Source organism: Prosthecobacter sp. (assembly GCF_044222345.1).
Classification (GTDB): domain Bacteria; phylum Verrucomicrobiota; class Verrucomicrobiia; order Verrucomicrobiales; family Verrucomicrobiaceae; genus Prosthecobacter.
This window is the reverse complement of sequence record NZ_JBGANL010000039.1, coordinates 1-57,501: the sequence shown is the minus strand read 5'-3', so window position 1 is coordinate 57,501 and position 57,501 is coordinate 1. Positions and strand designations below refer to the sequence as shown.

50 protein-coding genes (1 of these 50 only partly in view) are annotated in these 57,501 nt (G+C 61.1%); 34 read left to right on the top strand and 16 right to left on the bottom strand.

The genetic code is table 11. The annotated features are described in order from the left end of the window. Together ACILSL_RS19150 and ACILSL_RS19145 are read left to right on the top strand one after the other, a co-directional pair. Positions 1–13, top strand: partial view of a response regulator gene (locus tag ACILSL_RS19150; RefSeq protein ID WP_395733667.1) — the 3' portion only. 674 nt of this gene lie to the left of the window's left edge; 13 of the gene's 687 nt are visible here — the last part of the coding sequence; its start codon lies beyond the left edge, outside the window; its stop codon occupies positions 11–13. A 927-nt stretch (positions 14–940) separates the two neighbouring features. Continuing rightward, on the top strand, positions 941–1,405 hold the full coding sequence (locus ACILSL_RS19145; RefSeq protein ID WP_395733666.1) for a response regulator transcription factor: 465 nt from the start codon (positions 941–943) through the stop codon (positions 1,403–1,405). A 12-nt stretch (positions 1,406–1,417) separates the two neighbouring features. Here the strand turns inward: ACILSL_RS19145 and ACILSL_RS19140 are convergent, their stop codons facing one another. From ACILSL_RS19140 to zwf, 3 genes are read right to left on the bottom strand one after another with little or no spacing between them, the layout of a single operon-like run. Continuing rightward, positions 1,418–2,347: a UbiA family prenyltransferase gene (locus ACILSL_RS19140; protein WP_395733665.1), complete on the bottom strand. Its 930-nt coding sequence runs from the start codon at positions 2,345–2,347 to the stop codon at positions 1,418–1,420. A gap of 38 nt (positions 2,348–2,385) precedes the next feature. After that, positions 2,386–3,396 (bottom strand): glucose-6-phosphate dehydrogenase assembly protein OpcA, encoded by a 1,011-nt coding sequence (locus ACILSL_RS19135; protein ID WP_395733664.1) that lies wholly within the window; start codon positions 3,394–3,396, stop codon positions 2,386–2,388. Positions 3,397–3,413: 17 nt separating this feature from the next. Beyond that, on the bottom strand, positions 3,414–4,955 hold the full coding sequence (gene zwf / locus ACILSL_RS19130; RefSeq protein ID WP_395733663.1) for a glucose-6-phosphate dehydrogenase: 1,542 nt from the start codon (positions 4,953–4,955) through the stop codon (positions 3,414–3,416). Positions 4,956–5,274: 319 nt separating this feature from the next. On the opposite strand from zwf, the gene ACILSL_RS19125 reads away from it, so the two are divergent. The 3 genes from ACILSL_RS19125 (at position 5,275) to msrB (ending at position 9,105) form a co-directional block, all read left to right on the top strand. Continuing rightward, entirely contained in the window at positions 5,275–5,892 is a 618-nt protein-coding gene (locus ACILSL_RS19125) for an RNA polymerase sigma factor (protein WP_395733662.1), read from the top strand. A gap of 64 nt (positions 5,893–5,956) precedes the next feature. After that, positions 5,957–8,446: a protein kinase domain-containing protein gene (locus ACILSL_RS19120; protein WP_395733661.1), complete on the top strand. Its 2,490-nt coding sequence runs from the start codon at positions 5,957–5,959 to the stop codon at positions 8,444–8,446. Between the two features lie 65 nt (positions 8,447–8,511). Then, positions 8,512–9,105 carry a peptide-methionine (R)-S-oxide reductase MsrB gene (msrB, locus tag ACILSL_RS19115; RefSeq protein WP_395733660.1) on the top strand — a complete coding sequence of 198 codons (594 nt, stop codon included), beginning with the start codon at positions 8,512–8,514 and terminating at the stop codon, positions 9,103–9,105. 234 nt (positions 9,106–9,339) lie between these two features. On the opposite strand, the gene ACILSL_RS19110 is transcribed toward msrB, so the two are convergent. After that, a complete protein-coding gene (locus tag ACILSL_RS19110) occupies positions 9,340–9,867 on the bottom strand; it encodes a DUF5069 domain-containing protein (protein WP_395733659.1) in 528 nt (175 codons plus the stop codon). A gap of 84 nt (positions 9,868–9,951) precedes the next feature. Between ACILSL_RS19110 and ACILSL_RS19105 the strand changes: the two genes are divergently transcribed. The 8 genes from ACILSL_RS19105 (at position 9,952) to ACILSL_RS19070 (ending at position 20,395) form a co-directional block, all read left to right on the top strand. Next, complete coding sequence (locus tag ACILSL_RS19105) at positions 9,952–10,641, top strand: RNA polymerase sigma factor (protein WP_395733658.1); 690 nt, start codon at positions 9,952–9,954, stop codon at positions 10,639–10,641. 153 nt (positions 10,642–10,794) lie between these two features. Next, positions 10,795–11,166: a four helix bundle protein gene (locus tag ACILSL_RS19100; RefSeq protein WP_395733657.1), complete on the top strand. Its 372-nt coding sequence runs from the start codon at positions 10,795–10,797 to the stop codon at positions 11,164–11,166. Positions 11,167–11,305: 139 nt separating this feature from the next. Then, the gene (locus tag ACILSL_RS19095; protein ID WP_395733656.1) at positions 11,306–14,827 is read left to right on the top strand and encodes a PVC-type heme-binding CxxCH protein; all 3,522 of its coding nucleotides are present in this window, start codon (positions 11,306–11,308) and stop codon (positions 14,825–14,827) included. 46 nt (positions 14,828–14,873) lie between these two features. Further along, positions 14,874–15,086 carry a hypothetical protein gene (locus tag ACILSL_RS19090; RefSeq protein ID WP_395733655.1) on the top strand — a complete coding sequence of 71 codons (213 nt, stop codon included), beginning with the start codon at positions 14,874–14,876 and terminating at the stop codon, positions 15,084–15,086. Further along, positions 15,083–15,391: a type II toxin-antitoxin system RelE/ParE family toxin gene (locus ACILSL_RS19085; protein WP_395733654.1), complete on the top strand. Its 309-nt coding sequence runs from the start codon at positions 15,083–15,085 to the stop codon at positions 15,389–15,391. The genes ACILSL_RS19090 and ACILSL_RS19085 overlap by 4 nt, the downstream gene beginning before the upstream one ends. A 63-nt stretch (positions 15,392–15,454) precedes the next feature. Next, complete coding sequence (locus ACILSL_RS19080; protein ID WP_395733653.1) at positions 15,455–16,375, top strand: alpha/beta hydrolase; 921 nt, start codon at positions 15,455–15,457, stop codon at positions 16,373–16,375. A gap of 36 nt (positions 16,376–16,411) precedes the next feature. Then, positions 16,412–17,542: an aminotransferase class V-fold PLP-dependent enzyme gene (locus tag ACILSL_RS19075; protein ID WP_395733652.1), complete on the top strand. Its 1,131-nt coding sequence runs from the start codon at positions 16,412–16,414 to the stop codon at positions 17,540–17,542. Positions 17,543–17,803: 261 nt separating this feature from the next. Beyond that, on the top strand, positions 17,804–20,395 hold the full coding sequence (locus tag ACILSL_RS19070) for a VWA domain-containing protein (protein WP_395733651.1): 2,592 nt from the start codon (positions 17,804–17,806) through the stop codon (positions 20,393–20,395). 225 nt (positions 20,396–20,620) lie between these two features. Here ACILSL_RS19070 and ACILSL_RS19065 read toward each other — a convergent pair whose 3' ends face one another. Next, on the bottom strand, positions 20,621–20,938 hold the full coding sequence (locus ACILSL_RS19065; protein WP_395733650.1) for a low molecular weight protein tyrosine phosphatase family protein: 318 nt from the start codon (positions 20,936–20,938) through the stop codon (positions 20,621–20,623). 130 nt (positions 20,939–21,068) lie between these two features. Then, positions 21,069–22,619 carry a 2,3-bisphosphoglycerate-independent phosphoglycerate mutase gene (gene gpmI / locus ACILSL_RS19060; protein WP_395733649.1) on the bottom strand — a complete coding sequence of 517 codons (1,551 nt, stop codon included), beginning with the start codon at positions 22,617–22,619 and terminating at the stop codon, positions 21,069–21,071. A gap of 212 nt (positions 22,620–22,831) precedes the next feature. Between gpmI and ACILSL_RS19055 the strand changes: the two genes are divergently transcribed. Continuing rightward, on the top strand, positions 22,832–24,256 hold the full coding sequence (locus ACILSL_RS19055; RefSeq protein WP_395733648.1) for an N-acetylmuramoyl-L-alanine amidase: 1,425 nt from the start codon (positions 22,832–22,834) through the stop codon (positions 24,254–24,256). Positions 24,257–24,388: 132 nt separating this feature from the next. Here the strand turns inward: ACILSL_RS19055 and ACILSL_RS19050 are convergent, their stop codons facing one another. Further along, positions 24,389–24,940 carry a D-glycero-alpha-D-manno-heptose-1,7-bisphosphate 7-phosphatase gene (locus ACILSL_RS19050; RefSeq protein WP_395733647.1) on the bottom strand — a complete coding sequence of 184 codons (552 nt, stop codon included), beginning with the start codon at positions 24,938–24,940 and terminating at the stop codon, positions 24,389–24,391. Between the two features lie 254 nt (positions 24,941–25,194). Here ACILSL_RS19050 and ACILSL_RS19045 point away from each other — a divergent pair, with 254 nt between their 5' ends. Beyond that, positions 25,195–26,016 (top strand): hypothetical protein, encoded by an 822-nt coding sequence (locus tag ACILSL_RS19045; protein WP_395733646.1) that lies wholly within the window; start codon positions 25,195–25,197, stop codon positions 26,014–26,016. A 246-nt stretch (positions 26,017–26,262) separates the two neighbouring features. Here ACILSL_RS19045 and ribD read toward each other — a convergent pair whose 3' ends face one another. Continuing rightward, positions 26,263–27,321 carry a bifunctional diaminohydroxyphosphoribosylaminopyrimidine deaminase/5-amino-6-(5-phosphoribosylamino)uracil reductase RibD gene (gene ribD / locus ACILSL_RS19040; protein ID WP_395733645.1) on the bottom strand — a complete coding sequence of 353 codons (1,059 nt, stop codon included), beginning with the start codon at positions 27,319–27,321 and terminating at the stop codon, positions 26,263–26,265. A 134-nt stretch (positions 27,322–27,455) separates the two neighbouring features. Here ribD and ACILSL_RS19035 point away from each other — a divergent pair, with 134 nt between their 5' ends. The 3 genes from ACILSL_RS19035 to ACILSL_RS19025 all read left to right on the top strand — a co-directional run bounded on the left by ACILSL_RS19035 (position 27,456) and on the right by ACILSL_RS19025 (position 30,199). Beyond that, positions 27,456–28,451, top strand: coding sequence for a type II secretion system F family protein (locus tag ACILSL_RS19035; protein WP_395733644.1), 996 nt, complete (start codon positions 27,456–27,458; stop codon positions 28,449–28,451). Positions 28,452–28,585: 134 nt separating this feature from the next. Beyond that, entirely contained in the window at positions 28,586–29,692 is a 1,107-nt protein-coding gene (gene recA, locus ACILSL_RS19030; protein WP_395733643.1) for a recombinase RecA, read from the top strand. 105 nt (positions 29,693–29,797) lie between these two features. Further along, positions 29,798–30,199, top strand: a complete 402-nt coding sequence (locus tag ACILSL_RS19025) for a hypothetical protein (protein WP_395733642.1) — start codon at positions 29,798–29,800, stop codon at positions 30,197–30,199. 507 nt (positions 30,200–30,706) lie between these two features. Here the strand turns inward: ACILSL_RS19025 and ACILSL_RS19020 are convergent. After that, a complete protein-coding gene (locus ACILSL_RS19020; RefSeq protein WP_395733641.1) occupies positions 30,707–31,177 on the bottom strand; it encodes an RNA pyrophosphohydrolase in 471 nt (156 codons plus the stop codon). Continuing rightward, a complete protein-coding gene (locus ACILSL_RS19015; protein WP_395733640.1) occupies positions 31,174–31,686 on the bottom strand; it encodes a peptidoglycan endopeptidase in 513 nt (170 codons plus the stop codon). The genes ACILSL_RS19020 and ACILSL_RS19015 overlap by 4 nt, the downstream gene beginning before the upstream one ends. A gap of 92 nt (positions 31,687–31,778) precedes the next feature. On the opposite strand from ACILSL_RS19015, the gene ACILSL_RS19010 reads away from it, so the two are divergent. After that, entirely contained in the window at positions 31,779–32,720 is a 942-nt protein-coding gene (locus ACILSL_RS19010) for a ThuA domain-containing protein (protein ID WP_395733639.1), read from the top strand. 110 nt (positions 32,721–32,830) lie between these two features. Then, complete coding sequence (locus tag ACILSL_RS19005; RefSeq protein WP_395733638.1) at positions 32,831–34,873, top strand: carbon starvation CstA family protein; 2,043 nt, start codon at positions 32,831–32,833, stop codon at positions 34,871–34,873. 260 nt (positions 34,874–35,133) lie between these two features. On the opposite strand, the gene ACILSL_RS19000 is transcribed toward ACILSL_RS19005, so the two are convergent. Further along, positions 35,134–35,559 (bottom strand): hypothetical protein, encoded by a 426-nt coding sequence (locus ACILSL_RS19000; protein WP_395733637.1) that lies wholly within the window; start codon positions 35,557–35,559, stop codon positions 35,134–35,136. Between the two features lie 140 nt (positions 35,560–35,699). On the opposite strand from ACILSL_RS19000, the gene ACILSL_RS18995 reads away from it, so the two are divergent. The 9 genes from ACILSL_RS18995 to ACILSL_RS18955 all read left to right on the top strand — a co-directional run bounded on the left by ACILSL_RS18995 (position 35,700) and on the right by ACILSL_RS18955 (position 46,493). Then, a complete protein-coding gene (locus tag ACILSL_RS18995; protein ID WP_395733636.1) occupies positions 35,700–36,983 on the top strand; it encodes a PQQ-binding-like beta-propeller repeat protein in 1,284 nt (427 codons plus the stop codon). A gap of 94 nt (positions 36,984–37,077) precedes the next feature. Beyond that, positions 37,078–37,221, top strand: a complete 144-nt coding sequence (locus ACILSL_RS18990) for a hypothetical protein (protein ID WP_395733635.1) — start codon at positions 37,078–37,080, stop codon at positions 37,219–37,221. Positions 37,222–37,600: 379 nt separating this feature from the next. Further along, on the top strand, positions 37,601–39,328 hold the full coding sequence (gene ilvB / locus ACILSL_RS18985) for a biosynthetic-type acetolactate synthase large subunit (protein ID WP_395733634.1): 1,728 nt from the start codon (positions 37,601–37,603) through the stop codon (positions 39,326–39,328). Positions 39,329–39,366: 38 nt separating this feature from the next. Then, a complete protein-coding gene (locus ACILSL_RS18980; protein WP_395733633.1) occupies positions 39,367–40,164 on the top strand; it encodes a DNA-methyltransferase in 798 nt (265 codons plus the stop codon). A gap of 5 nt (positions 40,165–40,169) precedes the next feature. After that, entirely contained in the window at positions 40,170–40,715 is a 546-nt protein-coding gene (gene ilvN, locus ACILSL_RS18975) for an acetolactate synthase small subunit (protein WP_395733632.1), read from the top strand. Between the two features lie 202 nt (positions 40,716–40,917). Further along, the gene (locus ACILSL_RS18970) at positions 40,918–42,222 is read left to right on the top strand and encodes a glycosyltransferase family 4 protein (RefSeq protein WP_395733631.1); all 1,305 of its coding nucleotides are present in this window, start codon (positions 40,918–40,920) and stop codon (positions 42,220–42,222) included. A gap of 34 nt (positions 42,223–42,256) precedes the next feature. Then, positions 42,257–42,670 carry a Minf_1886 family protein gene (locus tag ACILSL_RS18965; protein ID WP_395733630.1) on the top strand — a complete coding sequence of 138 codons (414 nt, stop codon included), beginning with the start codon at positions 42,257–42,259 and terminating at the stop codon, positions 42,668–42,670. Next, complete coding sequence (locus ACILSL_RS18960; protein WP_395733629.1) at positions 42,667–45,234, top strand: M16 family metallopeptidase; 2,568 nt, start codon at positions 42,667–42,669, stop codon at positions 45,232–45,234. The genes ACILSL_RS18965 and ACILSL_RS18960 overlap by 4 nt, the downstream gene beginning before the upstream one ends. A gap of 671 nt (positions 45,235–45,905) precedes the next feature. Continuing rightward, positions 45,906–46,493, top strand: a complete 588-nt coding sequence (locus tag ACILSL_RS18955) for a peptidylprolyl isomerase (RefSeq protein ID WP_395733628.1) — start codon at positions 45,906–45,908, stop codon at positions 46,491–46,493. A 142-nt stretch (positions 46,494–46,635) separates the two neighbouring features. Here ACILSL_RS18955 and ACILSL_RS18950 read toward each other — a convergent pair whose 3' ends face one another. Beyond that, positions 46,636–47,484 (bottom strand): PIG-L deacetylase family protein, encoded by an 849-nt coding sequence (locus ACILSL_RS18950; RefSeq protein WP_395733627.1) that lies wholly within the window; start codon positions 47,482–47,484, stop codon positions 46,636–46,638. A 133-nt stretch (positions 47,485–47,617) separates the two neighbouring features. On the opposite strand from ACILSL_RS18950, the gene ACILSL_RS18945 reads away from it, so the two are divergent. From ACILSL_RS18945 to ACILSL_RS18935, 3 genes are read left to right on the top strand one after another with little or no spacing between them, the layout of a single operon-like run. Continuing rightward, positions 47,618–48,070, top strand: coding sequence for a GatB/YqeY domain-containing protein (locus ACILSL_RS18945; RefSeq protein WP_395733626.1), 453 nt, complete (start codon positions 47,618–47,620; stop codon positions 48,068–48,070). A gap of 46 nt (positions 48,071–48,116) precedes the next feature. After that, a complete protein-coding gene (gene ispD, locus ACILSL_RS18940) occupies positions 48,117–48,782 on the top strand; it encodes a 2-C-methyl-D-erythritol 4-phosphate cytidylyltransferase (RefSeq protein WP_395733625.1) in 666 nt (221 codons plus the stop codon). A gap of 9 nt (positions 48,783–48,791) precedes the next feature. Beyond that, positions 48,792–51,239 carry an MFS transporter gene (locus ACILSL_RS18935; RefSeq protein ID WP_395733624.1) on the top strand — a complete coding sequence of 816 codons (2,448 nt, stop codon included), beginning with the start codon at positions 48,792–48,794 and terminating at the stop codon, positions 51,237–51,239. Here ACILSL_RS18935 and ACILSL_RS18930 read toward each other — a convergent pair. From ACILSL_RS18930 to mazG, 4 genes are read right to left on the bottom strand one after another with little or no spacing between them, the layout of a single operon-like run. After that, positions 51,226–53,955, bottom strand: a complete 2,730-nt coding sequence (locus ACILSL_RS18930) for a DEAD/DEAH box helicase (protein WP_395733623.1) — start codon at positions 53,953–53,955, stop codon at positions 51,226–51,228. The genes ACILSL_RS18935 and ACILSL_RS18930 overlap by 14 nt on opposite strands. Beyond that, entirely contained in the window at positions 53,956–54,351 is a 396-nt protein-coding gene (locus ACILSL_RS18925; protein ID WP_395733622.1) for a PIN domain-containing protein, read from the bottom strand. It lies immediately after the preceding gene. Then, complete coding sequence (locus ACILSL_RS18920; protein ID WP_395733621.1) at positions 54,348–54,599, bottom strand: hypothetical protein; 252 nt, start codon at positions 54,597–54,599, stop codon at positions 54,348–54,350. Before ACILSL_RS18920 ends, ACILSL_RS18925 begins: the two co-directional genes overlap by 4 nt. A 30-nt stretch (positions 54,600–54,629) precedes the next feature. Beyond that, on the bottom strand, positions 54,630–55,418 hold the full coding sequence (gene mazG, locus ACILSL_RS18915; protein ID WP_395733620.1) for a nucleoside triphosphate pyrophosphohydrolase: 789 nt from the start codon (positions 55,416–55,418) through the stop codon (positions 54,630–54,632). A 180-nt stretch (positions 55,419–55,598) separates the two neighbouring features. Here mazG and ACILSL_RS18910 point away from each other — a divergent pair, with 180 nt between their 5' ends. Further along, on the top strand, positions 55,599–56,537 hold the full coding sequence (locus ACILSL_RS18910; RefSeq protein ID WP_395733619.1) for a glucosamine-6-phosphate isomerase: 939 nt from the start codon (positions 55,599–55,601) through the stop codon (positions 56,535–56,537). A 259-nt stretch (positions 56,538–56,796) separates the two neighbouring features. After that, positions 56,797–57,171, top strand: coding sequence for an RNA recognition motif domain-containing protein (locus tag ACILSL_RS18905; protein WP_395733618.1), 375 nt, complete (start codon positions 56,797–56,799; stop codon positions 57,169–57,171). Positions 57,172–57,501 lie beyond the last annotated feature (330 nt).

Sequence of the window (57,501 nt, the reverse complement as noted above, 5' to 3'; positions counted from 1 at the left end):
TGTGCTGAAGTGAGGCCGCGGCGATCCAGGCCCGAGCGCTGCGCAGGCCTTCGTAGGATGGGTGTGGCGACAGCCCGGTTTATCCTTCGAAGCACGCAGTGCGACGTGTCCTCCGTAGCTCGTAGAGCGAAGGGGGAAGAATGGACCCGTCCACCAGCGTACGGCAAGACTCTATGGCGTGCGAACGCCCTCGCAGCGCACAGCAGGCACCCCGGCGGACGAACGTCCTTGCAGCGTGCAGCAGGCGGTGGGGCGTACGAACGCCCTCGCAGTCGGGCGGTTTGGCGAAGGGGGCGATGGAAGATGCAGCGCTCCCGACGCCAAACACGGCCGACCTACGGGCGGAGTGCTGCTTGGACGTAGGACGGTCGTGGCGAAGCCCGCCCGTCTATCAGCGTCTTGCTGACACCATGGCGTACGAACGTCCTCGCAGTCGGGCGGTTTGGCGGAGGCGGCGGTGGAAGATGCAGCACTCCCGACGCCAAACACGGCCGACCTACGGGCGGAGTGCTAGGCCCGGCACCTAAACGCGGAAGGCACCAGCGCTGATACCGCAAAGGCTGCACGGCTCCATGGTGGGACGTTCAACCAATGCAGCCGGTCAAGCGCATGACGTGCTTGTGAACGGCTCAGATCACGCAGCCATGGCCATCCTCCCCACCCCGCACCACTGCCACCATGAACCCGTCTTCGTACTTCCACTCCCAAATCTGGGCTTCAGGCAGCAACCACATGCATTCGAGTTTTACGGATGTTCATCAGCACCTTGATGATACCGCGCATCTCTTCGATGAGATGATCGAAGACTCGCAGACGGCCACGGGACAAAATCCGCCGCTCCATCCAAAACTTAAAGCAAAGGTTTTGTTCCAATTCTTTGATGGCTGGCCCATGTCAGATTCGTGAGCTTCAGGCGTTCAACAACCACCCTCCGCCTGAAATGAGAAAGCCAGATCGCATCGTCATCGTGGACAGCAACCCAGCCAGCCTGGCGGCGTTTCGTGCTGAGCTGGAAACCCAGCCAGACCTCACCCTGGCGGCAGCCGTGACCTGCGCCTCCTGCTCCTTTGCCGCAGTCTCCGCGCAGAAGCCGGATCTGGTGGTCATCAGCCTGAGCCTGCCGGGGCATCGGGTCCTGGAACTCGTCAAGGATCTGCTGGTTCTGCATGCGGGCCTGAAGTTTCTCATCGTCACCAGCCACGGGGCAGAGCTGGAGACCAGCCGCGTCCTGCGCGCCGGAGCCCACGGCTGCATCCAGAGCAGCAGCAGCACCGCCGCCAAGCTGGACACCATGCGCCAGATTCTGGCCGGCCACCACAGCTTCAGCCCTCAGCCAGCCCACCGCCAGCCCGCAGCCACCGGCCTGCCCCCGCTGCACTGGGTGAATGCCACGCTGCCGCTCTAGCGCCTCCCCCGTCTACGTCGCCGCCACCCAGCGCTGCCAGAGACGCAGCAGCGGTGTGAGCACCACAAAGCCCAGCGCCAGCGGAGCCGAGACGTTTGCAATCGCGAGCGCATCCACCACGACGATGCCTGCGAGCAGCCAGCCCACGGCCTTGCCGATGGCGGGGCCGCCTTTGCGCATGGTGTGCGTGGCAAAGGCCACCAGCAGGGCAAACACGCCCAGAACTAGCACCTGCACCGGGCTGCCACCCGCAGCAGAAAACCGCATGGCGCAGACGATGGCCGGTGTGTAAAGCAGGGCGAACGCCAGCAAGGAAGCCGGCACAGGCAGAGCCTCGTTTTTGTGCTCCAGCCGCGCCGCCATGGTGATGCCGACAATGTAGCACCCGATGGCCAGCGCAAACGGCAGCACCAGCATGGGGCCCGCAGGCAGGAAGCCCGTCTCATAGCGCCATTCGGCCCCGAAGAAGGACAAGGCCCCCTTCTGGCTGGCGAATGAAAACGGTGCCACCGCAGAGGCGGCCATCAAATACAGCAGCAGACGGCAGGCCCCCATGACGATCACCGAGCCCGCCCAGCGCTTGTGATAGAGATCATAAAACACCACGGCCCCCAGCAGCAGCCCGGTGATCTGCGGATTGGCCCCATATCCCAGCGCAATGACGCCTCCCACAAAGAGCATGCTGCAGCTCACCGCCCAGGCGGCGCGCGCACTCACCTGCCCGCTGGGAATCGGCCGCTCCTTGCGGTGCTCACGGTCGAAGTCCGCATCGGCCGCATCATTCAAAATCATGCCGCCTGTGTAGATCAGCGAAGCCGCCAGCAGCAGCCACGCCAGACGTGGATCCAAGAGCGCGCCTCCAGCGAGCAGCCACGCTGCAATGACGTTGGTCCACGCAGTCGGGAGATTGGAAATACGGGCGAGATGAAGCCAGGGGCGCATGCGCGCAGTGTCGAAACCCACAGAGCAAAGTCGAACAGTTATTTCAACATGCTGCGCACAAACGGCAGCATGGAGGAATACAGCGTGCTGCCGTGAAAGCGGGACAGCAGTTCACTCACGAGCTCGGCATCGCTGTCCACATCGGCGGGCAGCAGGTCTTCCCGCGTGTGCTCTCCGCAGGTGGCGCTGACGCGCACAAAGCAGGAGTCGCAGTCACGCCGCACTTCGCCACGCACGCCCTCCCCTTCCAGAACAAGGTCCTGCAGGGCGGGGCCGCTGGCTTTTTCAATCAGCTCCACGCTCAGGGAAGCGCGCAGCCGCTGGTTGATCCATGCAGCGAGCAGCAGCGCGGTGGTGCGCTGTCCTTTGAGATGAGTGATGCGGATGGACTGAAGCTTGGAGAGGTGGTGGCAGGCGGTGGCGTCCTGAAAGCAGGCAGCCAGGGCGGTGCGCATGAAGTGCGAGCGCGTCCACGCGAGATCGCGCACATCAAAGTCACAGCTCTCGGCGTTCATGGCGGCCAGCAGCGCATCAAACTGCTTTGCGGGATCTTCCCAGCGCGCGCTGTCGATGATCAGGGTGTCGATGCGGCTGTAGAGCCGCTCCTCAAAGTTCTTGGACAGATCCGCCTGCCACCAGACGACGAGCGGCAGATCGGAGTCGAGGTGCGCGAAGACGATGTTCTGCACCTGCGCGGCGTTTCCGCCTTCCAGCACAAAGCTGATCTGCTCGCTGCACACGATCTGCTTGCCCTGGTAGGGACGGCACAGCGCCTGAATCCACGCCCGTGCGCGCGGCGGCTGGGCTTCGGGCAGCGCGAGGATGAGCAGCGCCCGGCAGGCATGCTGCGCGGCCACGTGGTCGAGCAGTTCGTTGTCAGCCACCAGCTGGCAGCCATCTTCAGTGTAGATCGCCAGATTGATGAGCGAGGCACGCGTCTTGGCCTCGTCCCCTTCCCACAGCTGCTTCAGCGCACGGTCAATGCGCCCGATGGGCGTTTCGAGACCAAGGCGGTCGAGGTCGGAGTCGTTGAGAGTGGTGGGAGGCATGATGGTGTTCCTCCAGATTAAAGCAGCCTCCACTCACGCCCATCCGCACGCAGCAGGTCATCGGCCTCCTTCGGCCCCCAGCTTCCCGCCGGGTATTCGTGCATGGTCGGCGGTGTGTCTGATTTGTGCCAGGCGTTCTCGATTTCATCGATGAACCTCCAGGCGCTCTCGACTTCATCGCGGCGGGCGAACAAGGTGGCGTCACCGGCCATGGCATCGAGCAGCAGACGCTCGTAGGCCTCGGGGCTGGCTTTGCCAAAACTGGAGGAGTAGCGGAAGTCCATCTTCACCTGCTGGATGCTCATGGCCTGTCCCGGCTGCTTGCAGAGAATGCGCAGCGCGATGCCTTCGTCCGGCTGAATGCGGATGACGAGGGTGTTCTCGCTGTTCTTGAGCATCGTGGAGGTGGCAAAGGGCACCTGCGGCGGCTTCTTGAAATGAATGCTGATCTCCGTGGCCTTCTTCGGCAGCTGCTTGCCCACACGGATGTAGAACGGCACGCCCTGCCAGCGCCAGGTGTCGATCATGAGGCGCAGCGCCACATAGGGCTCGGTCTGGGACTCAGGATTCACGCGGTCCTCCTGCCGGTAGCCCACACGCGGCGTGCCATCCACGCTGCCTGCGGTGTATTGGGCGCGGATCACGTTTTTGCCCACGGCCTCAGGCCCGACGAGCGGACGCAGGGCGCGGATGACCTTCACCTTTTCATCACGCACACTGTCCGCGCTGAGATCGGTCGGCGGCTCCATGGCCACGAGGGAGACCAGCTGCAGCAGATGGTTCTGCACCATGTCACGCAGCGCACCGGCGGTGTCATAGTAGCCTCCACGGCCGCCTTCCATGCCGAGGTTTTCCGCGCAGGTGATCTGCACGTGGTCGATGTAGCGGCTGTTCCAGTTGGGCTCAAAAATGGAGTTGGCAAAGCGCAGCACCATGATGTTCTGCGCGGTTTCCTTGCCCAGATAATGGTCGATGCGGTAGGTGTCCTTTTCCGCAAAGGTGGCGGCGACCACCGAGTTCAGGCCCTGCGCTGTGGCGAGGTCTTTGCCAAAGGGCTTCTCACACACCACGCGCGCCCATTTGCCCTTCGCCCCCTGGTTCAGCCCGGCGGCCCGGATCATCTCCAGGATGGGCTTGAAGGCCTCCGGCGCGGAGGCCAGGTAAAAGAGGCGGTTGGCAGGCGTGCCACGCTCTGCATCAAACTGGTCGAGCAGCTTCGCCAGAGACTTGTAGCCTTCGAGGTCTTCGAATTCGCTGCGGTGGTAGTGAATGCACTGGGAGAAGCTCTGCCAGAGCTCGTCATTGTGGCCCTGGCGGCTGTTCTTGCGGTTCCCCTCTTCCAGCTCCTTGCGGAAGACCTCGTCCGTTTTGTCACGCCGGGCGAAACCCACCACTTTGAACTGCGGGGGCAGATCGCCCGCAGCGGCGATGTTGTAGATGGCGGGAATCAGCTTGCGGTGAGTGAGGTCACCGGTGGCACCAAAGATGACCACGGAGCAGGGTTCCGCGCGGTGGCGGGAGAGCAGAGTCTCTTGAAAGGGATTTTCCAGTTCGGACATGGCTTTAAAGCAAGGACTACGCCACAAACACGGCGCAGGACTGCCAGACTAACCCGCCGCCCTCTGATGGCAACCAACGATGCCGCCGCAGCAGGCCCGGGTCGATGAAATGACTTCATGGATGCCATGAATTCGCTTGGAGTCATCATGTGGGGGTACCCCGCTAAAATTAGGCATCTCTTTCGCTGATTTTCTCTATGCTCTCTGAGTTTCAAAGGTTTGACAGCACGGCTCATCCGTTGACAGTCACAGGGCAATGAGCAAACCGGCACCTGAGCCAGACATTCCAATTCCGGAAGACGTAAAAAAAGACAAGGGCTTGTGGGAAAAAACCCGCAAAAGCCTGATCGAGCGTCTGAACAATTGGGAAGATCAGAAGACCTGGAACGAGTTTTACCAGACCTACTGGCGCCTCATTTTCAGCGTCGGCACCAAGGCGGGCCTCACCCGTGAAGAAGCCTTTGATGTGGTGCAGGAGACGATCATTGCCATCGCCCGCCAGGTGCAGAAGGGCCAGTACGATCCGCGTGCAGGCTCCTTCAAGGCCTGGCTTTTGCAGATGACACGCTGGCGTATTCTCGACGTGTTTCGCGCCCGCAAGCGCCAGCCCTCCCTGGCCGACCAGGGCAATGCGGACACCGAGGACACCAGCGGTCAGGTCATCGACCGCCTCTCCCAGGACAAGGACAACCTGCTGGAAAACATCTGGGACCGCGAGTGGCGTGACAACATCACCGCCGCCGCGCTGGAACGTGTCAAAGCCAAGGTTTCCCCCCGGCAGTTTCAAATTTTCGACTGCTACGTCATGAAGGGCTGGGGGGTGAAGAAGACCTCTGAAGCCCTCGGAATCAATGCCGCACAGGTCTATCTGGCCAAGCACCGCGTCGGTGCATTGGTGAAGAAAGAAGTGCAGGGGCTTGAGAATACGATGCTTTAGTGGGAGACTTCCAGGCGCTGGTTTTGGACAGTCCATTCAGCCACCCTCCTTCCACGCCAGCTTCATGAGTGATCCAGCAGACCTGCCCGCCGATCATACGCCTCCTCCGGAGAGCGAGGATGAAGCCGCCGCCTTGCCTGTCCTGGATGAGGCCGCACTCGAGGCAGATTCCTTCGAGATGAGCCTGCCCGCTCCGCCCATCGCGGTGCCGACGGCCCATGAAAAAGTGAAGAGCCGTGACAAAAACGGCCCGCCCTCCCACCGGGATGACATCGTCATTCCCGACTACACGCTGCTCAAGCGCATCGGCTCCGGGGCCTATGGTGAAGTGTGGCTGGCCCAGAGTGTGACGGGCGCGCTGCGTGCGGTGAAGATCGTCTGGCGTGAGGATTTTGAACTCACCCGCACCTTCCACCGCGAGTTTCAGGGCATCCAGCAGTTCGAGCCCATCTCGCGCGGCCATCCCTGCCTCGTGCACATCCTGCACGTCGGCTGGAATGAAAAACGCGGCTTTTACTACTGCGTGATGGAGCTGGCGGACGATGCCGAAAACGGCGCGAACATCAACGACGTGAAGACCTACGTGCCCCGCACGCTGACCACGGACATGAAGCGCCACGGCCGGCTGGACCCCTTCTTCTGCCGGGATGCTGGCGTGTACATGGCCGATGCCCTGCACTACATGCACAACCACGGGCTCACGCACCGTGACATCAAGCCCTCCAACATCATCTTCGTCGGCGGCGTGTGCAAACTGGCGGACATCGGCCTCGTCGCCGCCTTTGGGGAGCGCACCTTCGTCGGCACCGAAGGCTTCGTGCCCCCGGAAGGCCCCGGCACGCCGCAGGCGGACATCTACAGCCTGGGCAAGGTGCTCTATGAGATGAGCAGCGGCAAAGACCGCATGGAATTCCCCGAAGTGCCGGACAATCTCTCCGACGAGGAGTGGCCCTTCTGGCTCGACCTCAACCGCGTCATCTGCCAGGCCTGTGAAGCAGACCTGACCCGGCGCTTTGCCAATGCCTCAGATTTTGCCGAATCCTTGCAGCTTGTCGGCGGCATCAAACCGGAGAGCTTTGTCCGCCGCTTCAGCCGTGCGGCCATCATCACCACCCTGGCCTCCTTCCTCGTGGCGAGCGGCCTTGTCATGGCAAAGCACCAGCGTGAATGGAGCTATGAAATCCCGCTGCCGGTGAAACCGCTGCCGGTGCTGCCAGCGCGCCCGCAGACACCCACGCCGGGCAAACCGTGGCAGAACCGGCTCAAGCAGTGGTTCACTTACAAGCAAGATCGTCACGTCGCGGACCTGCCGCTCGGCGCGGATCTGTTCCGCGATTTTCTCCTCGAGATCAATCGTGCCGCCGAATATGAAGCGGCCAACATCACGCTTCCCGACAAGAGCATCCTGCCCGCCGCCGTGATACCTGCGGCGGATGCAGACGCTTTCTGCGCCTGGATGACCGCCGGAGACCGCCGGAGCGGACGCCTGGACCCTGATCACGAATACGCCTGGCGCGCGGCCACCATCCCCCAGACACCCGGCGCCTCAAAACCCAAGCCCGGACACAGCGCGATCCGCTGTGAAATCGTGGGCGTGAAGTTCGGCAGCCTGAACATCGCCAGCACGCCTGCAGGCGCGGAAGTTTTCGACGGAGAGCGCCTCATGGGCCGCACCCCCCTCCCTCTGCCCAAGGTGCGCGCAGACAGCTTCAACTACGAAATCATTCTGCCCGGTTACAAGCCCGAGCAGGCCGCCGGAAAGCTCAAGGAAGGCCAGAGCATCAGCTTCAACCTGCGTCTGAAAGCCACCGGCTCGGTGGTGTTTGGCAAGCCGTGGCAGAACAGCCTCGGCATCAAGTTTGTGCCTCTTGGCAAGGCCATGCTGGCCACCACGGAAACACGCCTCAAAGACTTCAACGAATTCGCCAAAGCCACCAATCAACCCCCGGTGGATGGCCGCGTGCTGGACGCCGGGCCGGATCTGCCCGTCAGCATGGTCAACCGTTCTGAGGCCGAGCAGTTCTGCCGCTGGCTGACGGATCGGGAGCGCGCGCAGGGCTTGCTCGAACCCGATCAGGAATACCGCCTGCCCAGCGATGATGAATGGAGCATGGCCGCCTATCTCTCGCGTGAAATCGGCAGCAATCCCTCCGAACGCAGCCTGCGCATCGAAGGCATCTACCCCTGGGGCTTCATCTGGCCGCCCCCCGTCAAATCCGGCAACTTCCTCGACAAAAGCGCTGACAAGACCGGCAAACTCGCCATCCCCAAATACGACGACGGCTTTGCCGGGCCCGCCCCCGTGGGCTCCTTCCGGGCGGATGGCCGGGGGCTGCATGACCTTTCCGGCAACCTCTGGGAATGGGTCTCTGATTCGTGGAACACCATGCCCGATCAGGGCGTCCTGCGCGGCGGAGCCTACACCACTTCAGAACGCCAGGAACTGCTCGCCTCCTTCCGCCGGCATGCCACCGCCACAGACCGCCATCCCGACGCCGGCTTCCGCCTGCTGCTCTGGAACATCGGCCAGCTGGCGCGTGAGGATGAAGATTGAGCCACAACTTTTGTGGGAATAAGCAATCTTCGCCTCTCCTCCCACGTATCAGCAAGCCCAACGCCATGAAACTCCGCCTCGCTCTTCTTTCCGCCCTTGCCGCCGCCTTCTGCATTGCCCAGGCCGAGGACAAACCCAAAACCGACTCCAAAACCATGCCCAAGCCCGAGATCGTGAAGTCTGAAACCGACTGGCAAAAAATGCTCACCCCCGAGCAGTTCCAAGTGACCCGCATGCGCGGCACCGAACGCCCCAATGGCGCGGCCTATGAAGAATTCGAGAAGCAGGGCGAAGGCACCTACTACTGCGTCTGCTGTGGCGCGGAGCTCTTCACCTCCAAGGAAAAATTCCACTCCGGCTGCGGCTGGCCTTCCTTCTACGACTCCTCCAAGGCCAAAGGCGTCTTTGAAAAAGTGGACAACAGCCACGGCATGCACCGAATCGAAACCGTGTGCAAACGCTGTGACGCCCACCTCGGCCACGTCTTCGAAGGCGAAGGCTTTAAAACCCCCACCGACCGCCGCTTCTGCATCAACGGCGTCGCCTTGAAATTCGTCCCCAAAGGCGGCCAAGCCCCCAAGCTCCTCGAAGTCAGCTCCGCCGCCGTGCAGACCAAGAAAGATGAAGTCGCCAAAGAAGGCGGCGTGGAGAAGAAGTAAGCGAGCATGCGCCGCGCCTCTCGTAGGACGGTCGTGGCGAAGCCCGCCCGTCCATCAGCGTACGGCAAGCCCCTCTGGTAGACGAACGTGCCAGTGGCTTCAGGGAGGGCAGCGTACGGCTGGCTCCATGGCCTACGAACACCCTGACAGTCGGGCGGTTTGGCGAAGAGCGTGGTGAAGCATCGCATGGCACCACGCGCCAAACACGGCCGACCTACGAACAAAGCCCTGGCCTCACATCTTCCCCGTCTTCACAAAGTCGATGATCTTCTGGTCATCGTCCCCTGCCGCCCAGGTCACGCGTAAAAAATCAGCGGGGTGCAGCCTGTGCTGCTCAAAGAATGCACGGTCCCCGCCGCAGCCGTACATCGTGTCCGGGTCCATCTCTCCACGCAGTTTGGCGCGTGCCTTCACGATCAAACGTGGCAGCCACGGAATGCCGTCCACCGCCGCCGGCTTGGGAGGAAGCGCGCTCGGCGGCACCGTTTTTCCGGTGCGCTCGCTCTTCTGCACCACGCGGAAGTAATCCCTGCGCACCGCAGCCACCAGCAGGCTTGTCTCCAGGGTGGGGCCTTCCGCTCCATACCGGCAGTGATCATCGACGAAGTCGAAGAACTCCTGGGGCGTGTAGCCGATGCCGTCCAAAAACGTCTTGTCCGCCTCCGTGAACCAGCTCACCGCACGGGTGTCTCCCCCAAGGTGCAGTTTGGAGCAGCGCTCGAAGAGTTCGCGGAAAGATGTGTCCCAGGTTAAATCGCTCATAAGAATAGGCTACGCATAACGAAGGTCTTCTGAGCGTCAAATATTCGCGCAACCAATCCGCACCTCCCGCGGTTTACATTGCGCATGACCCTCGCTAGCATGGCCGCCACACTGCCAGCCTACCTCATGCCCGAACCGGAACGGAACGCCCTCCCCCATTCACCGCCGGCAGCCGCCGACGATGCCGGGGAGTCTTCCGACCAGGAAAGCGTTCGTCTCATGCTCCGCGTCAAGGAGGGCGATGTGAAGGCCTTCGAGCGCCTCGTGGAAATGCACCAGAACGCCGTCGTCGGCACCTGCGCCCGCATGCTCAACAACATCGACGACGCCCACGACATTGCGCAGCAGGTCTTCATCCGCGTCTGGCGCAGCGCCCCGCGCTATGAAGTCACCGCCAAGTTCACCACCTGGCTCTTCACCATCACCCGCAACCTCGTCTTCAACGAAACCCGCCGCCGCTCCCGCCGCAAGGAGGTCAGCATCGAACAGGAGAACGAGGACGATCCGCCGAAGTACTTTGCCGATCACAGCACTCCTGGGGCCGATCACATCACCCAGCAGACCGAGCTGGAGCAGGCCCTGGACAAGGCCATCGCCGCCCTGCCGGAAAAGCAGCGCATCGCCGTGATCATGCGCCGCCACCAGGACCTGCCATACGAGGACATCTGCGCCGTCTTGAAAATGTCCCTCCCGGCGGTGAAGAGCCTGCTGTTTCGCGCACGCACGGAACTGCGGAAACACCTTGCGGCGTATCTGGGTGAGGACGTGGAGTAAGCGCATCGGTCACTTCTAAAATCAGCAATCGATTGCTCATCAATCGTCAATCGCGCATGACCATCGTCCCAGACGCCGGAGGATTGACGATTGTCGAACAATCGATTTTTGATTTTAGAGGTTCCAAGCCGTAGAGCGCCCGAACCACACGTCATGAAAGCCCAAGCCAACATCCTTGAAGATCGTCTCGTAGATTTCGCAGTTCGCATCATCACCGTCGTGGAGGCACTGCCCGACACAAAGGCAGGAAAACACATCGCGGGACAGTTGGTACGTTCGGGAACATCCCCAGCCCCCAACTACGGCGAGGCACAAAGCGCCGAATCCCGGGCCGATTTCCTCCACAAGATGAAAATTTGCCTCAAAGAACTTCGGGAAACCCTCATCTGGCTCAAGGTTGTCCAGCGCAAGCCCCTCTGCTCCAAATCACGCCTTGCTCCCATCCTCGCCGAATGCGACGAACTCATCAGCATCTTCGTCAAAAGCGTTCAGACCGCCGAACGCAGCAAAGGCTCCTCCATCTGAAGCTCATACTTCTAAAATCAAAAATCGATTGCTCGACAATCGTCAATCCTCCGGCCTGAAGCCATTGAGAATTGAAGAGCCATCGATCTTTGATGCTTGAAGTCCCCCCCTGCCTCCGGCGTATTCTCCGCTCCACCGCATGAAACTCTTCCTGCTCGCTCTTCTCGCCCCAACGCTGCTCTTCGCCGCGCCAAAGCCGCTCTTTCAGTCCAAGCTCATCTCCACCGCCACGCCGAACCACAGCGTCGAAATCAACGTCCCACTCTCAGGCGCGAAGGAACTCTTCCTCGTCGTCACCGATGGCGGCAATGGCTTCGCCGCCGACTGGGCGGACTGGGCCGAGCCACGCCTCATCCTCGCCGATGGCAGTGAGAAAAAACTGACCGAGATCGAATGGAAATCCGCCCAGAGCGGCTGGGGCAATGTGCGCGTGAATGCGAGTGCGGGTGGCACCGAGCTCCGCAGCGCGGGCAAATCCATCGAATACGGCATCGGCACGCATGCGAACAGCGTCATCGCCTTCAATCTCCCCGCTGGCACGAAACGTTTCAAAGCCCGGGGCGCACTCGATGAAGGCGGCACCAAGCAGGGCGGCGACAGCGTGGAGTTCCGCGTCTACACCGAAAACCCCGGCCCCATCGTCGCCACCGACAACGCCTCTCACGATCCTGAAACCGCCGTCGCTTCCCTCGATGTGCATCCCGAGCTCAAGGTGCAGCTCTTTGCCAGCGAGCCCATGATGGCCAGCCCCTCCAGCATCGACATCGATGCACGCGGCCGTGTGTGGGTCTGCGAGGTGGTGAACTACCGCAAGCACCTCGGCGAGCGTGCCAAAGGCGACCGCATTCTCATTCTCGAAGACACCGACGGCGATGCCAAGGCGGACAAATCCACCGTCTTCCATCAGGGCCACGATGTGGACAGCGCCCACGGCATCTGCATCCTCGGCAACAAAGCCCTCATCTCCTGCGGCGACGACGTCTTCTGGCTCATCGACGACAACGGAGACGACAAGGCTGATCGCAAGGAACTCATGTTCACCAAGATCGGCGGCGCACAGCACGACCACGGCATCCACGCCTTCCACTTCGGCCCCGATGGCCGCCTCTACTTCAACTTTGGCAACGCCGGCAAGCAGCTCTGCGACAAAGACGGCAAGCTCATCACCGACATCCACGGCGTGAAATGCACCAACCAGAACAACCGTCCCTACCAGCAGGGCATGGTCTTCCGCTGCGAACTCGACGGCAGCAACGTCGAGCTGCTCGCCTGGAACTTCCGCAACAACTGGGAAGTCGCTGTCGATAGCTTCGGCACGATGTGGCAGTCCGACAACGACGACGACGGCAACAAGGGCGTGCGCATCAACTACGTCATGGAGTTCGGCAACTACGGCTACTCCGACGAAATGACCGGCGCCGGCTGGCAGACCCCGCGCATCGGCTGGGAGAGCGAGATCCCCCTGCGCCACTGGCACCAGAACGATCCCGGCGTCATCCCCAACATGCTGCAAACCGGTGCCGGCAGCCCCACCGGCATGCAGGTCTATGAAGGCGATCTCCTCCCCAGCATCTTCCACGGCCAGCCCATCCACTGCGACGCCGGCCCCAACGTGGTGCGCGCTTACATCACCCAGCCCGACGGCGCAGGCTACAAGGCCGAGATCGTCAACATCATCGAAGGCACCAAAGACCGCTGGTTCCGCCCCAGCGATGTGGCCGTCGCGCCCGATGGCTCATTGATTGTGGCTGATTGGTACGACCCCGGTGTCGGCGGACATGGCATGGGCGATGTGACGCGCGGGAGGTTGTTCCGTGTGACGACGCCAACGAGTTTGAAGTTTCAGATTCCAAGTTTCAAGCTGGACACTGTAGAAGGAGCCGTGGCCGCATTGAAGTCACCGAATGAAGATCAGCGCTATCTTGCATGGCAAAAGCTTCATGAGAAACCAGGCTTTGGTCCATCGTCCAGCCTGTCTAAAATTTACCGGGATAATACCGAACAACCAGCACACCGCGCGAAAGCTTTCTGGTTACAAGCCAGCCTCTTCGCCAAGGACAGTGAAATCACCACCTCGCGAACCTTGCCAGAGCCCCATGAGTTGTTTTTAAAGCAACTCCAACAGATGCTCCATGATAGCGATCCCAACCTCCGCATCACCGCCATCCGCGCCGCCCGCATGCTCTGGCAGCAGAAGCAGCCGGAGAAGCTGCGTAAGTTCATCGCCAAAGTCGTGGAAGACAAGGACGCCGCCGTGCGCCGCGAGGCAGCGATTGCGCTGAGGTTTGATCAAAGCGCAGATGCTCGCACACTTTGGGCACGCATTGCCTCCTACTGCACCAGTTCTGATCGCTGGATTGTCGAGGCGCTTGGACTCAGTAATGAAGGACAGGAAGAGTCCCGGCTTGCCTTGATAGGCGATGCTGTAAAACAAGAGGATGATGCGCTCACAGCAGAACTCCTCTTGCGGTATCGTGACCGCGGAATTCCCGGCATCATCGCAGAACAGCTTGTGAGCAGCAAAGAGCCTCAGTCCCAGTATTTCCACAAACAACCTCAACGCTGCCTCCGCGCCCTCCAGCTCCTCTCCTACAAGCACCCCAAGGAAGTCTCCGCCGCCGCCCTCACCATCTTCCTCAAAGCCGACGCAGACACCGCCCTCGCCGCCACCGCGCTTCTTGATCGCAACACCATCGCCTCCAATCCCGAGGCCAAGGCGCGTCTCGATTCTCTGCTCAAGCCCGTCATCGGCAAAGCGGAGTTTGTCTCTCTCGTGGAGCGGCTCAACCTCACCGGCTTCGAAAAAGAACTGCTGGATTTCATCATCGCCAATCCGAATGCGCCGGAGTCGGTGAATGCCGCACGCCTCATCGCCGCCAATCGCGATGGCGCGCTGCGTTTCCTCAAGACCGCCGATGCCGCCTCCGCCAAAGCCCTCGTCGCCGCACTCGGTCGTGTCAGTGACCGCGCTTCCGTCGCCGTCCTCAATCAAGCTTTCTGGCCCGAGAAACGCGCAGACGTCCGCCACGTCATCATCGACGCCCTCGCCCTCAGCGGCGAAGGCGGGCGCGCCATCCTCAAGTGGCAGAGCGAAGGCAAACTGCCCGCCGAATTCAAAGACCAGTCCGCCCTCGCCCTCAGCCGCAACACCGATGCCGGACTGCGCAGTGAGGCCGCCACAGCGCTCCCCCTCCCCGCTGCGCAAGGTTTGGAAAACTTCCCCAAGCTGCCCGAACTCGTGAAGCTCAAGGGCGATGCTGCCAAAGGTCCGCAGATGTTCATGCAGGCCGGTTGCGTGGCCTGCCACCGCGTCAAAGGCCAGTACATCGACTTCGGCCCCGATCTCTCACAGATCGGCGCCAAGCTCTCAGCCGAGGGCCTTTTCACCGCCATCCTCTACCCCAGCGCCGCCATCGAGCACAGCTTCGTCGGCCAGACCATTACGACGAAGGAAGGCCAGACCCTCACCGGCTATCCCATCAGCGACACCGACACCGAACTCACCCTCCGCATCGCCGGCGGAGCGTCCACCCCCGTCAAGAAATCCAGCATCACCAAGAAGGAAGAACTCAAACTCTCCCTCATGCCCCCCGGCCTCGCCGGAGCCATCGACCCCCAGGGCCTGGCTGATCTCGTGGCGTGGCTGCAGACGCTCCGGTAGAAAGATCCCTCCTTGCACGCCGCAGCTTCGCCCATATTCTTCTTCCATGACGATCACCCTCACAGCCCCTGCTGAAGCACTGCTGCGTGAACAAATTGTCCAAGGCAGCTTCGAAAACATCGATGCAGCCGTTGAAGCTGCCGTGCAGACCACCTTTGGACACCGTGCTTCCAAAGCACTCGAGTCCCTGCTCGACGAGGCGCTTGATCACCCGGGGCGTCGTGTTCCCCTGGCGGAATTGCGTGCTCGTCACGCATGAAGGCCGTCTCCTTCAACCCAGTCGCCATCACCGACCTCGACGAGATCATCAGCCATCTCTCGGAGGACAATCCCGATGCGGCGGCCAATGTCCGCACGGCCATCTTTGAAACAGCCCATATCCTCGGGTCACATCCGGGTCTCGGGATTCGTCCCCGTTTCAGCGCGCCGCGTTTCGCCGGCATCCGTTTCATTCCCACAAGCAACTATCCCAATTACCTGGTTTTCTATCGCGAAGGCACAGAGGAAATCGAAATCCTGCGCATTCTTCACGGCGCACGAAACCTCCCGCCTCTTTTCGAATAGAGCGCTTCAACCATGCGCCGTTGACCTGAAACTTTTCCATTCCCCCGGCGTTTCAGCCACACCATGCGCCTGCTCCTTCCCGTCCTCCTCGCCATCGCCCTGCCGCTGCACGCCCAGAAGGCCGGCAAGAACAAGCCTTTGATCAAGCTGACCGCTATCGAAGTCGCGACCAAGGACATCGTCTATAAAACCACGCCGCAGGGCGAGCTGAAGCTGCATGTATTCTCGCCCAAGGGAGAAGTGCAGGCCGCGGTGCTCCGCCCCTGCGCGGTGTTCTTCTTTGGCGGCGGTTGGAAGAGCGGCTCCTACCTCCAGTTCGTGCCGCAGGCGGAATACCTCGCCAGTCGTGGCATCATCGCCATCAGCGCCGACTACCGCATCCTCAACGTCCACAAGACCACGCCGGACAAAGCGGTGGAAGATGCCAAGAGCGCCATCCGCTGGGTGCGTGGCCACGCCACCGAGCTTGGCATCGATCCCACCAAGATCATCGCAGGTGGCGGCTCGGCGGGCGGACACCTCGCGGCCTGCACGGCACTGACTTCAGCTTATGACGCCGAGTCAGACGACAAATCCATCTCCGCCAAACCGAACGCCATGGTGCTCTTCAATCCGGCCATGAACATCGCCACGCTCTTCAAGCAGCGCGCCACCGGCGAAGGCCCCATGACGCTGGAAATGGCGGAGGCCATCACGCCCAACAACTTCGTCACCAAGGACACCCCGCCCGCCATTCTCTTCTTCGGCACCGCCGACAAGCTCAAAGCCGGTGGCGATGAGTATGTCGCCAAAGCCAAGTCGCTCGGCCTCCGTGCGGAGATGTGGTCTGCAGCGGACATGCCGCACGGCTTCTTCAACAAGGAACCCTGGATGCAAGTCACGGCGAAAAAGATGGACGAGTTCCTCACCTCCCTCGGCTACCTCGGGGGCGCACCCACGATCAAGCTGCCGGAGAACGCGCCCTCATTGAAGCACGAGAACTGATTGAAAAAAGCGGCGCGAGCGGCGTTTCTTCCCCGCATGCTTACCGAATCCTCCCGCGCCGCCGATTTCCCCAGCCTCAAAGGCATTCATTACCTCAACACCGCCGCCGAGAGCATCCCGCCGCTCTGCGTGAATGAGGCCGTGGCAGAGTACATGTACCACAAATCGCTCGGCATGCGCGGGCGCGATTTCCACTTCCCGCGTGTGGAAGACTGCCGCGAGATCACTGCACGCCACCTCGGCCTCAGCACCGATGAAGTCTCCTTCTGCTCCTGCAGCTCCGAGGCCTACAACCTCCTCGCCAACGCGCTGCAGCTCACACCCAAGGACGAAGTCATCGTCACCGATCTCGACTTCCCCGCCGGAGCCACCCCCTGGATCACCGCGCCGGAGGCTTCACGCCCCGTCACACGCCTCTGGAAAAATCGTGAAGGTGCCCTGGACCTCACCGATCTCGCCGCGCTGCTCAATGAGCGCACCGCGCTCGTGCAGGTCAGCCTCGTGAGTTTCTACAACGGCCACCGCATCCCCTTCGCTCCGCTGCGCGACATCATCCGCAAGCTCGCGCCGCAGGCCGTCATCGCCGTGGATGTCACGCAGGCGCTGGGCCGCGTCGCGCTTGATTGCCAGGACGCCGACATCATGATTTCCAGCACGCACAAATGGACCCTCGGCATCCATGGCGGGGGCGTCATCGGCATTCCGAAAAAATCCGCCGCACGCCTCACCACCACTGCCGGTGGCTGGTATCACATCGCGAACGCCTTCGATGCCGACCGCTTTGAAAGCGCCCGCATCAAGCCTGGCGCGCTCAGCTTCTCCGTCGGCATGCCCAGCTTTGCCGCTTTGTATGCCTTGAATGCTTCGCTGCGTTACCTCGAAGCCGTGGGCATGGACAAGATCATCGCGCATGCCGATCCGCTCGTCGCCCGTGTGCATGCCGGATTGAAGGAGCTGGGCCTCACCGCGCTCAGCGCCGCACAGCCCGGCTGCTCCAGCGGCATCGTCGCCTTCAAGCACGACAACACCGCCGCCATCAATGAGGCTCTGCTCGCGCAAAACATCCACGTCATGCATCAGGTGGGCCGCATCCGCATCGCCGTGCATGGCTACACCACTGCGGAGGACATCGAGAAGCTGCTGGCCACGCTGCGCAGCGTGATGTGAGGCAGGCTCCGTGGAGCGCGGACTTCAGTCCGCAGCAGGTCGCAAGCACACCGAGGGTGTTAAACGCCCCTGGATGCCGCAAACACGCTGACCCTCGGTGTCATGTGCGATGACTCGTCATTAAGAACCCAGCGCTTTGGCGGAGTGCTGCGGACTAAAGTCCGCGCTCCCAGGCGCTGGGCGCACTGCACAGAGCCTTTTTTTCACGCGCCGTCACTCCACCCCTTGCCCTGAGAGTCAGCAAGCCTATCCTCCGCGATCTTGGACTGGGAATCGCCAAAACTCCTTCTGCTCATCCTGCCCGCAGTCGCTCTGCTGCTGTGGATCGAATCGCGCTCATCGCATCCCATGACGGGATTGCGCAAGCGCCTGCTGCTGGTCACCCGCGCCATCGGCGTCATGCTTGCCATCGCTGCGCTCGCCGGACCAGCCCGTGTGACGCAGACAGGGCGCAAGGCGCTCGGCATCATCGTCGATGCCAGCCAGAGCATGGGCGAGGAAGGCTTGAAAAAATCCCTCGCTGAAGCCGCCCGTGTTCGCTCGGGTCTCGGCAGCGGGATTGACTCGTTCATCGTGCAGCTCGGCTCCCAGCCCGAGCTCCTGCCCGCAGGCAGCACACCCGCCATGCAGGCCGCATGGCAAAAGGAACACGGCGGAGACAGCCACTATGCCGCCGCCGTCGAATACGCGGAGGCTTTGTTCCCTCCCGGTGCCAGCCGCAACATCCTCATCATTGGCGACGGCCATGAAACACGCGGCAGCCTGCTGGATGCCGCACGCGAAGCCGCCGTCTCCGGCATCAAACTGCACGCGCTGCCCGTGGCGGGCCCGAATCGCCCGGATGCACGCATGCTGTCGCTCACGCCCAATCGCACACGGTTGTTTGAGGGAGCCAGTCTGAGTTTAAAGGCGGCCTTTGAAAGCACCATCGCAGGCACCGGCACCCTGAAGCTCTACGAAAACGGCATCGAGGTGGAAAAACGCCCCGTCACGCTCAAGCCCGGCGCCACGCAGGAGATCGTCTTCAATCGCACGCCGTCCACACGCAACACCTTCCAATACCGCGCGGTGCTGGAAGGGATCGCTGGCGACACGCTGCCGGGCAATGACAGCGCCCTCGCCATCGTGGATGTGCGCGGACGGCTGCGGCTCCTCTACATCGAATCCGACGCCGCCGAAGGCCGCTACCTGATGCAGGCGATGGAGAAGGAAGGCATCGAACTGGACATGCGCCAGCCCGGCAATCTCGCCATCACCTTTGAAATGCTCGGCGGCTACGACGGCGTCATCCTCTCCGACGTTCCAGCGCACCAGCTCGGCGAGCCGCTCATGAATGCGCTGCGCGATTACGTCGATAAACTCGGCGGCGGTTTGATCATGCTCGGCGGCCCGGGTTCCTTCGGCGTCGGTGGGTACTATCGCAGCCCCATTGAGGAAGTGCTGCCCGTGCGGCTCAAGGCACCCGACGAGGAGGAAAAGCAAAGCGCCGCCGTCGCCATCGTGCTGGACCGTTCCGGCTCCATGGCCGGTGAAAAACTCGAGATGGCCAAGAGCGCCGCCATCGCCACGGCTGAAGTGCTGGGGCACAACGACTCGCTCGGTGTGTGGGCCTTTGATTCGGAGGCGCACGTCGTCGCCCCCATGACGCGCCTGACTTCCACCAATGCGGTGTCAGGTCAGATCGCCGCCATCGCCTCCGGTGGCGGCACCAATCTGCTGCCTGCCTTTCAGCTCGGGCGCGAGGCACTCTTGCGCACGAAGGCCCGCGTGAAGCACATGATCATCCTCACCGATGGCCAGACCGCAGGCTCCGGCTACGAACAGCTCGCCACGCAGTGCCGCAACGAAGGCCTCACCATCTCCACCGTCGCCATCGGCGAAGGCTCGCACGTCGCGCTGCTGCAGGCCATCGCCTCCAGCGGCGGCGGGCAGTCCTATTCCACCATGGATGCCAGCAGCATCACGCGCATCTTCACGCAGGACACTCTCATGCACACCGGCCGCATGATTCGTGAGGAGCCCTTCATGCCGGAGCTGAAGGAAAAAGATCCCATCCTCGCCGGGTTTGAAAAGTGGGATTCGCCCGAGCTTCTCGGCTACGTGAAAACCACCCGCCGCACTTCGGCGCAGGTGCCGCTCGTCACCGAGACCGGAGATCCCCTGCTCGCCCACTGGCGCTTCGGCCTCGGCAAGGCCACGGCCTTCACCTCCGATGCGAAAAGCCGCTGGGCCTCGCTGTGGATCGCGCGCTGGAGCGGCTATGGCCGTTTCTGGTCCCAGGTGCTGCGTGAAACCGCCCGCGCTCCACAGGGCCGCCTCATGGATCTCTCCGCGCGCATGGAAGGCGATGACGCACGCATCAGCGTCGATCTCCTTGCCGACGCCGGCACCCGCGCCAACAACGCCACCGTCTCCGCCGAGGTCTTTCACGTCGCTGCAGACGCCCTGGGTGCGCCGCTGAAAGCCGTGCAAAAGCTGACGCTGCGGCAGGATGCCCCCGGCACCTATGTCACAGACTTCAAACCCACGCAGGCCGGCGTGTATCTCATCCGCGCCCAGTTCGGTGCCGAGATGGTCACCACCGGCCTCATCCACAATCCCTCCACCGAAGCCAGCCTTGGCACCGTGAACGAAGAACTGCTGAAGGAGGCCGTGCGCATCACCGGCGGTGATTACCTCACCGACGCCAAACGCCTGCCCAATCTGGAGACCACCAAGGCCGTGCAGTATGAAGAACTCTGGCCCACCCTGCTGCTCTCCCTGCTGACGATCTTCCTCATCGACACCGCCATCCGCCGCTGGGAGCACGTGGTGGGTTTGTGGCAGTTGGTACCGATGCGCAAGGCGGCGTGAGTAACGAAGTTTATTCGTAGGTTGGGCGTGTTTGGCGCACTGCGCTTTTTCAACACCCGCAGACTGCTTCGACAAACTGCCCGACTCTGGGAAAGGCACCGAATTATAGACGTTTCCACACGCTGACAGACGGGCGGGCTGTCGCCACACCCATCCTACGACCAGGCGGGCGGCATGCTGCATTTCATACCAGGACTACGAAGGCCAGCATGCTCAATGCCCGAGTCACAGCAACGGCTCCACCCGCTCCTGAATCAACTTCACCAGCTCCTTATCCATGAACCGGTAATCATCCGAAATATCCAGCACCTCGATCCGCAGCTCTTGCACAAGTCCCGGAAACTGCTCACGCAGTCTCTGCTTGTGCGCATGCTCCATCACCAGCACCAGATCTGCCCAGCGCAGCAGCCTTTCCGAAACACGACACCGTGCCGCAGGACTAACCCCCGCACTGCGCACCTCCACACGCGGATCGTTTTGATACACCTTCTCCGCCGTCGGGCTGCGCCATTGGTTGCGGGAGCAGAGGAAGAGAAGGTTCATGGTCAGGAAAAGTGATGCGGGCACTCCTGCCCGCAATCCGAATCACCCATCGCTCCGCTGCGGCCAAGTCAAAGACCACAGCGGATGCTTTGGATAGCTCGTGTGCAGGCAAGAGTGCCTGCATCACTTATCACTTCTTCACCAGCAGGCTCTTCCCCGTCATCTCTGCCGAGGGCTTCACGCCGAGCATGTCCAGCAGGGTCGGAGCGATGTCGGCGAGCTTGCCATTCGCAACGGTGTAGCTGTTCGCATCTGCGGCGACGTAGATGCCGTGAACGAGGTTCGTCGTGTGCGCGGTGTTGGGGGATCCATCCGGATTGCGCATGAGCTCGCAGTTGCCGTGGTCGGCGGTGATGAAGAGCTTGCCGCCGAGCGCCAGCACCTTCTCCACGATCATTCGCACGCCGAGGTCGATGGTCTCGCAGGCATGGATGCCCGCTTCGACGACGCCCGTATGTCCGACCATGTCGGGGTTGGCGTAGTTCATGATCACCAGATCGTAGCTCTCCAGGCGGCGCATCACCTCAAACGTGAGATCCGGCGCGCTCATCTGCGGCTTCTTGTCATACGTCGGCACTTCCTTCGGGCTGATGGCAAGGTAGCGGTCTTCACCCGGATTCGGCTCTTCCACACCGCTGTTGAAGAAGAAGGTCACGTGCGGGTACTTCTCCGTCTCCGCAGCACGGAGCTGGGTCAGTCCAGCGGCGGCCACCACCTGGCCGAGATTGTTGCTCAGGCTCTCAGGCGCAAAGATCACACGCGCACCGAGGTCGGTGTAGGTGGCGTCGTATTCGGTGAGGGTGTAGTAGCCCGTCTTCGGCGTCACTTCGCGGTCAAATCCATTGAAGTCCGCCTTCAAAAACGCATCGCTGAGCTGGCGGGCGCGGTCGGCGCGGAAGTTGAACCACAGAATCACATCGCCATCGCGGATGCGCTGCTCGTTGGCGTTGGAGAAGATCATGGGCTGCATGAACTCATCCCCACGCGGGTCTTTCGGATACGCCGTCTGCACCGCAGCACTCGGCAGATCTGTGCGGACTTCACCACGACCAAGGACGATGGCGTCCCAGGCGAGCTTGTTGCGCTCCCAGCGCTTGTCACGGTCCATGGCATAGTAACGGCCAATGACGGTGGCAATTTTGGCTCCGCTTGGTGCCAGGTCCTTTTCCAGCTTCGCCATGTAGGCGGCACCACCGGTCGGGGAGGTGTCGCGGCCATCGGTGATGGCATGCACCATCAAATCGCTCACGCCAGCGGCCTTCGCGGCATTGCACAGCGCAGCCAGGTGATCCTGGTGCGAATGCACGCCGCCATCGCTGATGAGACCAAGGAAGTGCAGGCGCTTGCCCTTCGCCTTCTCAAAGGCTTCCACGAGCACGGGCATCTTCGCCAGCTCGCCATCGCGGATGCATTTGTTGATGCGGGTCAGGTCCTGGTACACCACGCGGCCTGCGCCGAGATTCAGGTGCCCCACTTCGCTGTTGCCCATCTGGCCGTCCGGCAGGCCCACGTCCTCGCCGCTGGCGCTGACGGTCCCCATCGGGTAGGTGGAATAAAGGTGGTCGTGGAAGGGGGTGCGGGCCAGCAGGGTGGCATCGCCATTGGCTACGGCTTGAGCTTTGCCGCCGGGGTTGATGCCCCAGCCGTCACGGATAATCAGAACAACAGGTTTTTTGGTCATAGCTACTGGGTCAATGGGTCAAAGCAGCGGCTCCGTCAAGGGCGGGGTCAAAGCCGCGCGGCCCGGCTGGGCAGGCAGCCCCCTTTGGGCCACCTTGGGCATTTCTTGGCAAATCCTGACCTCCCCCGCCCTGCCTCGTCAGATCGTTTGCGCTCCGGGCCGTCTCAGGGTATAAAGGCCAGCCTTTCTCCGCTATAGCCGTCATTCCCATCATGACTTCCGGATTGCACTCCCAACTCCCCAAGGCCCTCGTCGCCACCTTCGCTCTTGCACTTGCATCGGCCTCGTTCGACGTGGCTCATGCAGATGATGAGAAGCCGGGCTTTTTCAAAAAGATCTTCGGCGGCGGCGGCAAAGCCGAAGCGCCCGCCCCTCCTGCGCCCGAACCTGAGAAAAAGCCGGCTGCCAAGCCAAAGCCAGAACCGGAAAAGACAGCGGCCAGGAAGCCCACGAGCAGCAAACCACCCCGCGTCATCATCACCACGACCGGCGGCAAGAAAGTAGAGATCGGCAAAAAAACCGCTCCCTCCAAGACCGTCGCGAAAACAAAGACTCCCAAACCCAAGGAAGAGCCCGTCAAGGACGTCACGAAATCATCCGTCTCCAAGGACAACGAAGCCCCCATGAAGGGCGAGTTCAAAGAGGACGATGACGACAAGCCCTCCGCTTCCGAAAAATCCAAGACTGTCGAAGTCCTTCCCGCCAACGGCGGCTGGGAGATCGTCAAGATCGGCGGGCGCGACTACGTGACGGCGGAGAGCATCCGGAACTTCTACAATCCCGTCTATGGCTTCACCACCTTCCGGACGCAGGGCAGCCACTTCTGGCTCGGCTCCTCCAAGCTCATCCTCAAGGCGCAGATCGGCTCGCAGGAGCTGCTGATCAACAACATCAAGTTCATCCTCAGCTTTCCGGTGATGGAGTACAATGGCAAGGTGCTCTTCTCACGCCTCGATCTGTGCAAGCTCATCGACCCCGTGCTCTACCCCAGCCACATCCAGAACGCCGAGTTCTTCGACACCGTCGTGGTCGATGCCGGCCATGGCGGCCATGACGCCGGTGCGCGCGGCATCTACGGCTATGAGAAAGACTTCGCGCTGAAGATGGCCATGTCCGTGCGCGCCGCCCTGATGCAGCGCGGCTTCAAGGTGATCCTCACTCGCGCCAACGACACCTTCATCACCCTCGGCGGGCGCGTGGCCATCGCGAACCAGACGCCGAAGAGCATCTTCCTCAGCTTCCACTTCAACTCCGGCGGTTCCGCTGCCACCGGCATCGAAACCTGGGCCCTCACCCCCCAGAGCGCCGCAGCCACGATCAGCCGCGGAGGCGGTTACAACGTCAACGGCGTCACCGGCAACAAGCAGGACTCCGCCAACATCGCCCTCGCCACCGCCGTGCATGCCAGCGTCATCAGCCGCTTCAAATTCGTTGATCGCGGCATCAAGCGCGCCCAGTGGAGCGTCCTCACCGGCTGCAAGCGCCCCGGCATCCTGTTTGAAGGCGGCTTCGTCACCAACGGTGCCGAATGCCAGCTCGTCGCCTCCGAAACCTACCGCCAGCAGGTCTCCGCCGCCATCGGCGATGCCGTGCTGAACTACCGCAAGGCGCTGGAATCGGCGATGGCCAAGCGCTGAGCCCCGCGATTGATCGAGTGTCCGCTTGGCACTTCAAAAATCAAAAATCGATTGCTCGACAATCGTCAATCCTCGGGTCCAGAACGCGTCGTGAGCGTGCGTGATTGACGATTGAGATGTGAGCGTTCCTCCTCACACCTGCGGCAGCTTCTCCCGCAGCAGCGCCGCCAGACCCGTCGTCTCCGCCAGCGTAAAATCCGCAGCCACCTTCGGCTCATGATGGCTTAAAATCCGCACCGTGCGCGGCACGCCGGCATTGATGGCCATCTGGATGTCCCGATCGTGATCTCCAACGAGCCAGCTACGGCTCAGATCAATGCCATGTTCATCACGCGCACGAAAGATCATCTCCGCGCTCGGCTTGCGGCAGGTGCAGGTGCCCGAAAGATGCGTGCAGGCATAGATGCCATCCAGCGCGGCCCCATGCAGAGCCAGTTCGTTTTGCATGCGCGCATGCACATCGTCCAGAGCCTCCTGCGTCATCAGTCCCTTGCCCACCCCCTGCTGGCTCGTCACCAAGACCGTCGCATAACCCCGCGTCCGGCACAGCGCCAGCGCCTCAATGATGCCCGGCGCAAAGTGGAAATCCTCCCAGCGCAGCACGTACCCGTCCCCCGGGGAGACATTGACGACACCATCGCGGTCAAAGAATACGGCGGGACGAAAAGGCGAAACAGTGGGCATGAGCTGCATGCATAACCCCACCACCACGTCAGGGAAACAGCAAAGTGGCCATCTCGCTCCGCCGAGATGAGCACAGCGCCCGGCCAGACACGCGAGCGAATACCCCGAAGTAACGACTGGTCACCTAAGTGCGCATTGAGTTTCTCCGTCCCACTTCCACTGCCGCACGCCAGATTTGCATTGCCTGGATGCGGCATCCGACCATGATCTGCGCATAGCGCGGCTGCATTTCGCACCTCACCTTCTCAAACACCATGAACCTATCAGTGCGAGCTTTCATTGGATTGGCTGTCATCATGCTCGGCTCAACTGGAGCGGCCCAGCAAGAAGCAGCGACGGAGGCGCAGAAGAAGGAGATACTTCGGTTGATCGAGGATCTGGCGCTGTCCGAAAAGAAGGCTCCCGAGGGCATGGTGCTACCGCCTGACCCGCCTGAGCTGATCGACAATGTGAGCGACGCCTATCGCAAAAGATACGAGGGCTGCGAAGCTGCGTATAAAAAGCTCTCCACCTTCAAAAAAACCGCGTTCCCATTTCTTCTCGAATATCTGGGAGACGAGCGGCAATCCATTGCTTTCCGCAATCATAGTTTGAGTCAGTCCGTTGGAGCCGCCTGTTTCTGGAACATTTATTACCAGCTTCAGGACCTGCCTCAGAACTACTCCTCTTACGGATGGAGCCGTGAAGGACGAGATGGCAAGCAGCATCCCAAGCCCTACTGGGTTGGAACACCTTTCGACGATGCGGGCCGTTTGACCGAATGGATGAAGCAGAACCAGCAGCTGTCCTACCCGGAAATGCAGATCAAATGCCTGGAGTGGCTGCTAGAAAAGGAGAAGACCATCGGAGCAGCAGATGCTGCCAGCTACTTTGAGAACATCCTCCCTTTGGAAATCCGCATCCTAGAACGCAAGATGGAAACGGGAGCCGAGGTTAAAGAGGATCTTGCGCGTTTGCGTACTGCACTGGGCCAGAAGAATGAAGCGATCATTCCAGCAGCATTGCTTCCCTCCAAGAACAGTCGAGATGCAAAGCCAGCCCCTGAAAAGAACCCGCCCCCGAAGCGCGCCCCATAACGATGACAGTCACCGCCATCCGTCAGGAGAAGCTGCGACCTGAGCCAAGAAGAAAGGCTGAGCAAAGCTCTGCCATGAATCAGAACGTCTCACACCACTTCGCGTTTCTCGCGCTCACGGCATAAGCGCGAACATCTGAAAACTTCAGCGATCAACAATCCTTGTTCATCAATCGTTAATCGCGCATGCCCCAGGCAATCGACACGCCCAGTGACTCAGCATTGCCCATTCTCCATCCGCTCTACGTCAGCCCCCTTCCGGCCACACCGGAAACCCATGAAAGCACACATTGTCCCCCATGGGACGGACGGTGACGTCTTTCAACTCGATGGAGGCGGGCAAAGCAGGACCATCCAGTGAAGGGCGCCCGCCGCCGCAAAGACGCGGAGCGATGTACCAATAGACCTCATCGACCAGCTGATCGCGAAAGGCATTGCCAAGAATGATGCCACCGCCTTCAATGAGTACGGAAAGCACACCATGCTTGCCCAGAATGGCCAGCGCTTCGGGCAGATCTTTTCCATGCATGATGACCGTGCGGTCCTTGAACTCATCGGTGAAAATGTGCGAGTGCGGCGGAATGTCGCCACTCCGGGTGAGCACCACACGCCAGGGCTGCAGCTTGCCGCTGCCAGCGCTGCCATCGCGCAGCGTTAGCTGGGGGTTGTCTTTGCGGATCGTCTCGGCCCCGACGAGGATGGCGTCCACCCGCATGCGCAGCCTGCGGCCATGGGCACGGGCGGCGTCGTTGGTGATCAGTGAACTCTCCCCCGCCGGACGCGTGATGCGGCCATCCAGGCTCTGCCCGGCCTTGGCGATCACGTAAGGGATGCCCGTGGTGATCCATTTGGCAAAAGGGCGGATGATCGTCCGGCACTCTTCATCGAGCACTCCGGCGGTGACCTCGATGCCAGCGAGCATGAAAATGCTGCGGGCTTGCTCGCGATGACTCGGATTGGGATCATGCGCGCCGAAGACCACCCGCTTGATCCCTGCGGCTTTGATCGCCTCGGTACATGCAGGCGTGCGGCCGTGCGTGCAGCAGGGTTCCAGCGTGACGTAGATCGTGGAGCCGCGCAGCAGCTTGGGGTGATTTTTTTGCGCATCACGGATGGCCTCCACCTCGGCATGAGGCTCTCCCGCCTTGTGGTGGTAGCCACGTCCGATGACTTTTTCCTGCGCGACAATGACGGCGCCCACAGGCGGGTTGGGACTGGTGAGACCGACGCCAAGCTGGGCCTGGTCGAGGGCGAGGTGCATCCAATGTTGGTCGGGCGTTTCTTTATGAGCGATGGGCGGCGGCATGAAGGGTCAGCATGATAGGCGATGAAACGAACCTGAGAAGCAATAAGAGTGTCACACATTGGGAACCGTGCCGGGGTCTCGAAGCTTTTTGTGCTCGCTGTCGTTGACCCGATGGCGTTAGTTTCTCATCGCCGATGAAACTCTCCGAAAAAGCCCTGCTGTATCGCGAACTGGCCAAGCTGGTGGAGGCCAATTTTCATCTGGACCGCTCCATTGAGCTGCTGCTCAAACAGCAGCCCTCCCATGCACGCCGCACCTGGCTGCAGGGCCTGCAGCTCGGCCTGAAAGAGGGCAGGAGCGTCGCCGCCTCCATCACTGAGCATTGCGGGGCGTTTTCAGACGCGCTGGAGTTTGCCCTGATCGATGCCGGAGAGCGCAGCGGACGCCTCGGAGATGCCTTCAGCCACCTCTCGCGCTACTTTGAAGCCTGGCACATGGCGGTGAAGCAGGCCATCGGCGCGATGATTTACCCGCTGGTCCTCGCGCATCTGGGCATCGTGCTGCCAGAGCTGCCGACCATGGTCACCTCCAGCATGGAGGGCAAGCCCTACTCGCTGGGGGGCGTTTTCATGCCGCTGGCCATCCTCTGGCTCATCCTGCTGTCCCTCTTCCTGATCTGGCGCTGGCTTTCGCGGCTGGGGGCGGAATCAGCAGCCGTGGATCGCACGCTCGGCTACCTCCCGCTGATCGGCAGCGTGCGCAGGCACTGGGCCCTGGCACGTTTTTCCCAGGTGTTTCACGCCTGCCTGCTGGCCTCCATGCGCATGACGGAGTCCATGCAGCTCGCGGGCAGCGCCTCTCATAGCGGCCTGCTGCGCCATGCCGCGAAGGATGCCGCCCAGCGCATCGCCGCAGGGGAAACCATCGCCGGTGCCATGGCGGACGTGCATGGCTTTCCCATCACCTTCGTTCACGGCATCGCCACGGCGGAAGAGGCCGGGACTCTGGACCATGAGATGAACCGCTGGGCCGCTGCGGAGACCATCGAAGCCGGAGACGCCGTGCAGCGTGCCGCGCAGTGGCTGCCCAAAATCGCCTATGCATTCGTCGTCATGTACATGGCCTACCGCATCATCACCATGATGAGCGGGTTTTACGGCGGCATGCAGCAGCAGCTCGACAACCTGTGAGGCGGATCACCGCTTTTCGCTCTTTTGGGCGGTAATATTCGCTGCTTAAGGACGAAAAGTGCTTTACGGCCTGCTTTAAATGCGCTTTCTGTTCGCCCGAACAGCTTTTTATTCCACACTGAACACCCACGATTATGGCCAGAGCACCCAAAGAAACCTCCGAAACTTCCGCAGCCAAACCCGACAAGCTTGCCGAAGCACGCGGTCGCAATCTTGACCTGGCCATCCAGCAGATCCAAAAAGACTACGGTGAAGGTGCCATCCTCCGCATGGGCGGCGAAGGCGTGAAGTCTGACATCACCGTCATCCCCACCGGCAATCTGCTCATCGATCAGGCGCTCGGCACCGGCGGCTTCCCCCGTGGCCGTATCGTGGAAGTCTACGGCCCGGAATCCTCCGGTAAAACCACCCTCACCCTCACCGTCATCGCCCAGGCGCAGAAGGCTGGCGGTCTGGCTGCTTTCATCGACGTGGAGCATGCGCTCGATCCCGCCTACGCCCGCCGCCTTGGCGTGAAAATGGACGAGCTCCTCGTCTCCCAGCCCAGCTCCGGTGAAGAAGCCCTGCGCATCTGCGAAACCCTCGTCCGCTCCAACGCGCTCGACGTCATCGTCATCGACTCCGTGGCCGCCCTCGTCACCCGTCAGGAACTCGAAGGCGACATCGGCGACTCCACCGTCGGTGCCCAGGCCCGCCTCATGAGCGCCGCGCTGCGCAAGCTCACCGCCATCATCGCCAAGGCGCGCACCTGCTGCATCTTCACCAACCAGATCCGTGAAAAGATCGGCGTCATGTTCGGCAACCCCGAAACCACCCCTGGCGGCAAGGCCCTCAAGTTCTACGCCAGCGTGCGCGTGGACATCCGCCGCATCGGCGCGATCAAGACCACCGACGGCACCGTCACCGGCAACCGCACCAAGGTCAAAGTCGTGAAGAACAAGCTGGCCCCTCCCTACACCGAGGCCGAGTTCGACATCATGTACAACGAAGGCATTTCCAATGTCGGCTCGCTGCTTGACCTCGCGATGGATTTCGAAATCCTGCAAAAGCGCGGCTCATGGATCAGCTACAAAGGCACTCAGCTCGCCCAGGGCCGCGATGCCGCCAAGGAAGTCCTCCGCAACGATGCGACCGTCTATGCCGAGATCGAAGCCGCAGTGAAGGCCAAGCAGGCCGAAAAAGCCGCCGGCTCAGAGAAAGGCTCTGCCGCCAAAGGTGCCTCCGCACCTGACGACGAATAAGCCTGGCCCGACGCGGGGCGTGCAAGACCGCCCCGCGTGCGTCGCCTTCGCCGTTTGACTTTTCCCGCCCCGTGCGCCTCTTTTTGCGGTCATTCCGCGAATCGTATGGCTAAGCACGGCCAGCAACAGCAGGAAACCTCCGCGAACGAAAAACAATCGGTCAGCGGTGGCAGGCAGACCATTGTCGAGCTCTGTGAAATCACCTCCTGCGGGCTCGTGTTCTGGTCACGCCAGCTTTTTGATCTGGGTGCTGAAGTCCAGGTGCGAATCAAACGTTCCGCACTGACGCCTGAGATGCTGGCCATGACGGTTTCAGACTCCAAGTGGGTGATGCTGAAAGGCCTCGTCGTTGCCGCCTCCCCCCAACGGCGCGCGGACGGCTCCTCAGGTTTCAAAATCTCCCTGCTGGTGATTCAGGCTGCGGACGACAGCACGCCCGTGGTCCGTTCCACGATGAACTGGTTCACCCCACCGCTGCGCGGACTCCGGCGCTTCGGCTTAAACTGATACCATGATCAGTTGAAAACAGGTCTGTGTGCCGGACGCAGCGGAGACCTGTTCTCAAGCAGATGCAAGGCCGCCGCTCCGGGCCGTAGGTCGGCCGTGTTTGGCGTCCAGCGTATGTTCATCGGCCACCGCCTCCTCCGCCAAACCGCCCGACTGCGAGGACGTTCGTACGCCATGGAGTCTTGCCGTGCGCTGATGGACGGGCGGGCTGTCGCCACGGCCGTCCTACGAACTTCGCGCGGCGCTCTGTGCCTAGGTCGGCCGTGTTTGGCGTCCAGCGTAGGTTCATCGCCCACCGCCTCCTCCGCCAAACCGCCCGACTGCGAGGGCTTGCCTGCGCCGGAGTATTTGCAATACGCTCACAGACGGGTCCATTCTTCGCACTGCGTGCTTCGAAGGATAAACCGGGCTTCGCCACGGCCGTCCTACGATGTCATGCCCCCATCTTCTCGCGAAGAGCGGTTTGACCTCCGACCTCCCTTTTCAACGGCGCGTCGCATGAACCCCTCAGGCCAGCTCGATCCCAAAGAAGTCCAGCATCACCTGCCGATAGACGCGACGTTTGAACTTGGGCACCCAGTCCATCTGGAACTCCGACGGCTTGATCCACTTGAACCCCGCGAATTCGCGATGCGTGGCATCCAGATTGAAATCGGTGTCCGCGCCGTTGAACCGGCACAAAAAGTAGGCCTGCTCCTGGCCGCCGTAGATGCCGTACTTCAGCCGCCCCTTGGCAAACGCATAGCGGTAGCCGTCCCGTCGTTGGATGATCTGCAGCAGTTCACGCTTCACGCCGATCTCCTCCTCCAGCTCACGAAACAGTGCCGTCTCCGCATCCTCCCCCTCATCAATGCCCCCCTGAGGGAACTGCCAGGCACCTTTGATGTTGATGCGCTCCGCCACAAAGATGTCGCCGTTCTCCCGCTGCAAAATCGCAGCGACATTCGGACGGTAAACGATGGCTTCGATGGGAATCATAGGCCGGAGGGGTGGCGCATGGTGTAGCCTTTCGTAGGCCGTGAGCGGCTGCTCCAGCGCGGGCCGTCGCTGTCCGCATCACTGTAGCCTGTATCCAGCCGCAGCCCGGCCACTTCCAGAAACACATGCCCTTTGCGCGCATAGACGGTGATCCACCTGCCGCGGCCGCTGCTGCCATAGCTGCGGAAAGCCCCGGACACCGTCGGTGAATTCAGCTTGCCTGCGGCATGCAGCACATACGAAGTCGTGCCGGAGCAGTCATACGCGCTGTCTTCAAAGCGAGCATGCCCGCCGCCACGACGATAAGGCTTGGTGCAGATGTGATTGCCGGCAGAGATTGCCCGCAGCACGGCCGCAGGCGCATTGGCCGGTGGCACGGCCCTGCCGCCGATGATCACCGCCGTCTTGCCCGGGGCATATTTGTATTCCCAGCGCGACCCCGCTCTGGAGCCGCACTGGCAGAGAAGCACACAAAGTGGCAGGTGTATCAAAAGTAAAAGAAAGCGCATCAGTCAGGCCATCGTATTCGGCCCGGTGGAAATGACAAGGCGTGCAACACTGCCTTGCCTTGTTTTCAAAAACCCGCCAGAATCGGCCTCTCATGATCAAAAAACTCGCCGCACCCTTGATGCTGGCCGCCGCTGCCTGCGTCGTGGCCTTTTCCGCGCCCGCCCCCAAGCACAAGATTCTCTTCTTCACCAAGTCCAGCGGCTTTGAGCACAGCGTCATCTCCTGGAAGAACGGCCAGCCCAGCTATGCCGAAAAAGTGCTGCTGGATCTCGGAGCCAAGAACGGCTGGGACTTCGAATTTTCCAAGGACGGCTCCAAGTTCAGCAAGGACTACCTCGCCCAGTTTGACGCGGTCTTCTTCTACACCACCGGCGATCTCTGCAGCGAAGGCACCGACAAGCAGCCGCCCATGTCCAAAGAAGGTAAGCAGGCCCTCTTTGACTATGTCAAAAGCGGCAAGGGCTTCATCGGCACACATTCCGCCAGCGACACCTTCCACACCGACAATGAATCCCAGAAAGGTCCTGAGCGTTACCTGAACCACGGCGACAAAGCGGACGCCTACGTGCACTTCCTCGGTGCCGAGTTCATCAAGCACGGCAAGCAGCAGGATGCCAAAAACACGGTCACCGACGCCAAATTCCCCGGCTTCGAAAAGGTGGGGGCCACCTACGGCTTCATGGAGGAGTGGTACTCCCTCAAGGACTTCAATTCCGACATCCACGTCCTCAGCGTGATCGACGCCCCTGCCATGGAAGGCAAAGAGTACGAACGCCCCGCCTACCCCAGCACCTGGGCACGCAAGGAAGGCGCAGGCCGCGTGTGGTACACCGCCATGGGCCACCGCGAAGACGTCTGGACCAATCCCACCTTCCAGGAAATCCTCATCGGCGGCGTGAAATGGGCCCTCGGCGATGTCCAGGCCGACGTCCCCCCCAATCTCAAAGAAACCGCCCCCGGCGCGATGACCAATCCTCCCTACGTCGCCCCGCCGCCGCCCAAGCCCGCCAAGACCGCTGCGCCAGCAAAGTAATCCAGTTGCGCCGCAACTGAAGCCTTTCTGAGACCGTTTAGTCCGTCTTCCCCTCCTTCAAATTCCCTGTCCAAATCCAGCCGCGCCGCGACTGGCATACTCTCCCCACCATGCCCAAGCCCCTTCAAGTCCTCATCTGGATCGCCATCTCCCTCCTCGGAGCCGGTGCCGTCGCCTTCTCCGCACTGCACAAAGGTGAAACCATCAACGCCCTGTGGCTCGTCGTGGCCGGTCTGTGTTCGTTCGCGGTCGCCTATCGCTTTTACAGCAAGTGGCTCATCACCAAGGTGCTCGTGCTCGATAAGCATCGCGCCCCGCCCTCCATCACCCACAAGGACGGCAAAGACTTCGTTCCCACCAACAAGTGGGTCGTCTTCGGCCACCACTTCGCCGCCATCGCCGGCCCCGGCCCGCTCGTCGGCCCCGTGCTCGCCGCGCAGTTTGGCTACCTGCCCGGCATGCTGTGGATCTTGATCGGTGCTACCCTTGGCGGCGGTGTTCACGATGCCATCGTCATGTTTGCCTCCATCCGCCGTGGCGGCAAATCCGTCGGTCAGATGCTCAAGGAAGAGGTCAATCCCGTCGTCGGCCTCGTCGCCATGGTGTCCGTGCTCGCCATCATGACCATCCTCCTCGCCGTGCTCGGCCTCGTGGTGGTCAAAGCTCTCGCCGAAAGCCCCTGGGGACTGTTCACCATCGTCATGACCATCCCCCTCGCCTTCATCATGGGCTTTGGTCATACGATCTTCGGCGTCAGCGTGCGCAACATCACCATCTTCGGCATCGTTGGCCTGCTCGTCAGTGTGTGGGCGGGCAGCCACCTCAAGGACTGGGGCATCGAACACTTCTTCGACTACAAGGGCGAGACCATCGCCTGGTCTATCATGATCTACGGCTTCGCCGCCTCCGTGCTGCCGGTGTGGATGCTCCTCGCGCCGCGCGACTACCTGAGCACCTTCATGAAGATCGGCACCGTCGCCGTCCTCGCCGTCGTCGTCATCTGGGTCGCCCCCGATTTGCAGATGCCCAAGCTCACCAAGTTCGTGGACGGCACCGGCCTTGTCTTCCTCGGCAGCGTCTTCCCCTTCGTCTTCATCACCATCGCCTGCGGGGCCATCTCCGGCTTCCACGCCCTCATCTCCTCCGGCACCACCCCCAAGCTGCTCGACAATGAAGCCGACATCCGCAGCGTGGCTTACGGCGCGATGATCACCGAGATGCTCGTCGCTCTCATGGCCCTCGTCGCTGCCTGCGCGCTGCAGCCCGGCGAATACTTCGCCATCAATGCCGGTATCAACAAAACCATGGCTCCCACCGAAGTCGTTGGAGTCATCTCCAATGCCGGATTCCCCGTCACCGTCGCAGGCATGGAAAAACTGGCCGCCGACATCGGCGAAAAGACCATGTTCGGCCGCGTAGGCGGAGCCCCCACCTTTGCCGTCGGCATGGCGCAGATGTTCGCCCGCGCCTTTGGCCCCGCGTGGATGTCCTTCTGGTATCACTTCGCCATCATGTTTGAGGCGCTGTTTATCCTGACCACCATCGACGCCGGCACGCGCGTCGGCCGCTTCATTCTGCAGGACTTCCTCGGCGGCATCTGGAAACCCCTCGGCAACACCCGCAGCCTCCCAGCCAACGTCTTCGCCAGCGCCATGCTCGTCGCCGCCTGGGGGTACTTCCTCTATCAGGGCGTGGTCGATCCCCTCGGCGGCATCAACACCCTCTGGCCGCTCTTTGGCATCGCCAATCAGCTCCTCGCCGTCATCGCCTTCTGCCTCGGCACCACCATCCTCATCAAGATGGGCAAGGCCCGCTACCTCCTTGTGACCGTGATCCCCCTGGTCTTCCTCATGAGCGCCACCTTCGCTGCCGGCTACATCAAGCTCTTCGATGCCAATCCCAAGATGGGCTTCATCGCCGGTGCCAAAGACTATGGTGAAAAGCTCGCCAAAGGTGGCACCCCTGCGGAAATGAAAACCTGGGCTGCGCAGCAGTTCAACTTCAACGTGGACACCGCCGTCACCGCCTTCTTCCTCCTCGCCGTCGCCATCATCTTCATTGGCTGCCTCGTCGAATGGATCAAGCTCCTCAGCGGCTCCAAGAAAGTCGTGCTCAATGAAGAGCCGTATGTGGCGCTGCCGGAAGGGGCGTAGTTAAGCGCGACAGCGTCGTGGAACCAAAGCGCAGCGAAGGTAGGCAGCCGCAGGCTGGCCCGTAGGGCTGAGCGAAGCGCGCCGAACGCAGCGAGACAGACGACTGAAAGGAGCCCTCAGGGTGAGCGAAGCGAGTCAATCAATGCGGTGACAAAGAGGCAAGGCGCAAGCCTGCCTCGACGACACCGCTTTCGAGTGCTGCCATGCGACATCTGTCCAAATTCCAGGCTTCAGTTTGCGAAAGCGCTGAGCAACGTGCCTCACGCCTTCCACCAGCGCTTCGCTGCCGCTTCCATCATCTGCTCACGCACTTTCCAGTCAGGCTCCAGCAGACACAGCACGGCGTCAGCACACACGAGAGGCTTCTCCTCCGCAGACACCTTCTCCCAAAGCTCCATGAACAATCCCGTCTCCCGGCACTTGCCAGGCAGGGCCCCAATGGTGTACCCGAAGATGGAAGGGCCTGAGCCTTGCACGAAATAATCAGGCGGCAGTTTCAGCACGTCGCGCACCCAGCGAAAGCCAGGCTTCTCTTTCGTCTGCCACGAAGTCAAAGGCAGACCCGCCCACTCCCACCGGTCTCTCCTGGCTCCGCTGTTGTGATCGGTCTGCTGGGTAAACCCCAGAGGCAGCAGTACCGCCGCCGCTAGTGCCAGCAGGCGTTTGATCATAAGTTTCACCGACATGCGGGTACGCTCTCACGCTTTGCGGAAGCGTCATGCAAAAAAGCTCTGCCGCTCCTTACAGTGCCGGCCATCCAAGCAATCAGCATGTCTTCTTTCTCATTTTGAAAACGCCCGCTCTCTCACAGCGTTCTTTCCGTCTCATGCGCACCGCCTCCGCCCTCACCACGCTCCTGCTCTCCTTTTCCACCTCGCTCCTCAGCGCCGCCCCGGCCGCCAGCGCACCCGCTTCTGTCAACTGGCCCGAGTTCCGCGGCGCAGGCGCCCAGGGCCACTCCTCCGCCACCAATCTCCCCCTCACTTGGAGCCCCACGTCACACATCGCATGGAAGGCCCCCATCGCAGGCGTCGGCTGGTCCTCTCCCGTGGTGATCGGTGATCGCATCTTCCTCACCTCCGCCCTGCCTATCGGCGGCGTCGAGGACCCCAAGGCGAACCGCTCCCTGCACGCCCTCGCTTTGGACGCCACCACCGGCAAGCCCGTCTGGGACGTGGAGCTCTTCACCGCCACCGCCCCACGTGCGCATCGCAAAAACAGCCACGCCAGCCCCACGCCCGTGTTTGAGGATGGCAAGCTCTACATCCACTTCGGCCACCTCGGCACCGCCTGTCTCGACGCCGCCACCGGCAAAACCGTGTGGGCCACGCAGGAGTACGCCTACTCCCCCGTGCATGGCAACGGCAGCAGCCCCGTGCTCTGTGAAGACCTCCTCATCTTCAATGCCGACGCCGAGACCGAGCCCAAGGTCATTGCCCTCGACAAAGCCACCGGCAAAGCCCGCTGGACCTTCGCCCGCCAGAGCGACGCCAAAAAGAAGTTCTCCTTCTGCACCCCGCTCCTCATCGACGTCGCCGGCCAGAAGCAGCTCATCACTCCCGGCAGCGGCGTGGTGAACGCGCTCGATCCCAAGACCGGCACCGAAATCTGGCACTTCAATTACGACCAGGGCTACTCCGTCGTCCCCCGCCCCATTTACTCCCACGGCATCATCTACCTCTCCAGCGGCTACGACAAGCCCGTGCTCTACGCCATCAAAGTGGACGCCTCCTCTAAGGGCGATGTCACCGCCACCCACCTTGCCTGGACCATCGACAAAGCCGCCCCGCACAATCCCAGCATGGCCGTCATCGGCGATGAACTCTACTTCGTGGCTGACAACGGCATCCTCACCTGCGCCGACGCCAAAACCGGCACCGTCCACTACTCCGAACGCTGCACCGGCCCCATCTCCGCCTCCCTCCTCGCCGCAGACGGCAAGCTCTACCTCCAGGACGAAAAAGGCCTCGGCGTCGTCGTCAAACCCGGCAAGAAATTTGAAATCCTCGCCCAAAACGACCTCGGCGAGCGCAGCCTCGCCTCGTATGCGGTGATCGGCTCGGATCTCTTGATCCGCACCGAGGGGAATCTGTACCGGGTGAAGAAGTAACCCCCGACCTGTGGTCCAAAGCCCGCCAGTGGGTGAAAAATGGCCTGCGCGTTATACTGGAGCGTTACAGCCCCCCCCGGACATCTTCCAGCTCATGCTCGAAGAACTCGCCGGCCATATCCTCGTTCTTGCCGTCCGAGTGATGGATGGCGTTCTGGGCCTGTTTGGTATCCTGCGCGCAGGTTCCGAAACCTTGGCGGAAAACTCACGCGTCGGCGAGTCGCCCATGGAGGCATAGTCACGGCGATGGTGGGAACGGCTCTTCAATCGCTGGTTCTGGCTCAGCCTGCTCCTCCTCGGGATCGCGGCATGGCTCGGGGCAAGTGTGGATTGGTAGGGGTGAACTCTGCGGAATCCTCCCCGCCACCTTCGGTTTCGAGGCTGGTGGTATTTTTGAACGTCGGCAAAGACCGTCGAAGCCCGATTCGCCCCCAAATCACAAACTTTCGGCGCCACCACCAACCCAAATCCAAATTATCACCTCAAAATCGAGCGTTTTTAACCATCCACCCCTTAAAAAATAGCGAACTCACCACGAAAAACCCCATTTTTCAATTGCAATTTCCCAATTCACCCCCATCTTCAGCTTCTAAATCGCAATTTTCACCCCAATCATCATGAGTCAGCAAAAAATGGACGGCGCACAAGCCCTCATCAAAACCCTCGCCGATCTCGGCATTGAGTACGTCTTCGGGTATTCCGGCGGTGCCGCCATCCCGATCTTTGACGCGCTGCAGACCGTGAAGACGGACATGAAGTTCATCCTCGTCCGTCATGAGCAGGGTGCCGTTCACATGGCTGACGGTTACGCCCGTGCCACCGGCAAGCCCGCCGTCGTTCTCGTCACCTCCGGCCCCGGCGCTGGCAACACCATCACCGGCCTCATGACCGCGCAGATGGACAGCGTTCCGATGATCGTCCTTTGCGGCCAGACCGTCAGCTGGATGCTGGGGAAAGACGCCTTCCAGGAGGCCGACATCTTCAACATCACGTGCCCGGTCGTTAAGCACAACTACCTGATCAAGAGCTCCAATTCCCTGCCCCGCATCGCCAAGGAGGCCTATCACATCGCCACCACGGGCCGCCCGGGTCCGGTTCTGATCGACATCCCGAAGGACTTCAGCCAGGGCCCCTTCACCGGCACGTTTGACGAGCCGATGGACCTGCCCGGCTACCATCCCGAAGAAAACTTCAAGATTGATCAGGCTAAAATTCAAGAAGCCGCCCGCCTGATCGCAGGCGCCAAGCGCCCCGTGATTCTCGCCGGTCAGGGCGCCATGATCGCACGTGCCGACAAGGAGCTGCTGATGCTGGCGGAGACCCTCAACTGCCCGGTCACCACCACCCTGCTGGGCAAAGGCGTCTTCCCTGAAACCCACCCGCTGTCCCTCGGCATGCTGGGCATGCACGGCACCGCCTATGCGAACAAGGCCATCGTCGAAGCCGACCTCATCTTCAATGTCGGCTCCCGTTTCGATGACCGCATCATCGGCAAGCCGAACATGTTTGGCCGCAACGCCAAGCTCATCCACATCGACATCGATGCGGCCGAGTTCCACAAGATGATCAAGGTGGACGTCACCATCAAGGGTGATGCCAAGGCCGCCCTCAGCGATCTCCTTCCCCTGGTCGAAAAACTGCCCACCGAAGACTGGCTCGCCACGCTGGATGGCTACAAGAAGAAGTTCCCCCTCACCTACAAGAAGCAGGGCGGCCTCCGCATGCAGCAGGTCATTGATGAACTTTACACCCTCACCAAGGGCAAGGCCATCATCTCCACGGACGTCGGTCAGCACCAGATGTGGGCCGCGCAGTTCTACAAGAACGACGAGAGCTACCACTGGCTCAGCTCCGGCGGCGCCGGCACCATGGGCTTCGGCTTCCCTGCGGCCATCGGTGCGCAGCTCGCCTGCCCGGACAAACTCGTCGTCTCCATCTCCGGTGACGGCGGCTTCCAGATGACCCTGTTTGAGCTGGCCACCGCCGCCCTCCACAAGCTGCCGATCAAGATCCTCATCCTGAACAACAGCTACCTCGGCATGGTCCGCCAGTGGCAGGAGCTCTTCTTTGAGAACCGCGAGAGCGGCGTTGACCTCATCGGCAACCCCGACTTCGTGAAGCTCGGCGAAGCCTACGGCATCAAAGGCTGGCACATCCGCCGCCCTGCTGATGTGGAGCGCGTCCTGCAGCAGGCCCTCGACTACAATGACGGCCCCTGCATCATCGAAGCCGAGTGCATCAAAACGGAGAACGTCTTCCCGATGATCCCCGCCGGTGCCGCGCTCGAAGACATGATCACCGAAGCGCCGAAACAGAAGATGGAAAAACCCACCGGTTCGACCTAATCACGTAAGCGCACTCGTCAGAGTGCGGCGATGGCTCGATGAAATCCAACCGCATCATCCAAGGCGACGCCCTCACGGAGCTCAAAAAGCTCCCTGCGTCCGTCGCCCAAGCCATCATCGCCGATCCGCCTTACTTCAACGTTCTCGAAAATGAAGCCTGGGACACGCAATGGAAAACTGCCGCCGACTACCTCGCCTGGTGCGATGCGTGGGTGGCGGAATCCATGCGCGTCCTGCGCGATGACGGCCTCGCCTTCATCTTCGGCCAGCTAGGCAAACGCGAGCACACCTTCCTCCACCTCATGTCACGACTCAGTCAGCAGCACCAGTTTCACGATCTCATCATCTGGGATCGTGCGGTGGGCTATGACGAGCGCCGCGACAGCTTCACCCCGCAGTACGAGATGATCCTCGTCCTGCGCAAAGGCGATGACGTGAAGTTCAACAAGGACGCCGTGCGCATCCCCTACGATGCCGCCACCATCGAGCTCTACCTCCGCGACAAACGCTACAAGGACAAAGCCGCACGCCGCGCCCACCTCGAGAGCGGCAAGTTTGCCACCAACATCCTCCGCGTGCCCAGCCTGAAAGGCATCTCCAAGGAAAAGTGCGGCCACCCCTCGCAGAAGCCGCTCGGCCTCATCGACAAACTCATCGCCTGCTCCACGGACGCCGGCGACCTCGTCATCGATCCCTTCCTCGGTTCCGGCACCACCGCAGCGGCGGCCAAAAAGCTCAAACGCAAATGGCTCGGCATCGAAAAAGACGCCAATTACTTCAAGATCGCCAAGCGCCGCCTTTCCGCCAAAGCACCAATCACCAAACGAAAATCATAAATCCCATGAGCGAACGCATCCCCGCCACCACCGACAAAAAGCCAGCTCCCCAGGCTGACATCATCAACATCCACACGCTGAGCGTCATGGTGAACAACCAGCCTGGCGTCCTCGGCCGCATTTGCGCCGTCTTCAGCCGTCGTGGGTTCAACATCGAGTCCCTCGTCGTCTCCCAGACGCGTGATCCGCGTTTCAGCCGCATGACCATCGGCATCAGCGGCCATCCTGAAGGCCTGAACCAGATCATCCTGCAGGTGAGCAAGCTCATCGACGTCATCCACTGCATCGAGCACACCGACCGCGACGCCGTCTCCAAGGAAATGGTTCTCATCAAGGTCGCCGCCACTTCCGCAGAGCGCACCGAGATCCTCCAGATCATCGAGCACTACAATGGCAAGACCGTCGACCTCCAGGAAGACAGCCTCATCGCCCTCATCAGCGGCAACTCCGACAAGCTCGACGCCGCCGTCCGCCTGCTGACCAAGTTCGAGATCGTCGAAACCGTCCGCACTGGCAAGGTCGTCATGGCCCGCGGCTTGACCGAGACCTGATTGCAGACGGCCAAAAAATGACCGAAGCCAGAGCGCCCCGCCGGTGTTCTGGCTTTTTCATTTCTGTTCGGGGCTCTTCTCCAAGGTGATGGAGGCTTGCGAAACTCCTTTTCACGCAGCTATAAAATTAAATTCATGCGTTCATTTTGACCAGCGTATCGTTTTCTGGCATCCATTGTCCTCCCCTCCTTTCGTTCCTTTGATGCGCATTCTGCACCTCACCCCCGGTACCGGCAATTTCCACTGCGGAAGCTGCCTGCGCGACCACGCGCTGATCAAGGCGCTGCGCGTACGCGGCCATGACGCACTCATGGCGCCACTCTACCTCCCGCTGGTCACCGACCGCGAATTTGGCTCTCAGGAGCTCCCCGTGCAGATCGGCGGCATCTCGCTGTTTTTGCAGCAGAAGTTCACCTGGTTTCACAAGCTGCCGCGCTTCTTCCACAAGTGGATCAACAAGCCCGACTTCCTCCGCAGAGCCTCAAAACGCATGGGCATGACCAGCGCCAAGGTGCTCGGGGAAATGACCCTCGGCGCGCTGCTTGGCGCCGAAGGCCGGCAGTGGGGCGAATGGCACAAGCTCCTCGAATGGATCCGCAGCCATGGAAAGTTTGATGTCATCTCCCTGTCCAACAGCCTGCTTACCGGTCTGGCGCCCGCATTGGAAAAAGAACTGGGCATTCCCGTCGTCTGCTCACTGCAGGGAGAAGACAGCTTTCTGGACACCCTGCCGGAACCCTACCGCACCCAGTGCTGGGAGGCCATGCAGCGGAATGCAAGGAGCGTTCGCACCTTCATCGCCCCCAGCCACTACTACGCCGACCTGATGCGCGAGCGCCTGGATGCAAGCGCCTTGCAGATGAAAGTGATGCCCAATGGCATCGACACCACCGCCTTCACCACCTCTTCTCCCGACCCGAACTGGCCCACGATCGGCTACTTTGCCCGAATGATCCACGGCAAGGGCCTCACCACCCTCGTCGATGCCTTCATCGACCTGGCCAAACGCGGCACCGTGCCGCGCGTGAAGCTGCGCATCGGCGGAGCCAAGACGCCCATCGACGAAAAATATGTGGTCGGTCTGCAGCGCAAGATCAAGGCTGCCGGGCTGGAGAAACGCGTGGAGTGGCACCCCAATGTCAGCTTCAAAGACAAGGTGCATTTCTTCCACGACCTCACCGTCTTCAGCGTTCCCGCCACCTACGGCGAAGCCTTCGGGCTGTACGTCATTGAGGCCGCCTCCAGTGGCGTCCCCGTGGTGCAGCCAGACCATGGCGCCTTTCCCGAGCTCATCGCCGCCACCGAAGGCGGCGTGCTCTGCAAACCCGATGACGCCAAAGCACTGGCCGATGCCCTCGAAGCCCTGCTCAATGACGATGAGCACCGCGAAAGGCTCTCCAAGAACGGCATCAACAAAGTCCGCCAGGAATTCAGCGCCACCCGCATGGCAGAGCGTTTTGAAGCCGTGCTCCAGGAAGCCGTGGCCGCAACTCAAGCCGTGCATTGACCCTGCCCTTCCTCACTCCAATGTTCGTCCGCACATGACTTCCATCACCTTTGGCGAGGCCGTCCGGCGCTCGATTCAAAAAGACCCCCGCTATCACCCGGCCGCCTACGAACTGGTGCGCGACGCGCTGCACATGGCCGCCAAAAAATTCCGCGATGAAAACGCCGAAGACCAGCACGTCACCGGTCAGGAACTGCTCGCAGGTTTCCGGGATTATGTGCTCCAGGAATACGGCCCCATGTCCACCATCATCCTCGGCCAGTGGGGCCTCCAGCGCGGCGAAGATGTGGGCAACATCGTCTATAATCTGATCGACTGCGGCTACTTCGGCAAAAATGACGGAGACAGCCTCGAAGACTTCTCTGGCGGCTACGACTTCGAGCTCGCCTTCACCACCCCTTTCCTCCCTGCCTCGCTGCGTGAAGAGCGCGAGAAAAAATCCTCATGAAAAAAGTTCTCGTCCGTGCTGCGTCTGCCAAAGCAGGCGCTCTTTCCGTCCCCTCCCTGGATGCCAGCGTCACCACCCTGCCCAACGGACTCGAAGTCATCGTGCGTGAAGACCATGCCCACCCTCTCGTCAGCGTGCAGGTGTGGATCAAGGCCGGCAGCATGCATGAAGAGCAGCACACCGGCGCAGGCATCGCGCATTGCGTGGAGCACATGCTTTTCAAAGGTACGGAAAAACGCAGCCCGGCGCAGATCTCCCAGGGCATTCAGGCACTGGGCGGCTACGTCAACGCCTACACCTCCTTCAACCGCACGGTGTACTGGATCGACGGCCTCGCCGAGCACGCGGGCGGCTATCTCGACATCCTCGCGGACATGATCCGCCATTCGAAATTCGATGCCGATGAACTCACACGCGAAAAAGAAGTCATCCGCCGTGAGATGGCCATGGATCATGACGACCCCGGCAGCACGGTCCAGCATCTGATGCAGGCCACCGCCTTCCGTCAGCATCCGCTCCGCCACCCCATCATTGGTCATCGCGAAGTCTTCGATCAGATCACCCGCGCCGATGTGTACGGTTTTGTGCAGCGCCACTACGTGCCCAACAATGCCTTCATTGTCATAGCAGGCGATGTCGATACCGCCGCTGTGCTGGAAACCGTGCGCAGCTTCTTTGGCGACTGGCAGCGCCGTGCTTTCGATCCCGTTCTCCTGCCTGCCGAGCCCCCCCAGCATGGCAGCCGCTCCGCCGCCAAGAACTTCACCACCGAACTCACGCGCATCGCCCTCGGCTGGCAGATCCCCGGAGAAAACCATGCGGACAAACCAGCCCTCGACGTGCTGGCCTTCCTGCTGGGCTCCGGCCGCAGCTCACGCCTCTACCAGGAACTGCGCGAGAAACGCAGCCTCGCCCATTACGTCTGGGCCGGTGCCTGGTGCGCACCGGAGGTCGGCCTCTTCAATGTCGAGGCCGAATGCAATCCTGCCGATGCTGACAAGCTCAAAAAGGGCATGCTCGAAGTCATTGCCACCCTGCAAAAAACCGGGCCGGGCCGCGCCGAACTCGAAAAGGCCGTGTGCGCCACGCTCAGCGGCCAGATGCGCACCCTGAGCACCGTCAAAGGCCAGGCGGGCAGCCTCGGCAACGGCTGGCTGCTCTCCGGATCGCTCGACTACCAGCGCCAGTTCCTCAACGCCATCACCGCCCTCACGCCGAACGTCATCCGCGATGCCGCACGCCGCTACTTGACTCCTGAAGCCATGAGCACCGTGATCGTGGGGGATGAGGTCGAGGCTGACACCAAGGCCAAATCCACCGCCGATTCGGCCCGGCCAGACATCCAGCGCTTCAAGCTCAAAAACGGCCTCATCCTTCTTGTGGGAGAGAATCCGCGTCTGCCTCTCATCAGCGTCCGCACCAATTTCCTTGCCGGTGTTTTGGCTGAAACCGATCTCTCCGCCGGCGTCACGCAGATCTCCGCGCAGATGCTTCTCAAAGGCACCAAGAAACGTGCGGCGGCAGAGATTGCTTCCGAGCTCGAAAATCGCGGTGGCAGCCTCATCTGCTCTGCGGACGCGCACCGCTACATGATCGGCGCTGACGTCATGCGCGGAGACGAAGCCGACGCGCTCGACCTCGTGGCCGATCTCATCCTCAATCCCGCGCTGCCCCAGGCCCAGCTGGCCGAGGTGAAAAAGCGCCAGATCGCCAACATTCTCGAAGAGAAGGAAGACCCGCTCACCGTCGCCATGCGCAAAGCACGGCGCGAAATCTTTGCCGGCCAGCCCTTCCACCGCACCGCGCTCGGCACGGAGCAGTCCGTGGCCGCGCTGAAGCTCACCGACTGCCGCGCCATGCTGCATGCCAGCTTTGCCACCGGCAACGGCGTCATCTCAGTCTTTGGCGATGTGAAGGCCTCTGTGATCAAAGCGCAGGTGGAAAAAGCCTTCGCCAAACTGCCACGCGGCAACCGCCAGATCGCCATGGGACGTGAGTACCACGCCAGCGCCAAACCGGCCGCCTGGACCGAACACCTCGACAAAGAGCAGGCCGTCATCGTCGTCGGCTTCCGCACCGTCGGCTTGGAAGATCGTGACGTGCATGCGCTCAATCTCATTGATGAAGCCTGCAGCGACATGGGCAGCCGTTTGTTCAACCGCATCCGCGAAGAGCTCGGCCTCGCCTACTATGTCGGCGCGCAAAACTTTGCCGCCATGGGCGCCGGCGCCTTCTACTTCTACGTGGGCACCGATCCCAAAAAAGTGAAGCTCGCCGAGAAGGAGCTCATGGCGCAGATCAATGATCTCGCAGACAACGGCCTGCATGCCGACGAGATTGATCGCGCCCGTGTCACTTGGCGCTCCTCCTGGCTCCGCGCCCAGCAGGGCAACACCGGCATGGCCGACGTCTGCGCATGGAATGAAATCAACGGCCTCGGCTGGGACCACTTCCAAAAGCTTCCCGGCATCATGTCCGACATCAGTTCCAAGGAAATCCAGCGCGTCGCCGCCAAATACTTCGGCGAAAAGAAAGCCTTCATCGTCCGCGTGCTGCCGAAGTAGCACAAGCCTCCGGCTTATGAGCCTTTCAAAGCAATCCATTCCCCTCCGCTGCATCATGCGTGAGCCTTGGCTGTCTGCCAGCGCTCACGCAGATTTCCTCCTCGAATGAAGGGGGCTTGATCACGTCCGAATAATTTTAATCCCCCCAATTTCCCCGCCAAACTTGGCCCGGCGGCTGCTTTATCACTCACTCAGTTGGGGCGCGAGCTTCACAAATATTTCTCGGGTTCGCCTGAGGAAACACACAACGAGCTGGGGAGTCGCTTCATGGTTGGGACTCCTTGGTCACCTAAAGGCCCGGAAGGATTTTGGTTGGGTCCTTCCGGGCCGAGTTGTTTTCAGACCTCGCCCCCGCACGGGTTCTGCAACAGAGCACGCATTCCATTTTACCCAACAAACTTGGCCCGCAGACTGCTCTATTCAGGATTCAGTTGGGGCGCAAGCTTCACAAATATTTCTCAGGTTCGCCTGAGGAAACACACAACGAGCTGGGGAGTCACTTCATGGTTGGGACTCCTTGGTCACCTAACGGCCCGGGAGGATTTTGGTTGGGTCCTCCCGGGCCAAGTTGTCTTCAGAGGGCAGCCAGACCGCAGCCGAAGGGAGAGAGCCAATTTTGACCATTGCAAATCAATCGCTTCGTGGCTCATTCCCCTCCCTACCAACCCACTATGAAATCAATCGCACCGACTCTTGCCGCTCTCGTTTTCACGTTTGCCGGTCTGACCGGAACAACCCAAGCCCAAACCGTGAGTGATGCTAAACCCGTGAAAGTCGTGATGGAGACCTCCAAAGGCACCATCGAAATCGAACTCGACGCCGCCAAGGCCCCCATTTCTGTCGCCAATTTTGTGAAGTATGTCAAAAAAGGCTTCTACGACGGCCTCATCTTCCACCGCGTCATCCCTGACTTCATGGTGCAGGGCGGCGGCTTCACCCCGGACATGCAGCAGAAGGAGCCGGACGGCCAGATCGAGAACGAAGCCAAGAACGGCCTCAAGAACGTCAAAGGCACCCTTGCCATGGCACGCACGCCAAACCCACACAGCGCCAGCTCACAGTTCTTCATCAACCTGAAGGACAACAGCTTCCTCGACTATCCAGGACAGGATGGCTGGGGCTACTGCGTGTTCGGCAAAGTGAGCAAAGGCATGGAAGTCGTTGAAGCCATGGCCACCGTCGCCACCGGCCGCAAAGGCCCCCACGGTGACGTTCCTGTGGAGCCGATCATCATCAAGAGCGCCAAGCTCGCGGAATAATCTCCGCCACATCGCTTTAATACTCAAATGCCAGCCGGTCACTCGGCTGGCATTTTTTATGGCCATCTTTGGCCCGGCGCAGCAGTGATGCGGGCACTCTTGCCCGCAACTCGCCGAAGCCCAAAGCTGCGTTAAATCGTCCTCACATGAACTTCTTCACGCGGTCATGCACATCCGTTTCGAGCCGCCGCACATAGTTCGTGGCGTACTCCACCGGACACATCTTGTCATCCCTCGTCAGCGGCGTCAGATCCATCGCAAAAGTGAGCAGGCTCGTCTTGTCCGTCGTGTGCGAATCAAAATACGTCGCATTCGCATGCCTCAGCCCCTCCTCGGCCAGGTCATAGCGCTTGCCGCCGCTGATCTGCGAATCAAACACCCCCAGCAGCGGGCGCAACATGTGCGGGTGCTTGTCCACCCACAGCATCACCTTGTCGTCATGCAGCAGCCAGTCGAGCTTGCGCCAGACTTCGCAGCCATAGACTTTCTCCGGGCGCATCTCCGGCGGCAGTTCTCGAATCGCCTCGAGGCAGCGCAGAAAAGTCGCCACATGCGTGTCATGCCGGTCACACGGATTGTGAAGATACAAAACCTTCGGCTGGGCATGCTCCAGCACGAATTTCAAATCCTCCACCGCCGGCGCATGCCTCGGCTTTTTGATGTCATCGCTCGGGTAGCCCAGCTGCACCATGAAGCTGTACTCCCCCACGTAGGCCGCCTTGCGCTGCTCGATCAGGCGCACCTTCTGCATCTCCTCGTCCGTATAGCTCTCGTACGGCCCTTTGCGCGGACTGCCCGCACCATCCGTGACCACCACGCCGCCAAACCACTGCCCTTTGTCATGAAAACACTCCGTGATGCCATGATACGCGGCGATTTCCAGGTCGTCCTGATGCGAAACGATCCCCAGATGCGTCACTCGGCGCAGCGCGGTCCAGGGTTCAGTTTCGTCAGGAATGTAGAGGTCGTGTTTGGGATGTCGAAATTGCACAGGAATGCGACCATGCACCGCAAGGCCGCGAGTGCCAAGTGCATTCCCAGCCCCCGCCTATCATCTGGACAAATCCCCCCGCCACCGCCATGATCGCCCCTCCCTCCCCAACCCTTTCCCTGCCCCCTTTCCCATGAGCTTCATTTCCCAAATTTCCGAAGACCTCAAAAATGCCATGCGTGCCAAGGACACCGTGGCCCTCAACGTCATCCGCAATCTGAAATCCGCCCTCAAATACGCCGCCATCGAAAAACTCGGTGCGGATGGTGAGCTCGGCGACACCGACGCCCTGGCCGTGGTGCGCAAGGAGATCAAGAAACTGCAGGATTCCGTGGAAGGTGCCGAGAAAGCCGGGCGCCCGGAAGCCGTGGAAGCCGCCAGGGCCGAGATCGCCGTGCTGGACAAATATCTCCCTGCCGCCATGAGCACGGAAGAACTGGGCAAGCTCGTCGAAACCGTCATTGCCGAACTCGGCGCCACCTCCAAGAAGGACATGGGCGGCGTGATGAAGGCGCTGCAGGAACGCGTTGCCGGCCGTGCCGACAGCAAGTCCATTTCCACCGAGGTCGCCAAACGCCTCGCTTAAACCGGTGACTGCAACGCCGCACCGTTTCCATGATTCACCGGCTTTCATGACCTCCGCCATCATCGTTGCCGCAGGCAGCAGTCGGCGCATGGGCTTCAACAAGCTTCTGGCGCCTCTGTCGGGTGAGCCCGTGCTCAGACGCACCCTGGCTGCATTCCAAGCCTGCGATGCCGTTGATGAGATCCTCGTGGTCACCAGCGAGGCCCTGCGTGCGGACGTCGAAGCCTGGTGCTCCAGCGGCCTCGCCAAAATCACCCAGATCATCACCGGCGGCGCCGAGCGTCACCTCTCCGTGCATGCAGGCCTGCAAGCCTTGAATCCAGCCTGTAAGGTCGTTGCAGTCCATGATGGCGCCCGCCCGCTCATCTCGGTGGCGCAGATCACCCGCTGCATTGAGGCCGCGCGCACTCGGGCAGCCGTCGCCTGTGCCCGGCCCATGACCGAGACTCTCAAACGCTGCGACAGCACCGGCCGCATCATTGACTCCATTGATCGTGCCAACGCCTGGATCATGGAAACGCCGCAGGTGTTTCAGCGTGAGCTGCTCGTGCGAGCGTATGACGCCGTGCTGCGTGACGGACTGCTTGTGACTGATGAAGTTTCCGCCGTGCAGCACCTCGGCGAACCCGTCTTTGTCATCGAAAATTTTGAACTGAACCCCAAGATCACGTTCCCGGCAGACATTTTGCTGGCTCAGCGTTTTGTCGATTGAACGACACCCATGCCCGACTCCGCCGCCCTCGACAACGCACCGCATCTGCCACGCCGGAACTGGGCGTCCATTGTTCTCGTCCTGTTTGTGCAGGCGATGAATTCGTTCAGCGACAATTTTGTCAAAATGCTGCTGATCGCCCTTTCGATCATCATCGCCAAAGACTCCTGGGTGGGCCGCCACATGGAGCTGTGGCTCGGGGCCATCTTTTCGCTGCCCTACATGATCTTTGCCCCGCTGGCCGGTTACTGGTCGGATCGTTTTTCAAAGCGCAAGGTCATCGTCTGGATGCAGGTCATGCAGATCATCTGCTTCGTATGGCTCGCGCTTGCGCTGTGGATGAAGCGCGTCCCCGGTTCGCTCGAAATCTCCCTCGTCGGCTTCTTCGTCCTCGCCGTTCAGGCCGCCGTCCTCAGCCCGGCCAAGATGGGCATCATGAAGGAGCTCGCGGGCTCGCGCCGCCTTGGCCAGGTCTCCGGCTGGCTGCAGGTCACCATGCTCGCAGGCATTCTCGGCGGCATGTGGGCGGGTGGCGTCTGGTATGGCACCGAGTATGAAAAAACGGGCGATGCCTGGATGTCCGCCCTCTGGCCGCTCATCATCATCAGCATCTTCGGCATCGTGGAGCTCATAGCCGCCATCTGCATTCAGAGCACCCCGGCGCATACCGAAGTCCACTGGCGCAAAGGCATGGCCTTGGAGCATTTCGAAAGCCTCAAAATCGTCTTCCGCCGCCGCTCCATCCGCCTCGCCGCCCTCGGCGTCACTTACTTCTGGTTCATCTCCAACGCCCTCAGCTTCATCCTCGTCACCCTCACCAAGGAACTCCATCCTGACACTGGCCATGGCGACGGCCCCATGGAGCTCGCGAAAGTCGCCGGCATCCTCGGTATCGGCGTCATCAGCGGCAGCTTCTTCGCCTCCCACGTCAGTCGCAATCGCATCGAACTCGGCCTCATTCCACTGGGTGGTTTCGGCCTCGTCGCCGGACTCCTCTGGTCCGGCCTCGCCCCCCTAGGCTCCAGCTGGATGTACGCCGGCATCATCTTCACCGGCGCCGCCGGCGGCTGTTTCATGGTCCCCCTCTACGCCTACGCCCAGGACAAGGCCGAAAAGCATGAAAAAGCCCGCATCCACGCCGGCATGAACCTCATGGACTGCCTCGGCACCCTCATCGCCGTCGCCATCGTCGCCCTCATGAAGGTGGCAAACCTCAGCGCCTCCACCCAGTTCCTCATCCTCGCCATCCCCACCTTCTTCGCCGCCGTTTACATCATGCGGCTCCTCCCGCAGGATCTCGTCCGCTTCCTCATGCTCGCCGCCGTGCGCTTCCTTTACAAAGTGAAGCCCGTTCACACAGACCGCATCCCAGCCACCGGCGGCGTCCTCATCCTCCCCAACCACGTCAGCTACGTAGATGCCCTCATCATAGGCGCCGCCACAGCCGCACGCCGCCCCGTCCGCTTCGTCATGTGGGACGCCCTCTACAATCTCTGGTGGCTCAAGTGGCTCATGCGCCTCGTCGGCACAGTGCCCATCTCCGCCACCCGCGCTAAAGACGCCATCCGTGCCGTCGCCGCCGCCCTCAAAGAAGGCGAAGTCGTCTGCCTCTTCCCTGAAGGCCAGATCACCCGCCACGGCATGATCAATGAACTCCTCAAAGGCTTCGAGCTCATGGCCCGCCAGGGCGATGCCCAGGTCGTCCCCGTTTACCTCGACGGCCTCTACGGCAGCATCTTCTCCTTCCAGGGCGGCAAGTTCTTCACCAAACGCCCCAAGCACCTGCGCTATCCCGTCGAAGTCCATTTCGGCGAAGCCCTGGGCACACGAGCCGCCACCGCCGAAGTCGTCCGCCACGCCATGCTAGCCCTCAGCGCAGAGGCCTTTCTCAAACGCAAAAGCTGGGCCCACGCCGAAGCCGACCTCGTCGCCTTCGCCAACGCCCTCCGCCTCGCCGAAATCGAGTGGCACCACCCCGGCGATGTCTTCCTCAGCCTCGAGCCCGAAGGCAGCATCATCCACCGCACCGTCAAGGCGCTCACGCAGGTGATGCCCGGCACCAAGTTCATCGATCACGGACCCGAAGCCCACCCCACTCACATCGTCGCCTTCTGCACCCGCAGCACACTGGGCAGGCTCACCGGCCAGGAGCGACTGGTCTTCTGCCTCGACAGCGATTTGTCTCCCCTGACCCAGACCACCGCCCTGCGCGGTTACGTTGATGCAGGCACCGGCATCCTCATCAGCACCGAAGTTCCCAATCCGCCCATGCCGCCCAATGACAAAGACGAGCAGCTCGGCCGCAAAGCCGGCTCCCTCGGCCGCCTGCTGCCGGGCCTCGCCCTCGAATCCAACGCGGAAGGCGTTCGCATCAGCGGTCTGCGGCCCAATGACGATCACAGCATCAGCCTCCCCGCCGTGAAAATGGACGAGCAGGGCTTCCTCACTCTGCCATAAACAGCGCCTGAATGTCGGACTGGGTGAGCTGAAGTTTGTCGGCACGCCCAGCGAGCAGTCCCTCCACCAGCGCCGCTTTCTTCTGCTGCATCTTGACGATGCGCTCCTCGATGGTGTTCTCGCAGATCAGCTTGTGAACAAAGACCGGGTTCTTCTGCCCGATGCGATGCGCCCGGTCGCTCGCCTGCGCCTCAGCCGCCGGATTCCACCAGGGATCATAATGAATGACCGTGTCGGCGGTCGTCAGATTGATGCCAGCACCACCCGCCTTCAGGCTGATGAGGAAGACAGGCACCTTGCCCGCCTGAAACTCCTGAATCGGTGTTTCGCGGTCCTTGGTGCTGCCCGTGAGTTTCACATAACGCGTCCCGTCTTTCTTCAAGCGCGCCTCGATGATGGCGAGCATTTCCGTGAATTGTGAAAAGATGAGGATGCGGCGGCCTTCTTCAATGAGCTCGGGCAGCAGTTCATCCATGAGGAAGGCCGTTTTTGCGGAATCCGACACACCCTGCGCGGTCTCCTGCTTCAACAACTGCGGGTGACAGCACACCTGCCGCAGCTTCAAAAGCGCATCCAAAACCACGATCTGGGACCGGTCCAAACCATTCACTGCAATCGCCTCCCTCACCCGCTTGTCCATTGCCGCCCGGATCGTCTCATACAAATCCGTCTGCGCCGTACCCAGTTCAATGCTGTGCAAAATCTCCGTCTTCGGCGGCAGCTCCTTCGCCACCGCATCTTTGGTGCGGCGCAGCAGCAGCGGCTGGATGCGTGTGCTGAGCTGCTTCTGGCGCTCCGCATCGGCTTCACGCTCAATCGGATTGCGGTAGTGCTGGCGGAAGGTGTCGGCATCGCTCAGCAGACCAGGCATGAGGAAGTTGAACAAACTCCAGAGCTCACCCAGATGATTTTCCATCGGCGTTCCTGTGAGGCACAGACGATGTTTCGCCTTCAATCCACTGCAAGTCTGCGCCGCGAGGCTCTTGGGATTCTTGATGTTCTGCGCTTCATCCAGCGCGACGATGTGCCACTCCTGCGCCTGCATCACATCGGCATCACGCACGAGCAGCGGGAAGCTGGTGACGACGAGGTCGTACTGCTTGAGGTGCTTGAAGTCACTCTTGCGTGACTGCCCCTGCATGAGCAGCAGGCTCAATGAAGGCGTGAATTTGATCGACTCATTGATCCAGTTCCGCAGCACGCTCGTCGGCGCCACGATGAGGCAGGGATGCTTCATGCGCCCGCTTTCTTTCTCGATCAGGATGTGCGTGAGCGTTTGCAGCGTTTTGCCCAGGCCCATGTCATCGGCCAGAATGCCGTGCAGGCCGAACTCGCGCAGGAACTGCATCCATGAGGCTCCCTCGCGCTGATAATCACGCAGGCTGGCTTTCAAACCCGCCGGTGGCGTGATGAGCCCGATCTCACGGAAGCTGCCGAGCTGCTGACTGAGTGCGGTCAGTTCTACGGGCGCACGAATCGGCAGGCCATCCAGCGTGGCGAGCTGTGCGGCGCGCAGTTTATCCAGCTGAAGCTTGCCATCCTTGCGCACGGGCCGCGTGGCGAGCAGTTCATCAAAGAAGCGCAGCAGCACCACCAGCCGATGCGCCGGCACAGAAAGTACATCGCCCTGATCACCGCCGAGCGAGAGCAGAAAACGTTGATCCAGATTTTTCTCCAGCACGGCAGCGCTGAGTCCCTGATCAATGCAATCCACGAGTAGCGGCACCATCGAGATGCGACGTCCTTCGATTTCGACACCGAGGTCGAGCGAGAACCACTCGCGCCCGTCTTGATCCCCTGCTAGATCCGTGAACCACGCATCCTCAGCCGCCTCATGAATTTGGAAACCGATGTCCTCCGGAACTTCCACGCGCCAGCCGGACTCACGCAGCTTCGGCACCTGGTCTTTGAGAAACTGGGACCAAAGCAGAGCCTGATTACCCGCCATCGCCATGAAGCCCAGCGTGGATTCGGGAGCCTTGGCACCGGGCAGCGCTTCTGCGAAAGATTTGAAACCCAGGCCGGACAAGTCCGTCAGCAGCAGACGCTCCGAACGAAGATTGCGCACCAGGGTATGCCGCGTCTCGTTTTCATCCATCCATTGATGCGCCGGACTGCGCACCAGCATCTCGAAGCGCAGCGGGCAGTCGTCGTATTCCGCACAGGGCTGGATGAAGGCGACGCTGCGGGGCTCCCAGCCGCCGATGTTCCGCTTGGCCGTGATCTGCGGCATGTCCACCATCATGCGCCGCACCAGCAGGATGGGCTTCGGCTCTGAGGGTGGCAGTTCGATTTCTTTCGGTTCCACCGGAGATTCGGATCCCTCATCAGTGGCAGCAGACGTTTTCTCCCGCACACGCGCCATGGCTTCGATGCGCCTGCGTCCCTCCTCATGATCGAGCATCAGCATCAACGCCGCCGCATGCTGGCAGAGCGTGCCCACCGCACAGGTGCAGTGCGAGGTCATCGCCATGCTGCCGTCTTCCCGCAGCCGCAGATGCGCCGTGACAGAGGCGGAGTTGAACAAAGCCGTGCCGATGCCCGCGATCAGCTCCACCTCATTCTCCGAGCACACATGCACGCCCGCGAGACCAATGTCTCCGTGCTTGAGCAGCCGCCCACCCTCCTCGATCTGCTGCCGCCGAAACAGCCACAGCCACGATTTTGAACGCACCTGCGCCCAGAGTTTGGAAAAGGGAAAATCTTCGAGGACCATTTAGATCAGCACAGCGTCGTTTGGATAGGTCGCCGCCATTCCTTGATCAAGCGTTGCCACCTTGCCGCCGTTGCGACGCGCCAGTTCTACAAGCCAGGCATCTGTCACTTGTCGGTGCCCCTGGATCTGACGATGCGGCACGTTGCGATATGGAAGGTCACCATCCCAATAAACATGCTGTGGATGACCTTCGATTTCTGCCAAGGCTCTCCACGCGGCATCTGAACTTTGATCTTGAGCCAGGTGCATATGCAGACGCACCAAGGTACCTTGAGACACAGAGCAGGTAGCAAAGGGCTCGCTTAATGCGTCCAACCATTGCGTTGCCCGCCCATATGCTGCGTGGCTCTTGATCATCAAGGCAATAAGAACGTTTCCGTCAGGAAGCCAGATCATGCTTTGCCATTCAGATAGAGTTCTTCCTCAATCCGAAGAACATCTTCGGTTGTGAAGGGAAGCCTTCCCTCCGATGCGGCAAGCTTGTAACCATGCGGCGCCTTCACTGGCGGCTCGACAGGTTTTCGCAAAGTGGGCAGCCGGCTCAGCGCATGTTTCACCACGCTGTTGACGCTGGAATGCTCCTGCTTCGCCACAGCTTCGATGCCGGCGTAGAGTTCGTCGTCGATGTCGATGGTGAGTTGCACAGGTTAAAATGGCTTTTCAGCAGGTGCATGTCAACCACGCTTCACCTCATCCCACGCCGCATCCATCTGCTCCAGCGAGAGCTTGCCGAGCTCATGGCCCTGCCCGCGCAGATGCTCCTCCATCGCGTGAAAGCGGCGGGTGAATTTTTCGTTGGCGGCAGCCAGTGCGGGCTCGGATTCGATGCCGATTTTGCGGGCGAGATTGACCACGCTGAAGAGCAGATCTCCGAGTTCTTCTTCCATGTGCGCCTTGTCACCTGAGGCGATGGCTTCTTCGAGTTCGGCGGCTTCTTCGCGGATTTTGGCAAAGACGGGCGTGGCATCCGGCCAGTCGAAGCCAACGCGTGCGGCTTTCTTTTGCAGCTTTTGCGCGCGCATGAGCGCGGGCAGTCCATTGCCTGTGCCATGCAGCAGGCCTTCGTTCTCGGTGCCTTTTTCGGTGCGTTTGATAGCATCCCACTGCTTCAGCACCGCGTCAGAGGTGGCGGCGCTGGTGTCGCCAAACACATGCGGATGACGGCGGATGAGCTTTTCAGTCAAACCGTGGGCCATGGTATCGAGATCGAAGGTGCCTGTCTCACTGGCGATCTCCGCATGCAGCACGGGCTGGAGCAGGATGTCGCCGAGTTCATCGCAAATCTGGGCCGGATCGCCGCTGCGGATGGCATCGGCCACCTCGTAGGCTTCTTCGATGACATGGGGGATGAGGGAGGTGTGGGTCTGCTCCATGTCCCAGGGGCAGCCGCCGGGTGCGCGCAGGCGGTGCACGACGTAACGCAGGCGGGTGAGGGCATCAGGGTGGTTGAGCATTTCGTCCATGCAGGCAGGTAGTGCGGTGCATCGGGATGGTCAAGGCTGCGCCCATCAAGATGTGGTCGGACGTCCCAAACCTCATCGGCTCCCCCCCTCCAGCACCCCGAGAATTTTTTAGACTCCCATGATGAGAGCTTGGCAAAACGGGCGTTCTCCCTGAATATCCCGTAACAACCAAACCATACCATGCCGCGTAAAATCAGTCATATCGCACCGGAGTGGTGGGACTACACCACATTAGAAGATGATCTCATCAATGATGCCGCCCGGCTCACGGAACGAGATCTGCGCCAGCTCTCTCGTCCCGGATTCAAAGTGGTGATGTTTGATACGCTGGAGGATTTTTATCTGGCTGAAGCGCTGGAGTACATCCACGCCTGGAAGCAGGCCACCCCGGACAATCCGGCTGGCATCTGCGGCCCGGTGGGCCCCACGGAGCAGCTCCCTCTCGTGGCACGTCTGATCAATGATCTCGGCATCTCGATCAAAGACGGTCACTTCTGGGGCATGGACGAATGGTATGACGAGCACACGAAGAAGGAAGTGACTCTGGAGCATCCGCTCTCCTTTGAAAAAGCGAACCGCGACCTCTGCTTTGACCGCATGCAGAAGAAGCTCTGCATGCCGGACACACAGCTGCATTTCCCGAAAGCGGACACGGCAGCCTACATCAAGAGCTGGCAGAGCGGTGTGCGCTGCGCGGTGATGCAGTGCGGTCAGGGCGACATCAAAAACTGGGCCTTCAACGACCCGCCCAAGCGCACGGGCAAATTCAAGAACGAGCCACCGCCGCCTGCGGAGTTTCGTAAACTGACCACTCGCCTCGTGGATCTGCATCCGGTGACTCTCATGCAGAATGCCCGCACGTCAGGTGGTGGCAATCTCACACTGGTGCCGCAGAAGGCTATCACGGTGGGCCCCAAGGAAACCTGGATGGCAGAGAAGGTCAGCGTCTGGCATGCCGGCCAGCACGACAATCCTCTGGGCCAGCGCCTCTCCGCACTCATGATCTCCAAGCGTCTGGCAGACGCCTCGGTGCCGATGTCTCTCCTGGCTGAACATCCGAATGTGCAGTTCAACTATTACCGCGGCGGCCTCGGCCAATGCGATGTGGAAATGCATTGAGCACCTGCGGCGGGATGACGAATGGAAGCCCACTCGTCATTCACGGACAGGCCCTGTTGAGCCCGGCAGCCGGGCCTCATCGGGCGAAATCCAAACTAACGTTTGCTATTCCCGCGATGAGGACGACTGTCTCACTGCAAGTTAACCTGATAAAGGCTAAGCTAAGTCGTTCATCAGGTTGTTTCCTTTGGTGTTCTTAAATCCGATATCGGAGCTTACTCAGCCCTCATTCAGGCTGACTGAACTCAAGAAAATCGATATGAATACTAAAATGTACGTGGGCAACCTGCCCTTCACCGCCACCGAAGACGACGTCCGCGCTCTCTTCACCGACTACGGCACCGTTACCGACATCCACCTTCCGATGGACCGCGACTCCGGTCGTCCTCGTGGCTTTGCTTTCGTGACCATGGACTCCCAAACCGCCATGAATGAAGCCATCCGTGGCCTCAATGAAAAAGACTACGGCGGTCGCAACCTGACCATCAATGAAGCCCGTCCGAAGGAAGATCGCCCAGCAGGCGGTGGCTACGGCGGCGGCGGCGGTGGTCGCGGCGGCTACGGTGGCAAAGGCGGCGGCGGTGGTGGCCGTGGCGGCTACGGTGGTGGCGGCGGCGGTGGCGGTCGCTACTAAGCGCCCCCTCTGACCTTCCAACCAAGGCTCCAAGAAAATTCACGGCGGCATCCTGGCAACAGGATGCCGCTTTTTCGTGTCGTATAGCGCTTTCCAAAACTGATTTCCGAGAAGCGAGCGTGGAGACGCTCGGCGGCGGCTTGAGGACAAGCCTCCCTACCTCGCGCTGGGCGCTCGCATGCCCAGTGCTGGTAGGGCTGGCTGTCCAGGCTGTGTGAAAACACTCTTTTTAGAAAGGCCTGCCCGGAATGCCGGTTAAATTCTGGCATTCTGCCAGGCGATTTTGCCCTCAGCGCTGTGCTGCTTTCCTGAGCGCTTGTAATGCGCTTA

Bases quoted from the DNA above. Each gene is read 5' to 3' on its own strand.
- ACILSL_RS18995 (WP_395733636.1), top strand. From the start codon at position 35,700: ATGCGCACCGCCTCCGCCCTCACCACGCTCCTGCTCTCCTTTTCCACC.
- ACILSL_RS18935 (WP_395733624.1), top strand. From the start codon at position 48,792: ATGCCCGACTCCGCCGCCCTCGACAACGCACCGCATCTGCCACGCCGG.
- ilvN (WP_395733632.1), top strand. From the start codon at position 40,170: ATGAGCGAACGCATCCCCGCCACCACCGACAAAAAGCCAGCTCCCCAG.
- ACILSL_RS19075 (WP_395733652.1), top strand. From the start codon at position 16,412: ATGCTTACCGAATCCTCCCGCGCCGCCGATTTCCCCAGCCTCAAAGGC.
- ACILSL_RS18990 (WP_395733635.1), top strand. From the start codon at position 37,078: ATGCTCGAAGAACTCGCCGGCCATATCCTCGTTCTTGCCGTCCGAGTG.
- ACILSL_RS19000 (WP_395733637.1), bottom strand. From the start codon at position 35,559: ATGTCGGTGAAACTTATGATCAAACGCCTGCTGGCACTAGCGGCGGCG.
- ACILSL_RS19010 (WP_395733639.1), top strand. From the start codon at position 31,779: ATGATCAAAAAACTCGCCGCACCCTTGATGCTGGCCGCCGCTGCCTGC.
- ACILSL_RS18960 (WP_395733629.1), top strand. From the start codon at position 42,667: ATGAAAAAAGTTCTCGTCCGTGCTGCGTCTGCCAAAGCAGGCGCTCTT.
- ACILSL_RS18970 (WP_395733631.1), top strand. From the start codon at position 40,918: ATGCGCATTCTGCACCTCACCCCCGGTACCGGCAATTTCCACTGCGGA.
- ACILSL_RS18930 (WP_395733623.1), bottom strand. From the start codon at position 53,955: ATGGTCCTCGAAGATTTTCCCTTTTCCAAACTCTGGGCGCAGGTGCGT.
- ACILSL_RS18905 (WP_395733618.1), top strand. From the start codon at position 56,797: ATGAATACTAAAATGTACGTGGGCAACCTGCCCTTCACCGCCACCGAA.
- ACILSL_RS19065 (WP_395733650.1), bottom strand. From the start codon at position 20,938: ATGAACCTTCTCTTCCTCTGCTCCCGCAACCAATGGCGCAGCCCGACG.
- gpmI (WP_395733649.1), bottom strand. From the start codon at position 22,619: ATGACCAAAAAACCTGTTGTTCTGATTATCCGTGACGGCTGGGGCATC.
- ACILSL_RS19025 (WP_395733642.1), top strand. From the start codon at position 29,798: ATGGCTAAGCACGGCCAGCAACAGCAGGAAACCTCCGCGAACGAAAAA.
- ACILSL_RS19035 (WP_395733644.1), top strand. From the start codon at position 27,456: ATGAAACTCTCCGAAAAAGCCCTGCTGTATCGCGAACTGGCCAAGCTG.
- ACILSL_RS19005 (WP_395733638.1), top strand. From the start codon at position 32,831: ATGCCCAAGCCCCTTCAAGTCCTCATCTGGATCGCCATCTCCCTCCTC.
- ACILSL_RS18945 (WP_395733626.1), top strand. From the start codon at position 47,618: ATGAGCTTCATTTCCCAAATTTCCGAAGACCTCAAAAATGCCATGCGT.
- ACILSL_RS19055 (WP_395733648.1), top strand. From the start codon at position 22,832: ATGACTTCCGGATTGCACTCCCAACTCCCCAAGGCCCTCGTCGCCACC.
- ACILSL_RS19045 (WP_395733646.1), top strand. From the start codon at position 25,195: ATGAACCTATCAGTGCGAGCTTTCATTGGATTGGCTGTCATCATGCTC.
- ribD (WP_395733645.1), bottom strand. From the start codon at position 27,321: ATGCCGCCGCCCATCGCTCATAAAGAAACGCCCGACCAACATTGGATG.
- msrB (WP_395733660.1), top strand. From the start codon at position 8,512: ATGAAACTCCGCCTCGCTCTTCTTTCCGCCCTTGCCGCCGCCTTCTGC.
- ACILSL_RS18925 (WP_395733622.1), bottom strand. From the start codon at position 54,351: ATGATCTGGCTTCCTGACGGAAACGTTCTTATTGCCTTGATGATCAAG.
- ACILSL_RS18965 (WP_395733630.1), top strand. From the start codon at position 42,257: ATGACTTCCATCACCTTTGGCGAGGCCGTCCGGCGCTCGATTCAAAAA.
- ACILSL_RS19110 (WP_395733659.1), bottom strand. From the start codon at position 9,867: ATGAGCGATTTAACCTGGGACACATCTTTCCGCGAACTCTTCGAGCGC.
- ACILSL_RS19120 (WP_395733661.1), top strand. From the start codon at position 5,957: ATGAGTGATCCAGCAGACCTGCCCGCCGATCATACGCCTCCTCCGGAG.
- ACILSL_RS19140 (WP_395733665.1), bottom strand. From the start codon at position 2,347: ATGCGCCCCTGGCTTCATCTCGCCCGTATTTCCAATCTCCCGACTGCG.
- recA (WP_395733643.1), top strand. From the start codon at position 28,586: ATGGCCAGAGCACCCAAAGAAACCTCCGAAACTTCCGCAGCCAAACCC.
- ACILSL_RS19105 (WP_395733658.1), top strand. From the start codon at position 9,952: ATGACCCTCGCTAGCATGGCCGCCACACTGCCAGCCTACCTCATGCCC.
- ACILSL_RS19095 (WP_395733656.1), top strand. From the start codon at position 11,306: ATGAAACTCTTCCTGCTCGCTCTTCTCGCCCCAACGCTGCTCTTCGCC.
- ACILSL_RS19085 (WP_395733654.1), top strand. From the start codon at position 15,083: ATGAAGGCCGTCTCCTTCAACCCAGTCGCCATCACCGACCTCGACGAG.
- ACILSL_RS19100 (WP_395733657.1), top strand. From the start codon at position 10,795: ATGAAAGCCCAAGCCAACATCCTTGAAGATCGTCTCGTAGATTTCGCA.
- ACILSL_RS19135 (WP_395733664.1), bottom strand. From the start codon at position 3,396: ATGCCTCCCACCACTCTCAACGACTCCGACCTCGACCGCCTTGGTCTC.
- ACILSL_RS19015 (WP_395733640.1), bottom strand. From the start codon at position 31,686: ATGCGCTTTCTTTTACTTTTGATACACCTGCCACTTTGTGTGCTTCTC.
- ispD (WP_395733625.1), top strand. From the start codon at position 48,117: ATGACCTCCGCCATCATCGTTGCCGCAGGCAGCAGTCGGCGCATGGGC.
- ACILSL_RS19090 (WP_395733655.1), top strand. From the start codon at position 14,874: ATGACGATCACCCTCACAGCCCCTGCTGAAGCACTGCTGCGTGAACAA.
- ACILSL_RS18980 (WP_395733633.1), top strand. From the start codon at position 39,367: ATGAAATCCAACCGCATCATCCAAGGCGACGCCCTCACGGAGCTCAAA.
- zwf (WP_395733663.1), bottom strand. From the start codon at position 4,955: ATGTCCGAACTGGAAAATCCCTTTCAAGAGACTCTGCTCTCCCGCCAC.
- ACILSL_RS18910 (WP_395733619.1), top strand. From the start codon at position 55,599: ATGCCGCGTAAAATCAGTCATATCGCACCGGAGTGGTGGGACTACACC.
- ACILSL_RS19080 (WP_395733653.1), top strand. From the start codon at position 15,455: ATGCGCCTGCTCCTTCCCGTCCTCCTCGCCATCGCCCTGCCGCTGCAC.
- ACILSL_RS19050 (WP_395733647.1), bottom strand. From the start codon at position 24,940: ATGCCCACTGTTTCGCCTTTTCGTCCCGCCGTATTCTTTGACCGCGAT.
- ACILSL_RS19020 (WP_395733641.1), bottom strand. From the start codon at position 31,177: ATGATTCCCATCGAAGCCATCGTTTACCGTCCGAATGTCGCTGCGATT.
- ilvB (WP_395733634.1), top strand. From the start codon at position 37,601: ATGAGTCAGCAAAAAATGGACGGCGCACAAGCCCTCATCAAAACCCTC.
- mazG (WP_395733620.1), bottom strand. From the start codon at position 55,418: ATGGACGAAATGCTCAACCACCCTGATGCCCTCACCCGCCTGCGTTAC.
- ACILSL_RS19145 (WP_395733666.1), top strand. From the start codon at position 941: ATGAGAAAGCCAGATCGCATCGTCATCGTGGACAGCAACCCAGCCAGC.
- ACILSL_RS18955 (WP_395733628.1), top strand. From the start codon at position 45,906: ATGAAATCAATCGCACCGACTCTTGCCGCTCTCGTTTTCACGTTTGCC.